General features: G+C 41.8%; 47 protein-coding genes and 2 pseudogenes (1 of these 49 running past the window's edge). 19 read left to right on the top strand and 30 right to left on the bottom strand.

Annotated features, from left to right (window positions below; genetic code table 11):
• The 6 genes from E3K36_08910 to nusA all read right to left on the bottom strand — a co-directional run.
• A protein-coding gene (locus E3K36_08910; protein ID MCF6155357.1) for a tetratricopeptide repeat protein crosses the window boundary here: on the bottom strand, positions 1 to 588 show its 5' end (the start). The gene continues 990 nt to the left of window position 1, outside the view; the window shows 588 of its 1578 coding nt (coding positions 1-588); it begins with the start codon at positions 586 to 588; its stop codon lies off the left edge, out of view.
• A gap of 45 nt (positions 589 to 633) precedes the next feature.
• Positions 634 to 1506 carry an ATP phosphoribosyltransferase gene (locus E3K36_08905; protein MCF6155356.1) on the bottom strand — a complete coding sequence of 291 codons (873 nt, stop codon included), beginning with the start codon at positions 1504 to 1506 and terminating at the stop codon, positions 634 to 636.
• A complete protein-coding gene (gene rbfA / locus E3K36_08900) occupies positions 1503 to 1880 on the bottom strand; it encodes a 30S ribosome-binding factor RbfA (GenBank protein MCF6155355.1) in 378 nt (125 codons plus the stop codon). The genes E3K36_08905 and rbfA overlap by 4 nt, the downstream gene beginning before the upstream one ends.
• 88 nt (positions 1881 to 1968) lie before the next feature.
• On the bottom strand, positions 1969 to 2280 hold the full coding sequence (locus E3K36_08895; protein MCF6155354.1) for a DUF503 domain-containing protein: 312 nt from the start codon (positions 2278 to 2280) through the stop codon (positions 1969 to 1971).
• Positions 2281 to 2386: 106 nt separating this feature from the next.
• Entirely contained in the window at positions 2387 to 4624 is a 2238-nt protein-coding gene (gene infB, locus E3K36_08890) for a translation initiation factor IF-2 (protein ID MCF6155353.1), read from the bottom strand.
• A gap of 41 nt (positions 4625 to 4665) precedes the next feature.
• Positions 4666 to 5739, bottom strand: a complete 1074-nt coding sequence (gene nusA, locus E3K36_08885; protein MCF6155352.1) for a transcription termination/antitermination protein NusA — start codon at positions 5737 to 5739, stop codon at positions 4666 to 4668.
• A 358-nt stretch (positions 5740 to 6097) separates the two neighbouring features.
• Here nusA and E3K36_08880 point away from each other — a divergent pair, with 358 nt between their 5' ends.
• From E3K36_08880 to E3K36_08830, 11 genes are all read left to right on the top strand, one after another.
• Positions 6098 to 6661, top strand: coding sequence for an aminodeoxychorismate/anthranilate synthase component II (locus tag E3K36_08880; GenBank protein ID MCF6155351.1), 564 nt, complete (start codon positions 6098 to 6100; stop codon positions 6659 to 6661).
• 43 nt (positions 6662 to 6704) lie between these two features.
• A complete protein-coding gene (gene pyrF, locus E3K36_08875) occupies positions 6705 to 7661 on the top strand; it encodes an orotidine-5'-phosphate decarboxylase (protein MCF6155350.1) in 957 nt (318 codons plus the stop codon).
• 3 nt (positions 7662 to 7664) lie between these two features.
• Positions 7665 to 9329, top strand: a complete 1665-nt coding sequence (locus E3K36_08870) for a hypothetical protein (GenBank protein MCF6155349.1) — start codon at positions 7665 to 7667, stop codon at positions 9327 to 9329.
• A 97-nt stretch (positions 9330 to 9426) separates the two neighbouring features.
• Entirely contained in the window at positions 9427 to 10989 is a 1563-nt protein-coding gene (locus tag E3K36_08865) for an SAM-dependent DNA methyltransferase (protein MCF6155348.1), read from the top strand.
• Positions 10990 to 11204: 215 nt separating this feature from the next.
• On the top strand, positions 11205 to 11759 hold the full coding sequence (locus E3K36_08860; protein MCF6155347.1) for an ORF6N domain-containing protein: 555 nt from the start codon (positions 11205 to 11207) through the stop codon (positions 11757 to 11759).
• 788 nt (positions 11760 to 12547) lie between these two features.
• Entirely contained in the window at positions 12548 to 13240 is a 693-nt protein-coding gene (locus E3K36_08855; protein MCF6155346.1) for a hypothetical protein, read from the top strand.
• Entirely contained in the window at positions 13227 to 15185 is a 1959-nt protein-coding gene (locus E3K36_08850) for a DUF2813 domain-containing protein (protein MCF6155345.1), read from the top strand. The genes E3K36_08855 and E3K36_08850 overlap by 14 nt, the downstream gene beginning before the upstream one ends.
• Before the next feature lie 104 nt (positions 15186 to 15289).
• The gene (locus tag E3K36_08845) at positions 15290 to 15997 is read left to right on the top strand and encodes a DUF3800 domain-containing protein (GenBank protein MCF6155344.1); all 708 of its coding nucleotides are present in this window, start codon (positions 15290 to 15292) and stop codon (positions 15995 to 15997) included.
• Positions 15997 to 16488 carry a hypothetical protein gene (locus E3K36_08840; protein ID MCF6155343.1) on the top strand — a complete coding sequence of 164 codons (492 nt, stop codon included), beginning with the start codon at positions 15997 to 15999 and terminating at the stop codon, positions 16486 to 16488. The genes E3K36_08845 and E3K36_08840 overlap by 1 nt, the downstream gene beginning before the upstream one ends.
• Positions 16489 to 16617: 129 nt before the next feature.
• Positions 16618 to 19860 (top strand): type I restriction endonuclease subunit R, encoded by a 3243-nt coding sequence (locus E3K36_08835; protein MCF6155342.1) that lies wholly within the window; start codon positions 16618 to 16620, stop codon positions 19858 to 19860.
• Between the two features lie 31 nt (positions 19861 to 19891).
• Positions 19892 to 20128 carry a hypothetical protein gene (locus E3K36_08830; protein ID MCF6155341.1) on the top strand — a complete coding sequence of 79 codons (237 nt, stop codon included), beginning with the start codon at positions 19892 to 19894 and terminating at the stop codon, positions 20126 to 20128.
• Positions 20129 to 20296: 168 nt separating this feature from the next.
• Here the strand turns inward: E3K36_08830 and ftcD are convergent, their stop codons facing one another.
• The 5 genes from ftcD to E3K36_08805 all read right to left on the bottom strand — a co-directional run bounded on the left by ftcD (position 20297) and on the right by E3K36_08805 (position 26166).
• Entirely contained in the window at positions 20297 to 21307 is a 1011-nt protein-coding gene (gene ftcD / locus E3K36_08825; protein MCF6155340.1) for a glutamate formimidoyltransferase, read from the bottom strand.
• Between the two features lie 3 nt (positions 21308 to 21310).
• A complete protein-coding gene (locus tag E3K36_08820; GenBank protein MCF6155339.1) occupies positions 21311 to 22174 on the bottom strand; it encodes an EamA/RhaT family transporter in 864 nt (287 codons plus the stop codon).
• 146 nt (positions 22175 to 22320) lie between these two features.
• On the bottom strand, positions 22321 to 22803 hold the full coding sequence (locus tag E3K36_08815; protein ID MCF6155338.1) for an adenosine monophosphate-protein transferase: 483 nt from the start codon (positions 22801 to 22803) through the stop codon (positions 22321 to 22323).
• Between the two features lie 132 nt (positions 22804 to 22935).
• Complete coding sequence (locus E3K36_08810) at positions 22936 to 24426, bottom strand: insulinase family protein (GenBank protein ID MCF6155337.1); 1491 nt, start codon at positions 24424 to 24426, stop codon at positions 22936 to 22938.
• Positions 24427 to 24489: 63 nt separating this feature from the next.
• Positions 24490 to 26166: an insulinase family protein gene (locus E3K36_08805; protein ID MCF6155336.1), complete on the bottom strand. Its 1677-nt coding sequence runs from the start codon at positions 26164 to 26166 to the stop codon at positions 24490 to 24492.
• A 199-nt stretch (positions 26167 to 26365) separates the two neighbouring features.
• Between E3K36_08805 and E3K36_08800 the strand changes: the two genes are divergently transcribed.
• Positions 26366 to 27304 carry a redoxin domain-containing protein gene (locus E3K36_08800; GenBank protein MCF6155335.1) on the top strand — a complete coding sequence of 313 codons (939 nt, stop codon included), beginning with the start codon at positions 26366 to 26368 and terminating at the stop codon, positions 27302 to 27304.
• Between the two features lie 392 nt (positions 27305 to 27696).
• Here E3K36_08800 and E3K36_08795 read toward each other — a convergent pair.
• The 11 genes and pseudogenes from E3K36_08795 to E3K36_08745 all read right to left on the bottom strand — a co-directional run bounded on the left by E3K36_08795 (position 27697) and on the right by E3K36_08745 (position 38237).
• Positions 27697 to 27771, bottom strand: a pseudogene (locus tag E3K36_08795) (zinc ribbon domain-containing protein).
• Entirely contained in the window at positions 27768 to 28787 is a 1020-nt protein-coding gene (locus tag E3K36_08790; protein ID MCF6155334.1) for a tetratricopeptide repeat protein, read from the bottom strand. Before E3K36_08790 ends, E3K36_08795 begins: the two are co-directional and overlap by 4 nt.
• Before the next feature lie 43 nt (positions 28788 to 28830).
• On the bottom strand, positions 28831 to 29235 hold the full coding sequence (locus E3K36_08785) for a tetratricopeptide repeat protein (GenBank protein MCF6155333.1): 405 nt from the start codon (positions 29233 to 29235) through the stop codon (positions 28831 to 28833).
• A 44-nt stretch (positions 29236 to 29279) separates the two neighbouring features.
• Positions 29280 to 31043: an aspartate--tRNA ligase gene (gene aspS / locus E3K36_08780; protein ID MCF6155332.1), complete on the bottom strand. Its 1764-nt coding sequence runs from the start codon at positions 31041 to 31043 to the stop codon at positions 29280 to 29282.
• 50 nt (positions 31044 to 31093) lie between these two features.
• Positions 31094 to 32398 carry a histidine--tRNA ligase gene (locus E3K36_08775; GenBank protein MCF6155331.1) on the bottom strand — a complete coding sequence of 435 codons (1305 nt, stop codon included), beginning with the start codon at positions 32396 to 32398 and terminating at the stop codon, positions 31094 to 31096.
• A 421-nt stretch (positions 32399 to 32819) separates the two neighbouring features.
• Entirely contained in the window at positions 32820 to 33221 is a 402-nt protein-coding gene (locus E3K36_08770; GenBank protein MCF6155330.1) for a hypothetical protein, read from the bottom strand.
• A gap of 149 nt (positions 33222 to 33370) precedes the next feature.
• Positions 33371 to 34072: pseudogene (locus tag E3K36_08765) on the bottom strand (DUF3604 domain-containing protein).
• 675 nt (positions 34073 to 34747) lie between these two features.
• Positions 34748 to 35776: an alcohol dehydrogenase gene (locus tag E3K36_08760; GenBank protein MCF6155329.1), complete on the bottom strand. Its 1029-nt coding sequence runs from the start codon at positions 35774 to 35776 to the stop codon at positions 34748 to 34750.
• Positions 35777 to 35893: 117 nt separating this feature from the next.
• Positions 35894 to 36763: a 4-hydroxy-tetrahydrodipicolinate synthase gene (locus E3K36_08755; protein MCF6155328.1), complete on the bottom strand. Its 870-nt coding sequence runs from the start codon at positions 36761 to 36763 to the stop codon at positions 35894 to 35896.
• A gap of 202 nt (positions 36764 to 36965) precedes the next feature.
• Positions 36966 to 37169: a hypothetical protein gene (locus E3K36_08750; GenBank protein ID MCF6155327.1), complete on the bottom strand. Its 204-nt coding sequence runs from the start codon at positions 37167 to 37169 to the stop codon at positions 36966 to 36968.
• 117 nt (positions 37170 to 37286) lie between these two features.
• Positions 37287 to 38237, bottom strand: coding sequence for a cytochrome-c peroxidase (locus E3K36_08745; protein MCF6155326.1), 951 nt, complete (start codon positions 38235 to 38237; stop codon positions 37287 to 37289).
• 399 nt (positions 38238 to 38636) lie between these two features.
• Between E3K36_08745 and E3K36_08740 the strand changes: the two genes are divergently transcribed.
• From E3K36_08740 to E3K36_08715, 6 genes are all read left to right on the top strand, one after another.
• The gene (locus tag E3K36_08740) at positions 38637 to 40712 is read left to right on the top strand and encodes a VWA domain-containing protein (protein MCF6155325.1); all 2076 of its coding nucleotides are present in this window, start codon (positions 38637 to 38639) and stop codon (positions 40710 to 40712) included.
• 337 nt (positions 40713 to 41049) lie between these two features.
• Positions 41050 to 41544, top strand: a complete 495-nt coding sequence (locus E3K36_08735; protein ID MCF6155324.1) for a CBS domain-containing protein — start codon at positions 41050 to 41052, stop codon at positions 41542 to 41544.
• A gap of 476 nt (positions 41545 to 42020) precedes the next feature.
• The gene (locus E3K36_08730; protein MCF6155323.1) at positions 42021 to 44957 is read left to right on the top strand and encodes a DUF748 domain-containing protein; all 2937 of its coding nucleotides are present in this window, start codon (positions 42021 to 42023) and stop codon (positions 44955 to 44957) included.
• Positions 44958 to 44994: 37 nt separating this feature from the next.
• Entirely contained in the window at positions 44995 to 45489 is a 495-nt protein-coding gene (locus tag E3K36_08725) for an SRPBCC domain-containing protein (protein ID MCF6155322.1), read from the top strand.
• 47 nt (positions 45490 to 45536) lie between these two features.
• The gene (locus tag E3K36_08720) at positions 45537 to 46040 is read left to right on the top strand and encodes a VOC family protein (protein MCF6155321.1); all 504 of its coding nucleotides are present in this window, start codon (positions 45537 to 45539) and stop codon (positions 46038 to 46040) included.
• A gap of 15 nt (positions 46041 to 46055) precedes the next feature.
• Positions 46056 to 46358 carry a hypothetical protein gene (locus tag E3K36_08715; GenBank protein ID MCF6155320.1) on the top strand — a complete coding sequence of 101 codons (303 nt, stop codon included), beginning with the start codon at positions 46056 to 46058 and terminating at the stop codon, positions 46356 to 46358.
• 69 nt (positions 46359 to 46427) lie between these two features.
• On the opposite strand, the gene E3K36_08710 is transcribed toward E3K36_08715, so the two are convergent.
• Both E3K36_08710 and E3K36_08705 read right to left on the bottom strand, forming a co-directional pair.
• A complete protein-coding gene (locus E3K36_08710) occupies positions 46428 to 46805 on the bottom strand; it encodes a hypothetical protein (GenBank protein ID MCF6155319.1) in 378 nt (125 codons plus the stop codon).
• 77 nt (positions 46806 to 46882) lie between these two features.
• Positions 46883 to 48973, bottom strand: coding sequence for a VWA domain-containing protein (locus tag E3K36_08705; GenBank protein ID MCF6155318.1), 2091 nt, complete (start codon positions 48971 to 48973; stop codon positions 46883 to 46885).
• Positions 48974 to 49859: 886 nt separating this feature from the next.
• Between E3K36_08705 and E3K36_08700 the strand changes: the two genes are divergently transcribed.
• Entirely contained in the window at positions 49860 to 50354 is a 495-nt protein-coding gene (locus E3K36_08700) for a CBS domain-containing protein (protein MCF6155317.1), read from the top strand.
• 370 nt (positions 50355 to 50724) lie between these two features.
• Here E3K36_08700 and E3K36_08695 read toward each other — a convergent pair whose 3' ends face one another.
• From E3K36_08695 to E3K36_08670, 6 genes are all read right to left on the bottom strand, one after another.
• A complete protein-coding gene (locus E3K36_08695) occupies positions 50725 to 52971 on the bottom strand; it encodes a hypothetical protein (protein ID MCF6155316.1) in 2247 nt (748 codons plus the stop codon).
• A gap of 691 nt (positions 52972 to 53662) precedes the next feature.
• Complete coding sequence (locus E3K36_08690) at positions 53663 to 53848, bottom strand: hypothetical protein (GenBank protein MCF6155315.1); 186 nt, start codon at positions 53846 to 53848, stop codon at positions 53663 to 53665.
• 15 nt (positions 53849 to 53863) lie between these two features.
• Positions 53864 to 54328, bottom strand: a complete 465-nt coding sequence (locus E3K36_08685; GenBank protein ID MCF6155314.1) for a hypothetical protein — start codon at positions 54326 to 54328, stop codon at positions 53864 to 53866.
• 422 nt (positions 54329 to 54750) lie between these two features.
• The gene (locus E3K36_08680) at positions 54751 to 54984 is read right to left on the bottom strand and encodes a DUF433 domain-containing protein (GenBank protein ID MCF6155313.1); all 234 of its coding nucleotides are present in this window, start codon (positions 54982 to 54984) and stop codon (positions 54751 to 54753) included.
• An 85-nt stretch (positions 54985 to 55069) separates the two neighbouring features.
• Positions 55070 to 56542, bottom strand: coding sequence for an L-seryl-tRNA(Sec) selenium transferase (locus E3K36_08675; GenBank protein ID MCF6155312.1), 1473 nt, complete (start codon positions 56540 to 56542; stop codon positions 55070 to 55072).
• Between the two features lie 282 nt (positions 56543 to 56824).
• Positions 56825 to 57430 carry a phosphoribosylanthranilate isomerase gene (locus E3K36_08670; GenBank protein MCF6155311.1) on the bottom strand — a complete coding sequence of 202 codons (606 nt, stop codon included), beginning with the start codon at positions 57428 to 57430 and terminating at the stop codon, positions 56825 to 56827.
• Positions 57431 to 57671: the final 241 nt, after the last annotated feature.

Here is a 57671-nt window from a genome sequence, read left to right as displayed (position 1 = left end):
TACCTTTACTGGATCGCTTACAAGTTTCATGTCAAACATACTCTCATAACACTCTATTCCTTTTTCCATCATACCTTCCTGCATATAAAGATTGGCAAGCCTGTAGAGAGTATCCGCCAGGAATACCTGGTCTAGCTTCGTTGTTTTACACTGGCGGGCATATTCATATTCCGCAATTGCCTCTCTATATTTTCCAACAGTTTCATACAGTGTCGCCAATGTATAATGCACACTAAATTCATTTGGTTTGATTTTGGCTAATTTTTCGAGATAATCGATCGACTTTTCATTCTTTCCTAACTGGAAATAGCATGTAGCCAAATGTTGAATAATTCTTCCCGAAGAACGATCCAGCTGAATCGCCTTTTCAAAATTAGCAGCCGCATTTTCCCAATCTCTTTCCAACATGGAAAAATATCCGGCACAAAAATAGGCATGCGCTTTATCCTGAGCGTGCAATGGACTGCTCTCAATAACCGGTAAGAATTGACTGTCATGTTTGGCTGCAATACTACCACATCCCTGGAAACTAATAGAGAAGAGTATTATAAGAACAAAAATAACAGAAAAAGATTTGACAAATAACATTTCATACTTCTTTGTATATCCTTAACATATCGGAACTCCCGCATCTTAAAGAATAACTTTATTTAATGGATATTCAATAATCCCTTCAGCTCCGGCTCTTTTTAACTCAGGGGTGATGCTTCTTGCCACTGTCTCATCCAGCACAGTTTCAATCGCATAACCAGCCCCTTCAGACAGTGTAGAAACTGTTGGTTTTCTCAATGCAGGCAATTTTTTTAGCACCTGATCCAGAGCCCCATTTGGAACATTCATCTTCAATCCGACCTTTACACGGGCAATAATAGCTCCTTCAAATAGCATTGCAAGATTCTCTATTTTTGTACGTTTCCATTCATCTTTCCACGCATGATGACCGGCAATAAGCTGAGTTGAAGATTCCATAACGGTCTCAATGATACGAAGTTTGTTTGCCTTCAGACTACTTCCTGTTTCAGTAAGTTCTACAATCGCATCTACTAAGTCTGGAGCCTTTGCCTCAGTAGCACCATGAGAAAATTCAATATCGGCAACCACCCCGCGTTCTGCGAGGTATTGCCGTGTCACGTTCACAAGTTCCGTCGCAATCTTTTTATTCTGCAGATCATCCACGGTGCGGATGGTCGAACTTTCAGGCACAGCTAAAACCCATTTTACCTTCGTTAACTGTTGTTTAGCATACACAAGGCTCACAACCACTTTCACGTCAGAACCTGCTTCTTTCACCCAATCGGCACCTGTCAGACCAGCATCAATAATCCCTTTTTCAACATATCTGGACATATCTTGCGGCCTGATTAATCGTACGGAAATTTCATCATCATCGATTGAAGGGTAATAAGATCGAGGACTAACATGGACAGTATAACCTGCCTTTTTCATCATTTCAACAGTTGCTTCCTGAAGACTGCCTTTCGGTAAACCTAAATGTAATTTTTTCATTCTTCTAACTCACCTTTGATTGTAATGTCACTCCCCTTAACTGCCTCGTCAATAAGGTTTGAAATATGTTGACTCTTTTTTAACGATTCATCCAAATAAAAAGTCAACAATGGCGTGTATCTTATCTGCAGATGTGCACCCATTTTTGCTTGAATAAACCCTCTGGCATGTTCCAGCGCTTGTAAGGTTTTTCTCTGGGTAAGAGCATCCCCCAAAATAGAGATATACACCTTTGCTCTTTTCAGATCAGACGCAAGTTCAACTTTGGTAACTGTAATAAAACTTATCCGAGGGTCTTTGAGTTCATAAAGTATGATTTTACTTACCTCTTGTTTAACTGATTCAGACAATCGCTCTACTCTTCTTGAAGGCATAACAACCCCCTTCTTTATTGTAAACAAAAAATATAATTATTACTAAAAAGGGATTTACCATATGGATGTACATCTCTTATGAATGGAATTAAACAAATTCGAGGTGATAACCAACAAGCTCTACAGAAGTTGAGGCTCGGAACATATTAATTAAATTCGATAAGGTACCGTTCACATACCTCTTATCATTTCCTACCATTGCAATCCCTAATCTAGAATATTGGCAATGATCCAAAGTTCCAATTTCCGAGACAGAGACGTTAAAATTATTTTTAACACGATCTTTCAGGCTTTTAATGATGTGACGCTTGTCCTTTAATGTATTTGCACCCCGGATTACCAACCGAATATTGAGAACTCCAACTACAGTATCATCAGACTTGTAAAACTCTAATTTCATAGTGCATCATAGTCGCAATTAAGATTGCCCCAATTGCCAGGAAGGAGGATAATTAAGAGTTGAAAATCTTTTTCTAAAATGCCAAACATAGCTATAAGAGCAATTACTATACCGTTAGGACTCTTGCTATCTTTTGCACTTCGTATGCCTCTACAATATCCCCCACTTTAATATCATCATAATTGGCAATTTTCAGCCCACATTCAAATCCTGCCCTAACCTCTCTGACATCATCTTTTACTACCTTTAAAGACTCTAATTTCCCGTCATAAATGATAATGTTATCCCGAATTAATCGGACGGAGGCATTTCTTGTAATTTTACCCGTTTTTACATAACAACCAGCAACATTACCAAACTTTGAGATATTGTAAACTTGCCGTATTTCGACCTGACCTAATACAACCTCTTTAGATTCTGGTTCTAACATACCTTCCATGGCAGCTTTTATTTCGTTTGTTGCATCATAGATAATTTTATAGAGCCTGATTTCCACCCCTTTTTCTTCTGCCAGTATGCGTGCCTTATCCTCGGTCGTCACATAAAACCCAATCACAATGGCATCCGATGCATCAGCCAGAAGCACATCCGATTCTGTAATACCACCAACACCGCAGTGCAATATTCTCACTTTTATTTCAGGGGTTGAAAGTTCTTCTAATGCCTTTTTAAGTACTTCAACAGAGCCCTTATAATCAGCCTTTAATATTATTTTGATCTCCTTAACATTCCCTTCAGCAATTTTGGAATACAGGCTATCCAGTGTAACATGCTGGTGTTTTGCCAGAGAGGTTTCACGTTCTTTTTTTTGCCTTTCCTGAGCAATCTCTCTTGCCTTTTGTATATCACTGACTACGTAAAATTTGTCTCCAGCCTCAGGAACTTCAGAAAAATCAGAAACGGACACCGGTGTTGACGGGCCTGCCTCTTGTACCTCAAATCCCCTTTCGTTCGTAACGAGACGTGCCCTACCGAAAGTTTTGCCACAAAGGATAATATCTCCTTCATGTAAGGTACCGTCTTGTATTAAGACATTGGCAACAACTCCTCTTCCCTCGCTAAGGCGAGCTTCTAAAACCACCCCTCGTGCCGGATTTTTAGGATTTGCTTTTAGTTCCAGAATTTCAGACTCCAGCAAAAGCCTTTCAAGCAAGGTATCGATTCCCTTTTTCGTAACAGCTGAAGTCTCAACAAACTGCGTCTTTCCGCCCCATTCTTCAGGGATTAAATCCAGACTTGCAAGCTGTTGTCTGACTCTCAACGAATTGGCACCGGGTTTATCAATTTTATTCAACGCAACAACAATCGGCACATTAGCAGCTTTTGCATGATTTAATGCCTCTTCCGTCTGAGGCATCACTCCGTCATCTGCCGCCACAACGAGCACCACCACATCAGTAATATTTGCTCCCCTTGCCCGCATAGCCGTAAATGCTTCATGGCCAGGTGTATCAAGGAATACTACATGTTTTCCATGCATTTCCACCTTATACGCACCGATATGCTGCGTAATCCCACCCACTTCTCCCGCAGCAACATTTGTTTGACGAATACTATCAAGGAGTGAGGTTTTCCCATGATCAACATGTCCCAGAAAAGTCACGATTGGTGCACGATGCACCATGTCCTCGGCTTTTGTAGATACCTGATCGGCCATGAAATCACGTTCTCCCACAGCCTCTTTTTTTCTAATTTCAATCTCCACCCCATATTCAATGCCTAACAACTGTACAATCTCTTCGCTTAATATCTGATTGATTGTTGAACGCACATTGTGTTCGAGGAGCAACTTGGTGATAATCTCATTTGCACGAATCCCTAACGTAGAAGAAAGATCTTTTACCGTTATTGGTGGTTCCATAACAACCTTTCTCTCTTTCTCCTTAACTGTTGGTTTTTTTGATTCTGTAACTTCCCCTCCCTGTTCTTTTTTCCTGAAAGACACAACACCTGGCGGTTGTTTCTTCTTCCAATAAGTTTTTACCGGGGTCATCTTCACAACACGCTGTTGCGGATGTTGAGCAGGTGCACTTTTGGGGATTCGAACAATTTTACTCGGTTGAATAATTTTTACACCACTGGCTTGTAATGTCGTTTTCTCATCCTTTTTCTGTTCGACCACTGCGTGTGAAACGGGAACCTCTTTTATTTTGGGCTCTTCTTTCGTAGGAGTCACCTTTGCACTCGGTTGGAACAATTGTCTTATCATTTCTGCCTGCTCAGAAACTAGTGTATTCGCATGGTGCGTAATGTGAGCCAACCCTTTTTCATGACATTTATCAATCAACAGGCTACTCTTAACTCCTAGCTCTTTTGCAAGCAAACTGATCCGAATTTTTCCCATTTAAACTCCTAAGATAATCAAAATAATGTCTATATTTATTATTATATTCCCTCTTTTTCCCCACCCGCTTTAATATGCTCGGCCGACTCCGCACTTGTTGTCTTTGAATTATCAAAAGGCCTTTTGTTCGACTCTGCAACCTCTGTAAGTCCTGCGGCACCCTCTTTTTGCCTTTCTTCAAATTCTGACTCTGTGATAATATCAATATCCCACGACGTTAACCGAGACGCAAGACGTACATTTTGTCCCCTTTTACCAATTGCCAGAGAAAGTTGATCATTCGGTACCACAATGGTAGCAACCTGATTCTCGGCTGACAAAATAATCCCAGAAACTTCCGCAGGTTTTAGTGCGTTAGGCAACAACACTTCTGGTTCATCACTCCACCTGATAATATCAATCTTCTCACCGTTCAATTCATCCACAATATTCTTAATCCGGGACCCACGCACGCCCACGCACGCACCCACACAATCCACATTCGGGTCACCTGAAGCCACAGCAATCTTGGTCCTATGCCCCGGCTCCCTTGCCAGAGCCTTGATCTCAATCGTATTCTCCGCAATTTCAGGTACTTCTAGCTCAAAGAGCCTCCGGACAAAATCAGGATGCGTCCTTGAAAGTAATATCCGCACCCGGGTCCCTACTTTTTTCACATCAAGGACAATCGCCCTGACCCGTTCATTCGTATTATAATGTTCATCGTCAATTTGTTCCAATTTGTTCAGGATACCCTCTGTTTTACCAAGGTTAACAATAATCGTAGGACCTTCGAACCTTTGAACAGCACCACTGACGATGGCACCCTTCCGGCCAAGAAAATCCTCATATATAACATCCCGCTCAGCCTCTCGTATCTTCTGGATGATAACTTGTTTTGCAGTTTGTGCCGTAATCCTGCCCAATTCGGAAGGGTCGATTCTACGATCGCCTTCCTTCGCCAAAATCTCCCCCGTATTTCTATCAATTTGAATAGAAACTGCCTCCTGGGATTTAAAATGTTTTCGGGCGGCGGTAGTAAGAGCAGCCTCTATACCCTGAAACACAACATCTTTGGCAATTTCTTTATCCCTGTGTAAACTATCTACTAAACGTAGTAAACTTTCTTTATCCATAAATACCTTTTTACTTAAGTCGCCAACCAAGACTAGCCGGAAAGAACATCCTAAGAAAAAAATATACTCCTTAAAATAAAAAAGTGGGTTATCCCCACTTTTCGCGAATTTTTCCCCCTTTTGGCCAGTCTATTATAACTACACAAAATCCTTTAAGGATAACACATCGACTTATCCCAGTGTCGCTTAACAGTTAATACAGTTAACAAAATTTAACAAAAAAAACGAATATTGTCAAGTTGTTTTTATGGTAATGGCATTTACTTACAGTGAATGCAAGAACTTGTTTAATTACCACTTAAAATCTCTTTGATATTCAAAATTTATTTTGCTAATATTTGTAAAAGGAAATACTCTTATGATAATTATTATCGATAATTACGACTCCTTCACCTATAATTTAGTGCAACAAATTGGCGCATTTGGCGCAAGAATGGAAGTATTTAGAAATGATAAGGTCAGCCTTGAAGAAATAGAGGAGGAGAAACCTGACCATATTATTATATCCCCAGGGCCCTGTACACCCAAAGAAGCAGGCATCTCTAATGATATTATAAAACAGTTTTCAGGGAAAATACCGATTCTCGGGGTTTGTCTGGGCCACCAGTGCATTGCATACACATATGGGGCAGAAGTTATTCGTGCAAGAAGACTTATGCATGGAAAGACATCAATGATCAAACACGACTGCAAAACCATTTACCGAGGACTTTCCAATCCTTTTGAGGCTACTCGTTATCATTCTCTCATTGTCAAAGAAGATACACTGCCTAATTGTCTTGAGGTTACAGCAAGAGCAGACGATGATGAGATCATGGGTATTCGTCATAAGGAGTATCTTTTAGAAGGGGTACAATTTCATCCCGAATCCTTTTTAACCGCAGAAGGCCCAAAACTTCTTAAAAATTTCTTGACCCTTTAGTTACTTGATTATCATTAAAACTTGAGACTTAAGGAAAACAAATTTGGCTGTAGTCTCTGACAACAGAGAAAATTTTGCCGACCAGCTTATCACAGCCATCCGGAGAAAAAATAGCTGTGTTGTGGTAGGTTTAGACCCCTATTTTAAACTCATCCCTGATACCATTAAACAAAAGTTCTTCACCTTTCAAAAACAGCCCCTTGAATATGCATCCCGTATTATTCTGGAATTTAATATACAGGTTATCGACCTTATCGCACCGCATGTGAGCATCGTCAAACCCCAGATTGCATTTTATGAACTTTATGGCTGGTGGGGTGTCTGGGCCTATGCAGAAACCATTAGATACGCCAAACAAAAAGGATTACTAGTAATTGGCGATATTAAAAGAGGTGATGTGTCCAGCACGGCTGAGGCGTACGCCAATGCCCATATCGGAGAGGTACACATAGATAATATCGTTGAAACCCCATTCGCCACTGATGCCATAACCGTTAACCCCCTTTTAGGAACCGACAGTCTGCTCCCTTTTCTACAAACGGCCCAAAAACATAACAAAGGTATATTTATCCTCGTAAAAACATCAAATCCATCTTCCAGTGAATTCCAGGACATTATGTGTGGGACAAAAAAACTCCATGAAATTATAGCGGAAAGGACACATGCCTGGGGAAGCGACTTCATTGGCAAACAGGGATACAGCGCAGTTGGGGCTGTTGTTGGAGCCACATTTTCCCACGAAATATCGAAATTGAGAAAAATCATGCCTGCTGCTTATTTTCTTGTACCCGGTTACGGTGCGCAGGGCGCTACGGCAAAAGATATCGCATATTGTTTTAACCCGGATGGTCTCGGAGCTATCATCAACGCCTCCCGTTCCATCCTTTATGCATACAATATTTCCCCCTGGAAGGAAAAATATGGCATAAGCGCATGGAAAGACGCCACCCGGGAGGCGATAATTAAGATGAATGATGAAATAAGAAAAGTCCTCAAATAGACTATGAATAAACCAAACAAAATCGTTATCATCGGTCTGGACGGCGCTACATGGGATGTTATTCATCCTATGATTCGGAAAGGGAAATTGCCCACATTTAAATATCTCACTGAAAACGGTAGTTATGGAAATTTAAACAGCACTATTCCCCCCCTCAGCGCCCCTGCCTGGACATCGGCCTTTACCGGTGTAAACCCCGGCAAACATAACATCTTTGACTTTTTCACCATCCGTAACGATACCTACGAACTCAGAAACATTACCTCCAATGATAGGAAAATCCCTGCCATCTGGAATATCCTTGATACCTATGGCATGACATCAGGCATCTTTAACATGCCCATGACCTATCCCCCTGAATCTGTTAATGGCTTTATGGTTGCAGGTCTTGGTACCCCTGATACAAACTCGGATTTTATATACCCGACGTCACTCAAAGAAGAGTTAAAACAATATTTACATGAATTGCAGTTCAGTATCGATGTGGGGACGATTATGGGTGGAAAGGAGGATGCCTTTATTGACAATCTCTATAAGGTCACCGACATGCAAGAAAAGGCTGTCCATTATCTCTACAATAAATACCAACCCGACTTTTTTATGGCGGTATTTGATGAATTAGACCGCTTACAGCATTTTTTCTGGCACCATATGGAGGCAAACCATCCGCTTCACGATCCTAAAAAATCTCAAAAATATAAAGATGCCATTGAAGATTACTACCAACATCTCGATATCGTTATGAAGCGATTTTTGGACACTCTTTCAAAAGATACCACCGTTATAATCGTCTCTGATCACGGGTTTGGCGGGCTTCACAAGGATTTTTACATCAACAAATATTTTTATGATATAGGTGTTTTAAAGCTTAAACCCAGACCGCCAGCAGCTTTTAATACCGAACTGTTGAGAACAATAAAAACTACCTTGAAAAAGTTTACATATAGAATGGGCATCGGACCATGGGTTAATCGTATCGTACCCGACTGGTTGAGGCTCAAGTCGCTTACCCCAACCGTTGATACTGGCCTTGGACGTGTTGATTGGTCGCAGACAAAGGCGTATTTTTGCTCCTTGTCCGGGCAGAATATCTGGATCAATCTCAATGGCCGCCAGCATGGGGGCATTGTGAAACCTGAAAAGGAATACGAAGCCCTCAGGGAACAGATAATTGACAAGTTGTACACCCTCAAAGACCCAAAAACATCAAAAAATATCATTCAAAAGGTCTGCAAGAGGGAAGAGATATATACCGGTGACTTCGTATCTAATGCCCCCGACCTGATTATTGACATGGCAGACGGGTATGTCATGCAGATCGGCCTTGCCTCAGAGATGCTCATGCCCGCCATGCAATACAAGCTCTATCGTTCCGGCTGCCACAGACAACACGGCATCTTCATTGCCATGGGTAAAGACATCAAGAAAAACCATCAAGTGCACCATGCAGAAATCATAGACATTGTCCCCACCGTTCTTTACTTATTCGACAAACAGATCCCCACGTATATGGACGGCAAGGTATTGACCGCTATATTGAATAAGGAGTTAAGAGGGGTTGAATACCAGGCTACCCAGATCAAAAGAACAGACACCATCCAAGAAATTTCCGAGGACGAAGAAGCAAAGATCGTTGAGCGGTTGAAGGGATTGGGGTATATGGGCTGATAAAACAGCAGAGCTTGAAATACTGAGTTGTGTTATATAAAAATACAGAGAAAAACTATTTTCAGCCAACAGTATGTTTGGGATAAAGGGATGAGACGTGACAAAAGGAAATAACAACGAGATCGAAAAGAAGCTCTGGGAGGCAGCCGACCAGCTCAGGGCAAATTCGGAATTGTCAGCCCAGGAATATTCCGTCCCCGTTTTGGGACTCATCTTTCTCCGTTATGCCGATCACAAGTTTACAGAGATTGAGAAAGAGATAAAGAAGTATCAACCCACCAGCAGCCGCAGAAAAATAGGCAAAGCGGATTATCAGGCAAAAGGAATTATGTACCTGCCTGATGAAGCCCGTTATTCCTATCTCCTGAATCTTCCTGAAGGCCGCAATATCGGCAAGGCTGTAAATGATGCCATGAAAGCCATCGAGTCAGAAAACGAAGAACTCAAGGGCGTCCTTCCTCAGACTTACACAAGGTTTGAAAACGACCTGCTTGTGGCATTGCTCAAACTCTTTTCCAGTATCCCCATGGATATCGAAGGTGACGTATTCGGGAAGATTTATGAGTACTTCCTTGGTGAATTCTCCATGAGCGAGGGGAAGAAAGGCGGGGAGTTCTTTACTCCTACCTCCCTCGTTAAACTCATCGTAGAAGTCATCGAACCCTTTCATGGAAGAATCTACGATCCTGCCGGAGGTTCCGGTGGTATGTTTGTCCAGAGCGCCAAATTTGTTGAACGGCACAAGAAAAGGGCAAGCAGTGAGATCATGGTATACGGACAGGAAAAGACGGCAGAGACCATGCGGCTTTGCAAGATGAACCTTGCCGTCCACGGTCTTTCGGGGGATATCAAACAAGGGAACACCTATTATGAAGACATCCACAATTCATTAGGAAAGTTCGAATTTGTCATGGCGAATCCCCCATTTAACGTAAACGGAGTTGATAAAGAGAAGTTAAAGGGAGACAAACGTTTCCCCTATGGCGTTCCCAAACCCGACAACGCCAATTATCTCTGGATACAAATATTTCTCAGCGCCTTAAATGAAAACGGCAGGGCTGGTTTTGTCATGGCAAATTCCGCAAGCGATGCCAGGCAGTCAGAACTTGATATCAGGCAGAAGATAATCGAATCTCATGTCGTTGATGTGATGATCGCCATCGGTTCAAACTTCTTCTATACGGTTACGCTCCCCTGTACCCTCTGGTTTCTGGACAAAGGAAAGAAAAAGACTGATCGCAAGGACAAGGTGCTCTTCATTGATGCCCGCCATATTTATAATCAGATAGACCGTGCCCACAGGGATTTCCTGCCGGAGCAGATAGAATTCATCTCCAATATTGTGAGGCTTTATCGTGGCGAAGAAATCGAGACAGAAAACGGAAGCGAAAAGCAAATGAAAGAACATTTTCCGAAAAACAAATATAAAGACATCGACGGCCTTTGCAAGGTTGCCACGATTGATCAGATAAAGGAACACTGCTATTCCCTGAATCCCGGGCGATATGTGGGCGTTGCCGAGAAAGAGGAAGAAGGGGTTGATTTCTACGAGAGGCTTGAAGAACTCAATGAAGAACTGGAACAGTTGAATGCCGAGGCACGGGAAATTGAGGACAGGATTGCGGAAAACGTGGCGAGGCTGCAGGAAGGGGCGCAATAGATGAATTCAATGTTCAAGGAGTTTCAATATTGAAGGGTGGCACGGACAAACTTGTTTGTCCGTGTATAACTTATACATAGACATAAAGGTGGGTTAAGCCTGTCCTGAGTTTGCGAAGGGCGCATGCGAACCCACCATCGGGAAAATGTATTGGTGGATTCGGTATAAAAAACAACGCATCAATCTACTATACAAACTCAAAACCGGAGAGGCAAATGGAAATAATTGTTCCTTTAGAGACGATCGAAAGAAAAATCTTTTTGATACGCGGCCAGAAGGTTATGTTGAGCACTGACTTGGCTGAACTTTACAGTGTAGAGCCGAAGGTTTTAATACAGGCTGTGAAAAGAAATATAGAGCGATTTCCCGAAGATTTTATGTTTCAGCTTACAAGTCAAGGGTTTATAAACTTGAAGTCACAAATTGTGACTTCAAGTTGGGGAGACATTCGACGTGCTACTCCCTATGCCTTCACCGAACAGGGTGTCGCCATGCTTTCCAGTGTTTTAAAGAGCAAGCGAGCCGTACAAGTCAATATCACCATTATGTGGGCATTTGTCAAACTGCGGGAATTGATCGTTTCAAATAAAGAGTTGGCAAAACACCTCGATGAGCTTGAGAAAAAATACGACGCACAGTTTAAAGTGGTGTTTGATGCCATTCGACAGCTTATGACACCACCGGAACCTAAAAAGAAGAAGATAGGATTCACGGTCAGGGAACGCAGCGCGCTGTACAGAACACGTAGCCGCAAAGCTATTAAAAGATAGCTTGTATCTCTTATCTTTGGTTTTGTGAAACACAAAACAGATTGCGTCTTATGTATGAAATACAAAATCTAGTAAGAAGGATGAGAACAACGAAGATGATGTTAATTTTTACGAAAGTCTTAACGAATCGAATAAAGTACTGGGCGATTGAACACCAGGACAAGAAAGCTTGAAGATAGACATATAGTAAATTTACTGGATTGATAAATGAAAAATAGTTCTGTAGTCTTAAAATCTTTAATTGCAGAATCAAAAGATGGCGAGTGGGGAAAGGAAGAACCTTTTGAATGTTCTATTTTTATGAATGTAATCCGTGGGACTGACTTTGAATCCGTCGAGATCGGTGATATAGATACTATTCTAACAAGATATATAAAAGAGGATATAGCTTGCAGAAAAGCATTGAAAGCAAACGATATTATTATAGAAACTGCAGGTGGCTCTAAAAATAAACCTACTGGAAGAACTATATTCATTAAAGATAAACTACTAAAAAGATTTAGTCTTCCCGTTACTTGTGCTAGTTTTAGTCGGTTTATCAGAATAGATTCTCAAATGGCTTATCCTCGGTATATATATTACTATCTCAAATATTTATATATAGCAGGACATATTTTTAAATATCATACGCAACATACAGGTGTTTCTCGGTTCCAATGGACAGTATTCTCCGAGAATAAAAACTGCTCGTACCAGGAACAAAAGTTCAACAGAAAATCGCCTCTATTCTTTCAGCCTATGATGACCTTATTGAGAACAACAACAGGCGGATTAAGATTTTGGAGGAAATGGCACAGGCTATTTACAAGGAATGGTTCGTCAATTTCCGCTTCCCGGGACATGAGAAAGTCAAAATGATTAAATCCGAACTGGGGATGATTCCTGAGGGGTGGGAGGTAAAAAAGTTAGGCAATATTATTGATTTTCAAAAAGGCAAAAAAGCAAAAATAATATATGAATCACCACAGCCAGAAACAATTCCTTACTTATTGATAGATGGTATTAGAAATCATTGTTTCTTATATACCAACGATAAAAATGTAGCAATTGCTAAAAATGACGACATTATCATGGTTATGGATGGTGCCAGTTCTGGACAAGTATTTATTGGTTTTCAAGGCGCTGTGGGTTCTACGCTAGGTATATATAGAATAAAAAAAGAGATTAATCATTCTCCCTACATTATCTACTATTTTCTAAAAAATAATTATAAATCAATTTCGGATAAGAACATTGGCTCTGCAATACCACATGCAAACAAAGAATATATTGCAACAATGAATATTATTATACCCAATCAAAGAGCCATCGGAATGTTTGATAGATTTGCGAGAGCAACCTTTAATCAAATTGATGTCTTACAACGCAAAAACCTCAATCTCCGCAAGACCCGTAACCTCCTCTTGCCAAAATTAATCAGTAGGGAGATTGATATTGAGAATGTGGATATTAAGGTGAACAATAATTATGTACCTATCTAGGCTTTATATAAAAAATTACCGTTCTATTAAAGAACTGGATATCCCATTCACAAAGGGGAAAAGTGTTATCATCGGGCGCAATAATGCCGGTAAGAGTAACATAATCAGAGCGATTGACCTAACTCTTGGTGAAAACACTCCGACATACCCAAAGCTAGAAAACATTACAACAAATGACTTCTTTACTTGGAAAGAAGAAATCGACGGTAAAACCATCATTAAATCTGCAGACGAATTATTCATCTGGTGTGAACTGACTAGAAATATAGGTGAGCCTCTTAATTACGATGAAATCTATAAATGTTATGGATTCTATATTTTTAGTGAAATCAATTCATGGGAAGGGAAAAGACCAGTAAAAATACCCGTGAGAATTTCAAATGATCACCTTCCGAAAACATACAGCGTATTATTCAATAAGAATGAAGACAATAGTGAAAAAGAATATATAAATCCCAAACTACGACATCAAGAAACTTTTGAAAATCAATTTAATGATAAATATTCTTTTGCTTTCGCTTTTTTGGCTAGGAAAGATGAAGAAGGAAGAATAGATAAAGATATACGTTTTCTATATCGAGAAAATAAAGACTCGCACTGGATATTATCCTTTAAAGCGCCGATTAGGAATGAGCTTTTGCAGAGTGCAATTATTCCTTCGTTTCGTGATCCTCAGAATCAATTGAGGATATCCAACTGGACATGGTATGGGAAATTGATGAAATATCTTACGTCTGAGCACGCCGAGTCAGATAGATTACAAGAAGCTTTCAAGAAAGTAAAAGAAGTTGCTGATGGGATATTTGAAAATGTAAGAGAAAAGGTTACCCAAACCACTTTGCAGGTTGCTTTTCCAGAAACAGAATTACATTTTCAGTTTAATGCTGACACCAAAATCGATATCCATAAAAACTGCCTTATATATGTAGATGATGGCTTTAAATCGCTTCTTACAGAGAAGGGTTCTGGAATTCAAAGCGCGACAATCATAGGTCTTTTTAATTATTACACACAATATGTGAATACTGTCACATCAGCTCTGCTTTGCATCGAAGAACCAGAAGTTTATCTTCACCCTCATGCTCGTAGGGTAATTAGTGATCGGCTGGATGAATTTTTGAATAATAATAAGAACCAAGTTATATTGACAACTCACAGCGTTGAATTTATAAGAACGGTTGGTGAAGACCTCAATATTGTTTTGGTCAGAAAGCATGGAGATAATACAGTCGCAGCGCCGATAAAAATAAAAAAGTATAAAGACCTTTTGATCGATAACAATCAAAATGAAATATTCTTTGCTGATAAAGTCGTCATCTGTGAGGGGTATGACGATTTTATATTACGTGCTGTTGCCAAAGAAGTGTACCCTCAGAAACTAGACGAGAGAAATATATCGATTGTTTCAGCCGGAAGCAAAGATAATATAAGTCGATTTGTGAAGTTGATTTTGGAGCTTGGACTAAAATGCTTTGTTTTCGCAGATTTTGATTATTTCTTGCGGGATAAAAAAGATGAGAGAAAGAAATACGGAGAAAATGTAAAAGCCCATGAATCAGTATCGAATTTGGGAAAAGAATTCTTTACACAGCCATACATATTCGGCGATGAGGGAACAAAAACTATATCTAGAATCGATAAAACTCGTAATGATATAAAGACAAAAAATGAAAAAGCCTTTTATACAAGCAAGAAAATATATGATGTTGCTGACAACAAGGAACTTGTCAGTTTGCTCAATGATTTACGGGCTAATGGAATATGTATTCTTGATGGTAAAATTGAAGATTTATCAAAACAAGCAGAACTCATAAGCTCAACAAATAAATTAAGTCTCGATAAGTTATTTGAAATCAATGTAAAGCTTGCTCAAGGCAGTAAAATGTCAGATATTTTTGATATTCGTGTAATATCAGAATTCTTAAAGGTAGTAATAGAGCGATAATGAGTAAAGCGGTCTATACAGAATCAAATCTTGTTGAACTTCCAGCAATTGAGTTATTCAATCCTCTTTGGCAGTTCAAATATTACTATGGTCGAGGCTAAATAATGAGCCAATTATACAACATCTATTGTGATGAAAGTTGCCACATGGAAAATGACCATTTAAAGGTGATGGTTTTGGGAGCGGTGTGGTGTCCAATAGATAAGGTAAAGGAAATCTCAATCCGTCTCCGGGATATCAAAAAAGATCATGGCTTTAATCCTGAATTTGAGATTAAATGGACTAAGGTTTCACCAGCTAAAATGATTTTTTATCGTGAAGTAATGGATTACTTTTTCGATAACGATAACCTACATTTCAGGGCATTAATTGTCCCTGATAAATCAAAACTAAGACATAAAGAGTTCCTCCAAAGCCATGACGACTGGTATTACAAAATGTACTTTGATATGCTGAAGGTAATTCTTAGCCCAAAATCTATTTATAGAATCTATCTCGATATTAAAGACACACGAAGCGCGGATAAGATTGCCAAACTGCACGATGTGTTATGTAATAACTTCTATGATTTTTCACGGAAAATCATTGAGCGTGTCCAGGCAGTGCGATCTCATGAAGTTGAAATATTGCAGTTGGCCGATCTTTTGATTGGCGCTGTTTCTTATACTAACAGAGGGCTTTCAGGTAACGCCGGTAAGGACACTCTGGTTACACATATGAAAGAACGCTCACAGTACTGTTTAACCAGAACAACGCTCCTCCGAGAAGACAAAGTTAATCTGTTTTGCTGGCATGCTTCGGAGACAGCCTAATGGAAAAACCTTCGTGGCTGCCTGGATTGGTACTTTTTGAAAATTATGGAGGCGACTGGCATCGTTATTTGGATGCCTTATACGATTTCTTTAAGAAAGACTTCATTGATAGTAAGCCAACTTTTGAAGGCAGGCGAGTCGGGCTGAAGCGCCATCCTGAATCACAGGGAAAAGAAGCCACCTTTTGGCATATGATCTCCGAGGGTAATACAGAGATTGAAAGATTGCCAGATATGCGAAGGTGCGAACGTATCCGCTGGCCTAGACCTATAATGGTGCATTCACGAGAAAGTGTTGTAAAGGTTTGGAAAAATGTCAGAGGACGTGAAATCAGGATATGTTTGTGGCTGGAATCCGTGGAATATTTGTTAGTTCTGGCAGATCGGAAAGACTATGTTTTACCATGGACGGCTTATATGGTAGATAAACCGCATAGAAGGCAGAAACTTCAGAAGGAATTTGAGGAATACTGGAAAAAACATAATCCATAAAAAGCTGAAGCCGCCCCCTTACGGGAACGGCTTCGTTACTCCTTCTACACGTGGTAGATGAGCTACTAAATAGATTAATTCACTCAAATAGATATGTCAAGAATTATTTAAAATATACAAGGAACGAAATTGGCCAATTACAGTGAATTATCATTAGTTGAACAACCCGCCATTGAACTCTTTCAATCGCTTGGATATGCCCACCTTGACTGCTTTCGTGAGACATTCGGTGAAAAGGGAACGCTTGGCAGGATTACTTCCACGGATGTTGTCCTCATCCCAAAGCTCAGAGAGTCTCTTATAAAGCTAAATCCGACCCTTCCAGCCGAAGCTATTAATCAGGCCATTGAAGAACTCATAAGAAACAGGAGTATTTTAAATCCAGCCACTGCCAACCGTGAAGTTTACAAGCTCATCAGGGATGGGGTAAAGGTATATGTAAACACCCTCACCCCTACCCTCTCCCAAAAGGAGAGGGCAAAGACTCAAGGCGATACCCTCACCAAAACCATCTCCCAGGAGGAGAGTGCAAGTGAAGAGTCTGTCGAAACAGTTCGGGTTATTGACTGGAATAATCCGGAAAACAACGACTTCTTTCTTGCCTCACAGTTTTGGGTCACTGGTGAAATGTATAAACGCAGGGCCGACCTTGTGGGGTTTGTCAACGGCTTGCCCCTTATTTTTATAGAACTGAAGGCAGTCCATAAAAAGCTGGATGATGCATTCAAGGATAATATCACCGATTACAAGGACGCCATCCCTCAGATATTCTGGTATAACACATTTATTATCCTCTCGAATGGCTCTGAGAGCAGGATCGGGACGATCAGCGCCGACTTTGAGCACTTCAGCGAGTGGAAGAAGATCAATAGCGAGGGTGAGGAAGGCGTTGTGTCTCTTGAGACGATTATCAAAGGCACTTGTGAGAAACAGAAGTTTCTTGATATCCTTGAGAACTTTATCCTGTATAAGGATTCAGGTGGTTCGCTTATCAAAATTATTGCTAAAAATCACCAATATTTGGGTGTCAACAACACGATAGAATCGTTTAAGAGGCTCAAGGAAAACCAGGGAAGGCTCGGAGTATTTTGGCATACTCAGGGAAGCGGAAAGAGCTTCTCCATGATCTTTTTCTCTCAGAAAATACTTCGAAAATTTGAGGGTAACTTTACATTTCTCATTGTAACCGACAGGAAAGAGCTTGATGAGCAGATATACAAGAACTTCGCCAGTGTTGGAGCGGTAACAGAACAGGAAGTCCATGCAGAGACCAGAGACCATTTAAAACTGTTATTGAGGGAAAACCACAGAAATATCTTTACCCTTATTCAGAAGTTTGGTACAGATGGTGGAGAGAAATTCCCAAAACTCTCAGACCGCTCCGATATTATTGTCATAACTGACGAGGCGCACCGCTCTCAGTATGATACCCTTGCCATGAATATGAGGACTGCCCTCCCCAATGCCGCTTTTATTGCCTTCACCGGAACTCCTTTGATCGTAGGAGAAGAACTTACGAGAAAGACCTTTGGCGACTATGTAAGTATTTACAACTTCAAGCAATCTATTGATGACAATGCAACTGTCCCTCTTTATTATGAAAACCGGATACCTGAGGTTCAGCTCAGGAACGAAGATTTTGGAGAAGACCTTGAGCGGATCATCGAAGCGGCGATGCTTTCCCCTGAGCAAGAAGAAAAGCTTCAGCGAGAATTTGCACGGCAATACCACATCATTACACGGGATGACCGGCTGGAAAAAATAGCCGAGGATATTGTAGTCCACTTTGTAAACCGAGGCTTTCAGGGTAAGGCAATGGTGGTATCCATAGATAAGCCAACCGCAGTAAAGATGTACGATAAAGTCCAGAGGTACTTGAAGAAATATATCGAAAAATTAAAAACAGATGTAAAGGAGTATTACGATACGCCCGTAGAGGCGCAAAATCTTGCGTCTCTACGGGAAAAAATCAGATTTATGGAAGAAACCGATATGGCAGTAATGGTAAGCGGGGAGCAGAACGAAATAGAGAAATTCAGGAAACTGGGGCTTGATATTGAAAAGCACCGCAGAAGGATGGTAAAGGAAGATTTGGCTGAGAAGTTTAAAGACCCTGCGAACCCATTCCGAATCGTCTTTGTCTGTGCTATGTGGATGACAGGCTTTGATGTCCCGTGTTTGTCAACCATCTACCTCGACAAGCCTATGAAAAACCATACCCTCATGCAGACCATTGCCAGGGCAAACAGGGTATTTGGCGATAAAGCGAACGGGTTGATTGTAGATTATGTGGGTGTATTCAGAGAACTCCAAAAGGCACTTGCAATATACGGTTCAGGGTCAGGAGGAGGGATTAAAGAGGGTGAAACACCAGTCAGGTCTAAAAGTGAACTGCTTATGGAGCTTGAGAAGGCCATTGCCCAGACTGAAGGCTTTTGTAAGAAAAAAGGAATTGATGTCCAAAAGATAATCAGCAGCGATAAACTTGAAAAAATCAAACTCATCACGGATGCCGTTGATGCTATTTTAGTCAATGATGAATCAAAGAGAAGATACCTCACGCTTGCTTCTTTGGTAAGTAAGTTGTTCAAGGCAATTCTTCCTGATCCACAGGCGAACAGGTTTTATGAAAAATGCACGATATTGACGGTGATAGCGGACAAAATTAAATCAATATCGGGTGAAGTTGATATAACCAATGTTATTGGGAAAGTAGAACATTTACTTGACGAATCCATAGAAGCAGAGGGATACGTAATTAGAGAACCTCATGAGCCTCATGGAAACCATATCATTGATTTGTCTCAGATTGATTTTAATGTATTACGAAAGAAGTTTCTTGAAGGGCAAAAGAACACGCAGATTGCCCGAATAAAAGCCGCAATCAAGTCTAAACTGAACAGTATGGTCAGGTTTAACCGGTCGAGGATTGACTTCCTGGAAAAGTTCCAGCAGCTTATAGAGGAATATAATTCAGGTGCAATCAATATTGAACTATTTTTTGACAGATTGCTTGCCTTCGTAAAGAAATTGAATGAGGAAGAAAAGAGAGGGATTGAAGAGAATTTGACGGAGGAAGAGCTTGCCTTGTTCGATCTTCTGAAAAAACCGGATTTATCCAGGAAAGAGACGAAGCAAGTAAAGCTTGCTTCTAAGGAATTATTGGATAAGCTGAAAAAAGAAAAGCTCGTGCTCGATTGGAGAAGGAAACAACAGGCAAGGGCAGATGTGCTTCTTACCATTGAGACGACACTTGATGCGAAACTCCCCCGAAGTTATACACCGGAACTGTATGAACAGAAATGCATTAGTGTATTCCAGCATATATATGATTCATATTATGGTGCTGGAAAGAGTGTTTATGCTGCTTAGGAACTTGCAGATATTATAATATAATGATTATATGAAATTGCATGATATTCAAGTATGTACCTATTCAGGATATAAAGCCGATGAGAGGCCGCTTAGGTTTATTTTTGAAGGGAAAACACATAAGATTAAGGAGATATTATCCCAGACTTATGAAGAAATTCCTGACAGAGGGCGTAGAAGAAGGTTCACCATAAAAACAGATGAAGGACTTATCTTTAAGATTCTCTACGACGAAAGTCAAGATCGATGGTTTATGGAGGAGAAATAAGGGTCTCGTTATTTTTGCAAAGTTTTTTAAAAATTTACGAATTACGATTTTAGACTTTGTCTTGATCGCCCAGTGAATAATTGAAAAATCGTAAATCTGAAATCGTAAATCTAAAACCAATTATTGCTTGTTTATTTCTGGCGTATTCATGGTATGAAAATATCAATTTTAATCCAGCCCCAACATATACTCAATCACCTTCTTCTCCGGTATAAATTTGTTCAACTGACTCAGGCCCAACCTTTCAATAGCCACAGCAATAAGCCTCTCTTCTGACGGCTCCTTTGAATAAAAACGACCGGCTGCAAGCAATGCCTCCTTGGGAATAAGACCTACTACCTCGCTCCCAGTAACACGTACGCCTAATAGACCGGCTTGTTTCTTGACCTCTTCAAAGGCCACATGTGGTGGGGTCACCTTATAATTCTGCAGGTTCATGGAAACCTGGGTAAAGTTATGTTCTTTCAGATACACACCCATGGCCTGTACGAATTTTAGCAGCCCGGGGATGCGCACCCTTTCGCCCTTTTCGTTGATCTTGACAATCCCGGAAGCCCTTACAATCCCTGAGATCCTGTTAGCTACCTGGATATCCTGTGTATCCAGATTCACATTGTATGCAATCAGGAATTCACGTGCACCAATTACCGTGGCCCCCGCCCTCCTTACGTTTTCATTAAATTCCGCAGGCCCGTAATCGGGTCGCCACTTTTCTTCTTTTAATTTTTCCGATAAATTTTCATACTCCCCTTTTCTGATATCAGGAAGTAAGTGCCGTTCCGGTATAACTGCTGCCTCTCCGTACAGATAAACAGGAATACCAAGCCACTCCCCTACCTCCTTTCCCAGCGCCCGTGCAATCTGAACACACTCGTCCATCGTAACATTAGCTATGGGAACAAACGGACAGACGTCAGTAGCACCGATGCGGGGATGGGCACCCTTTTGCTGTGACATATCGATAACCTCCGCAGCCATCTCGATGGCATAAAAGGCTGCATCCTTAATTGCCTCTGGTTTGCCTGCAAAGGTAACGACAGTGCGATTATAGTCTGCGTCCGATTCTACATTCAGCAATTTAACGCCATTGACCTTTTCAATTTCACCGACAATCCTGGCTATTTTTTGGGAATCCCGGCCTTCGCTGAAGTTTGGGACACATTCAATAATTTTGTTCATTTTTTAAAATAAGGTAATAATAACTACCCCAATAATCATAACAATACCACCCATAAGTCGCTCCCTGATATTCGTTTCTTTAAACCAAACAGCACCATACATGATACCAAAGATGAGGCTCATTCGTTTTACCGAAATGACATAGGGCACTTCTGCGATATTTACCGCCAAAAAATGGGTAATGGTGGCAAAGGCGATGGCTAACCCAATCAGGCTAAATAGGGTACTATGAGAAAATAATTTTTTTATTTTACCATGATTCTTCCATATAAGAACAGGAAAAAGGATTGCAGCAAGGATGGGGAGGTACGTTGCCGTAAAGAATAAAGGGCTGGAGTGTAGTATCGCCATTTTCCCCAGGTTAGAAGTAATACTGTATATAAAGGCAACAATAACCATATACAGTGAGCCACGTTCCCGTCCTATGGCTTTAAAGGGTTCCAATATGCCTTTTCTGGTTGTCTTCACATTCAGCAGATAGGCCCCAATGGCAGTAAGAACAATACCCATGATTCCAAATTCATCCAGCCTTTCTCCAAGTATCAGATTTGAAGTAAAGATCATAAAAATGGGGCTTAATGCCAGAAATGGTAAAGTGATGGATAAAGGCGATATCTTGATCGCCTTCATGTATAATATAAGTGCCACGGTTTCCAATGGAAGCAAAATGAGTATCGTTAGAAAAAACTGGATGTCTAACTTCGGTATCTTTATGAATGGTAAAAGTAAGAGTAAAAAAGGCGTGGCAAATCCAACACGCACCCAGGCAATGAGGTATTCGTTACTCGCAAGAAGTGACTTTTTACTGAAGGCATCAGCCGATGCCGCAAAAAAGGCACAAAGCAGAGAAAGGAAGAACCAATTCAAGGCGAACCGTTAAGAAAAGAATACAACGACGTTTTAAAAATAACCACAGATTTCGCAGATTACACCGATAAAAAATATGAACAATCTGTGGAATCTGAGCAATCTGTGGTTCCAGGTGTTTTTTACCAGTCAGAGACAATCCCTCACTAGAGTTTATAGCCGATTTTACGAAGGAATTGCTTGCGGTTTTGGATGTCTTTTTCATCCTCAACGCCCTTAGGACTATAACCATCAATGACACCCAGTATGCCCCTGCCTTGTTCGGTTTCAGCCACAATAACCTGCACAGGATTGGCAGTGGCGCAAAAGATGGAACATACCTCAGGACATGCCTTCATAGCGTTCAACACATTTACCGGAAATGCATCTTTCATGAGGATGACAAATGTATGGCCAGCAGCAATATTTCGGGCATTTTGAATCGCAATCTCTTTGAGAGAGTTGTCATTTCCTTCTGCCCTGATGAGGCAAGGGCCAGAGGCCTCACAGAAGGCGATACCAAACTTAATGCCGGGGACGGAATTTACCATGACCTCATATAAGTCTTCCGCCGTTTTAATAAAATGGGTGTGCCCAATAATTATATTGGAACTCTCAGGGATCTCTATGGTAACCGACTTAATTTCCATCATGATAAACCTGTAACATTTCAACTCACCGCAGAGAACGTAGAGGTCGCAGAGATCAATTAATAGATAAAATTGCAAAAATTATTCTGTTTTCTCTGCGTTCTTAGCGCCCTCTGCGGTAAAATATTATATTTAATTCAACTCTATAACGTTGACCTTCCCGAAACTGTCAAGTGATTTATCAAACCTTTCCATATCACCAACCACGAGAATTTTGATCTCATCCGGATGCAGATATTTTTGGGCAACCCGTTGAACGTCTTCCTGGGTAACGGCTTGCACTTTATCCAGATACGTTTCGAGATAGTTTAAAGGTAAATCCTCGTATTCAATATCGACCTTTTGTGCCACGATACTGGCGCTGGTCGTAAACCGGAAGATGAACTGGTTCATAAAGGTTTCTTTGGCCAGTGACAATTCCTCTTTATCAATTGGTGTCTTACGAATTTTATCTATTTCCTCCAGTGCAATCGAGATAGCGCGGTTAGTCGATTCTAATTTGGTCTGACATGAAACAAAGAATATCCCAAGATCCCGTGCGGTTTGAAAAGCGCTGAAAGCAGAATATGCAAGTCCTTCATCCGAACGAATCCTGCCTGGAATACGTGCTGTAAAGCTTCCGCCACCCAGGATAAAATTCATTACCATAACGGGAAAATAATCCGGACTTTTTCGGTGAATTCCCAGATGCCCCATAATCACATTCGCCTGATTAATATCCTTGTACACATAATACACTGACTTCTCAAAGCGTTTTTCGACCTTGGGTACTTCCGGAAAATGAATATCCTCTTTTTTCCAGCCTGCAAATACCGCATTCAGCTTTTTAATAATTTCTTCCTTCTTGAAATCACCTGAGATACCAAGGATAATATTATTAGGATGGAAATATTTCCTGTGAAAAGCGACCATGTCTTCCCTTGTAATCTTCTCAATGGATTCCAGTGTTCCTTCAACCTTTCGGCTGTAAGGGTGTTTGCTATCATACATAATTCTACGAAATTCCCTGTGCGCGATTTGCGTGGGATTATCGTTCTCACGCCTGATGGATTCAATGACCTCATCCTTTCGCATCTTGATCTTATCTTCCGGGAATGCAGGGTTCATGAGTACATCTGCAAAAATTTTTAGGCCTTTATCAATATCTTTTTTGAGTGTAGATAAACTTGCACTACCTGATTCTCGACCAATGGAGGTTTCAACAGAGGCAGCCATAAATTCAAGCTCCTCGTTCATTTTATCGGCCGGCATGGATATTGTACCACCGCTTCTCATCACATATCCAGTCAAACCGGCCAATCCTGCTTTTTCCTGAGGTTCATAAATTGCGCCGGTCCTGATACGTGCAGTAACATTAAACAAAGGCAGATTGTGATCTTCCAGGAGATACAAAATCATACCATTTTCTAAAACAACCCTATCCACTTTTGGAGGAACAAAATTGAGTGGTTTAAATTTGAAACCGGAAACGATCTTTGCACCTTCAGACTCTGGTTTTCCCACTGATGGAGCAACAACACGTTCATGCCCCTGAGGCTCTGCAAAGAGATTGGTGAAATAAACAATGGAAAACAAGAATGCTATACATACAATCGGAAATACGAAATATTTATTTTTATACACGTTAAAATCTCCCTCGTTTCTTATCTTTCAATGTGTGGTTTTGAAAATGCCGAAGAACATTATTTAATAGGCAGCAGTTGATTTTCCCAACTTATTCTTTTCCTTTGTTTCCTTTGTTTCCTTCGTCTTCTGGTTATTTTCTTTTTTCACCAATATAGCCACGGTTCGGTTGTTCTTCGTTAAATATTTATTTACGACCCTCATAACATCCGATGCGGTTACTTGTGCCAGTTTGTCCATGAAGGTATTAATATAGCGCCAGTCGGAAAGAACTTCAAAATGCCCTATTTCATTGGCGAGCCCGGAGGCAGAGTTAAGTCCTCTGATGAACTCCGCCTCTAATTGGTTTTTGATCTTTTGCAACTCCCAATCACTCGGCGGGACCTTTTTCACTTTTTCAATCTCTTCGTAAAACGCAGATTCTATCTCTGCCACGGCATGTGGTGCTCGTGGCACAGCAATAAAGGTAAATGTATCTGGATATTTCCCTATCCCATTATAAGCATGTGCCATGACGGCAATACGTTTATCCTCAATCAGAGATTTATATAATCTGGAGGTACGTCCGTCGGAAAGAAGTGAACTCAAGACATCCAGGGCATACAGGTCTGAATGTCCAATCGCAGGGATGTGATAGGAAATGGCTATATAGGGATTTGATTCAAACTCAACCTCGACTCGCCGTTCGCCTTTCTGTTCTGGTTCTACCGTTTTTACCCTTGGAGGCGCAGGTTGGCCTGGAATATCCCCGAAGTATTTTTCTACCAATTTTATTGCATCGGCAGGATTAAAATCTCCTACCATGACAACCACGGCATTATTGGGAGCATAGTATTGTTTAAAATATTCCTCTGTTTCTGCCTTGGTAATATTCTGCACATCGGATCGCCATCCGATGGTAGGCCAACGGTAAGGATGGGCAATGAAGGTTATGGCATTGAGTTGTTCAATCAACAACCCCATCGGGCTATTCTCAGTTCTAAGTCGTCTCTCTTCCATAACGACATCCCGTTCAGAATAAAATTCCCTGAGTACGAGATTTTTCATCCGATCCGACTCAATAAATGCCCACAATTCTAACTTGTTTGCAGGAAGATCACAGAAGTAATACGTACCGTCAGTGCTCGTTGCAGCATTGAGCCCGGAAGCCCCATGTCGTAAATATAAAGAAAAAACCTCGTCTTTTACCACTAAATCCCTGAGTTTCTTTCTTACTTCCTCCAACTCCTTTTCAAGTGATTCAGTCTTTTTCCTGTCGGCAGACGCTCCATTGCTTTTTTCAGCATAGATCTTCATAACTAATTCGTCTTCCCTGTCAAGTAACGATTTTTCCGCAGAGTAATCCCTGGTTCCGAATATCTTTGTTCCTTTAAACATCATATGTTCAAAGAGATGTGAAACCCCGGTAATCCCCGGTCGTTCATCAACTGACCCCACCTTATAATTAATACGAACACACACGACAGGCACATCATGCTTTTCCAGCATAAGTAACTTTAAACCGTTTTTGAGTACATGCTCTTTAACGTCAAGCTTCAGGGAGTTTGCAAATACACCACCTGTAAACAACACGATAAAAGTTACGATTGAAAGGATTGAAACCAGGGTCTTCTTTTTCATTTTCTCTATGCTCCTTATTGTTTCGCTAAGTAATAAGTAATGGTCTGCCTGTTTATAAATGTAAATTTTAAGAAGTATGCTAATACATTTGCAATGTAATTTTTTCATTTCTTTTGGCATGTTTCGTTGTCACATCGTAATCTTTTAAACACATTCGGTCAACAGAAAGTTTCTCGTTTCTCGTTACGTGTACCCGTAAAGAAATGACTCTTGAATATTAAGATGTATTCATGTAATATATTCCGAACCACCATGCAGACTAATACATAATTGATCGTTAAAAGGAGAATTTTGGGAAATAAACAAGGAGTTGGCCATCATGAAAAAAGGAAGACGTTTCATTGTTACCATAGTTACATCTGCTGTTTTACTCTGGACTGGTTATACCGGCAATGCAGGTGAACTGAGACACGATGCAAATGCAGCAAAACAGCTGGAGATTATCAGAAAAGATTTAAGCGGCCTTACTGAAATGAAATTTGCAGATTCAAAAAAGTATTATGAAGGGTCGCTTAAGGAATTGAATAGATTGATCGAAAAATATCCCAAGACACAGCAAGCACTGGAAGCAAAGTTTTATATTGGCAATATTTGCAATACGATGCATAATTTTGATGAGGCTATAAAATATTTTGATGCTGTGCTAAGTCAGGGAGACATTGACAATCTTTTTAAGGCCAAAGCATTGTATTTTAAAACAAAGGCGCTGATAGCAAAAGGTGACATTGCAAAAGCAAAAGAGACTGCAGCGGAATTAAAACTAATCGATCCGAGGGCAGCCGACACCTTTGGCAGAGAGTTAACTGGTTCAATACGGCTCGGCATGGAAGCGCCGACATTCAATGTTACAGATTTTAACGGAAAGCCGGTCGATTTATCAAAATGCAAAGGAAATATTACGGTCATTGATTTTTGGGCAACGTGGTGCGACCCTTGTATTCAGGAATTTTCCAAAGTGAAGAAAATGTACAGTAAACTCAAGGATAAAGGCGTTCTGTTCATTGGCGTAAGCCTGGATGACGATATTGAAGATTTACGTGGCTTTGTAAAGCAGGAAGAGGTGGAATGGCCACAGGTATTCGATGGGAAACGATGGAAAGGGGAAATTCCTGCCTTATATAGTATTCAAATGATACCCACAATGATTGTGCTGGATCGGGAGAATAAAATACGTTACATCGGAAGCAGCACAGAGGGTGTTATCCAAATCGTCACCACGCTCCTTTCAGAATCAAAGGAGTTACCCTTATTCCGATAAGCTGGGGGAAAAACTGGTTTGTTTTATGGAAATCCTTCGATACCTAATTGCTTACTAAACTGTATTATCAGCAATAAAATTCCAAATACAATAATTGCAATTATTAAAATCCAATCTTTCTTTTTTTTTGCGGTTTCTAAGGGTTTTCCTAAAGAGGCAACGGTCTTTTCTCCTGCTGCCTCTTCTGTTTCAACAGCAATCATTTCCGTGGTGACTTGAGTACGTCCTGTCTCCGATTTTTTATCCTTATCTCCAGATATGGTTACTGTCTTTTGCGGGGGTTTTACATCCGTTTTTGGTTTTTCCGCTTGTTGAGATTGCATTTTTCGCTGCGGTTTGGCTTCCGGTTTTACCTGGGTATTCGGTTTCCCCTTATCATCGGGTATCGATGTTAAAAACTCGCCACAAAAACGGCACTTAATCGCTTCATCCTTAATTTCTTCCGCACAATAAGGGCATTTCTTCATAATTTTTCTTTTTTGGCTTTAAAGAAATATATCCCTAAAAAGGCAACAATGCATAACCAAATTTGTATTGTCATTATGTAATAAAGGAACCCTTTAACAAGCTTGCCAACATACGTTTTCTCTAATTCTTCAGCCCTCTTTTTAAAGGGATTCTTAAATAAAGTCGACCCCACCTTCTTGAACGGTTTAAAAAGGTGTTTGTATGCAGGGTCTTTTTTATCCACTTTAATATACGGAGACTTATATTCTGTTTCAGTAGGACGTTTTTCCTCGGTTGGCGGTTGAGGAGGTGACTCTGTATATCGTTTTTCAATCTGTTTTGTCGTCTCCAATACAGCCGTCGCTTCCGGCTCTGCCACAGAAGACCGGGCACCCGCAACAGGCTTGGTTTCCTCTGCCGGGGGAGATACTGGTTTTACTACAACAGGTCTTTCCTTTTCAGTCTCTTTTTCTGGAGAACCTGATTCTGCAACCCTTGTATCAGGTACCGTTGTCTCCGGAGGTCTTGTCTCTGTAGTTGGTTGAGTTTCTTCTGGTTTGGGCTTTTCTTCCTGTACTTCCCTTCGCGGAGGTGGTGCAGCAGGCTTCACCACCTGAGGAGAACCACCTACCATTCCCTGCATACGTTCTTCAATTAATTTTTTATACTTTTGAAGTTCTTCCTCCGCTTTGTCGTTCATGCCCAATTTTTTGTATGCCAGCCAAAGTCGCTGATAGGCCTCGACGTATTCAGGTTTAATCCGTGTCACCTTGGTAAATTCCTTGACGGCATCATCAAACATGTTCTGCCGGAAATAAATACTTCCCATACCAAAGTGTGCTTCGGCATGGTCTGGATTAATTTCTATAACTTTCTTTAACATCTCCAGGGACTGATCCAGTTTCCCCAACTTGTATAAGTTGTAAGCATCCAAGTAACACTTATTCGCCTCATCATCTCTCTGAGCAAAGAGCGTCTGTATGTGAAGGATACTCGTTAAAATAATAATGGGTAAAAGAATGACACTTTTTTTCATAAGAGTAATAATAACAGCTTTCAACCAAGAGTAAAAATAAATTTTATTTGCTTTCTTTAAGTTTATTATAAGAATCTAATGCCTGATTCGCCTCTTCTTCCATACCTTTCTTCTTATAAATCAGGTACATCTCCTGATAAATGTTAATAAGATCGGGTTTCATAGTTAAGGCCATTTTTAACTCCGTAAGTGCATCGTCAAGCAAGTCCTTTTTATTGTAAATCATGCCCAGGGCAGCATGGGCCTCTGCAATACGCGGGTTTTTACTCAGAGTATCTTTTAAAATGGCAATCGCATCGTCCAGTTTACCTTGTTGTACATATTGTCCCGCCGTTTGTAGATAGGACGCAGAACGATGTAAGCGTTTTACGTATAAGAAAAAACTGACAGAGGCAAGGAGTATTATAAAAGCTGCCCCGATGAGCATTAAAAGTAATTGTCGTTTCATGGTTTTATTTTTCTTAAATTTTGCCTTTATCACTAAATGAAAATTTATGCCAGTCGTATGCCCAATTCCTTCAGTTGCTGAGGATCTACTTCAGACGGTGCATTTGTCATAAGACACGTAGCCTTCTGTGTCTTGGGGAATGCAATAACCTCTCGAATATCATCGAGTTGTAATAATAACGTTACCATGCGATCGACCCCCAGAGCAATCCCGCCGTGAGGAGGAGCGCCATACTTCAAGGCATCGAGTAAAAATCCAAATTTTGCATAAGCGCTTTCATCCTCTATCCCAAGTAAACGGAAGACCCTTTTTTGTATTTCCGGCATGTGAATACGGATGCTACCCCCTCCAAGTTCTACACCATTGAGCACAAGATCATACGCACGCGCCTTAACTTCCAGGGGTTTTTCTTCCAGGATTGGAAAATCATCAGGGTGAGGTGATGTAAACGGATGATGAAGCGCTTCATAGCGTTTCAATTCTTCATTATAATCAAACAAGGGAAAATCCACAATCCACGAAAAATGAAATGTATTTGTGTCAATGAGTTTATTTTTTTGCGCAAGATGCAATCTGAGCTGTGCCAGAGACTGGGATACCACCTTAGGTTTATCTGCAACAAAAAGGAGCAAATCTCCTTTTTTCGCGTCCATGTACTGTCGTAATTTTTCCTGGGTTTCTCCCGGAAAGAATTTTGTTATTGAAGAGGACAGGCCATTTTCTTCCACCTTGAACCATGCAAGCCCCTTTGCCCCAAATTGACCAACAAAAGCCGTTAAATCATCGATGTCTTTTCTTGAAAAATTCCCGCAGCCATTCGCATTGACACCCCGAACCTGTCCGCCCGATTTCATCGTATCTAAAAACACTTTGAAATCTGATTTTTGAACTACGTCAGATATATCCTTTATTTTCATCCCAAAACGTAAATCAGGAGCATCGCAGCCGTAAGAAGCCATGGCCTCTTTATACGAAAGCCGTGGGAAGGGAATAGCGACCTTTTTACCAATAACCTTATCGAAAATTGCGGCAACGAGCCCCTCAATGATCTGCATAATATCATTTTCATCTACAAACGACATCTCCATATCCATTTGTGTAAATTCAGGCTGTCGCTGAGCACGAAGGTCTTCGTCGCGGAAACAGCGTACGATTTGAAAGTAACGGTCATAACCTGCCACCATGAGAATCTGCTTAAAAAGCTGAGGAGATTGGGGCAGTGCGTAAAACTTTCCGAGATTTATCCTGCTGGGAACCAGATAATCTCTGGCTCCTTCCGGAGTACTCTTTGTCAGTACGGGTGTTTCGATATCAACAAAATTCAACCGGTCGAGGTATTCGCGTATAGCCTGGCAGACCTTGTGGCGGAAAATCAACCGCCTTTGCATTGCGGGACGTCTCAGGTCCAGGTATCGGTGCTTGAGACGTAATTCTAAAGACACCTTGCTTTCATCCTCAATCTCGAATGGAGGGGTTTCTGATTTATTTAATATCTCGAGTGTATCAGCGTACACCTCGATTTCCCCGGTATCCAGATTGGGATTCAATGTGCCTGCAGGTCTTGCTGAAACTGCCCCCTGTATAGCCACAACATATTCAGGTCTCAATTGACCGGCAGTATTGTAGAATTCGTTCCCTTTGTCAGGATTGAAAACCACCTGGGTAATACCGTATCTGTCACGTAAGTCAATAAAGATCAGCCCTCCGTGATCCCGAATACTGCTTACCCAGCCAAACAGGGTAACAGTTGATTTCACATCTTTTATCCGCAATTGACCACAGGTATGTGTTCGTTTCAATTTAGACATGTATTGACTAGCTCCCGGGAATTTAGAATTTGTTAACTCTTGAGAGGTGACTATTGATTCTGGAACCATTTAAGGATTTCGCTTTGTTTTAGAGAAATTTCTTCGCTCGTTTCCATCACCTTGACCTTGACGTCACCGCGGGCAAGTTCATCGGGACCCAACACCACAACGTATTTTACCCCTAATTTATTTGCCGTGCGCATTTGTGCCTTGGGACTTCTTCCTTCGTAATCAAAATCAGCAGAAATATCTGCCTTTCTCAAAAGATTGAGCAGGTAGAAACATTTTTTTTTCGTTTCTTCCCCAATAGAAACGATATACACCAGGGGGGAAGGAACAGAAATCTCCTGATAAACAGATTTGTTCTTTGCCATAACATTTTCAAGAGCAAGGATTGTTGCCTCCATCCCGATAGCAAATCCGACAGAACCGATAGGAGGGCCCCCAATATCGGAAATCAGATTGTCATATCTCCCGCCAGCGCAAATGGCATCACGGGCTCCTAGTGACAAGTGGGTGATTTCGTAGACAGTTTTTGTATAATAATCCAGTCCTCGTACCAGATGAGCATCTGCAATATAAGGAATACCAATCTCCAAAAGCGATTCCCTTACTGCTTTCGCATGAGAATGGCATTCTCCACACAAATAATCATTAATGGAAGGCATAGTATGGCTAATCGTTTTACATTTCTCATTTTTACAATCCAGGATGCGAAATACATTCCGGGTTAGCCGTGACTGACAGAGATCACATAACTCTTTTTCATGTTCACAGAGTTTCTCTTTAAGGATATTTCTAAAAACAGGTCTGCATTTTTCACACCCTATGGAATTAATCTTGACCTTGTATCCCTTCAGACCAATGCGGTCGAATATCCGGGTGGCTACACTGATAGTTTCCACATCAAGCAAAGGGTCAGTGGCACCCACCGCTTCTATACCCATCTGGTGGAATTGGCGAAGCCTTCCAGCCTGTGGACGTTCCTTTCTGAATTGAGGACCAATATAGTAAAATTTTTGGAATTTTTTTGTCTTATACAACTCATACTCTAAATATGCCCGCATAACAGGCGCTGTGTTTTCGGGACGCAGGGTTATGCTCGAGTCTTCACTATCAGCAAAGGTGTACATCTCCTTCTCAACAATATCCGTAGCCTCCCCAATACTTCTGACAAATAAGCGAGTATCCTCAAAAATCGGGGTGCGAATTTCATAGTATCCGCAAAGTTCAAACTCCTGCCGTCCGACTTCCTCAAGCTTTCGCCATAAAGCCCATTTCGTCGGTAATACGTCTTCCGTACCCCTGGGCGCTCTAAAGGCATACTCAGTTTTCTTCCACGTATTTACGTTCATTCCACCAGTCCTATTGATTTATAGAAAGTGAAAATAAAAAAATAATTATACTAATCTGGGCATAATATGCAAGGCTTTCTTTTCATGGTTAGAGCAATGAGTAAGCTGAATTGCTGCCGTGTGCACTATAATTCAAAAGGAAAATGCCTGATAGCAAATAATACCGGAAACCATGGCAAAGATATTTTTCGACAGGAAATGCACAAGCAATCCTTAATCAGTTTCTTCTGCATGAACCCCTCCCTTTTGCAGCACACATTGGTATCCAGGTTTACCATATATATTATGACCAGAACCCAACCACTCGTTCGATGGTCCAGAAGCTCGCTATCGACCCGATACCATACGCTGCCCGAGAAGAATATGCTCTACACCAAGAACAAGGTACGTAGTAAAGATATGCATCCCATTGGGAACAGCCTCAACAATGAATGACGGTGACGAAGGGGTTAGTCGCGCTATCTGTATGGTCCCATCTTGCCCACTCCAGACGAACCAAAACCTCAGTAAGCGTTGCATCAAGGCCATCAATGGTAATACATTGTCCAACGAGCCCACTTTTGCAACGAACAGTCCAGCGCTCAATAAATGCATCTTCTGTTGCGTAGCTTTTTGTAGCTCCGCTCCGTTCACAGCAATCTGGCAAGTGCACATAGATACCCAGACGCTGATCACTCCGCGCAGGAACCTTCCAGAGCATCTCGTAGGTTTCTTGTCCAGTCTGGCGCAGTTCAAGACAGGCAGGTCTTACTTCATGCGCGTGAATAACACCCGCAAGGGCAATCAACCAGATTATCATGAAAAAGAAGGTTTTGAGGTTCATTTCTTAGCCTTTGCATTCGTTAGTTTCTCATCACAAACTCCTCTATCTTCGAATTTCAAATTTCACTCAGGTATATACCATATCGGGGAAGTACAGGCGCGCTCCTGTACGGTCATGGGGACTTCCTTTGGCATCTTGATGCAGAACTGCTGTTCGAGATTGAGGCCATTTTTAAGTGCCGAGCGGGCATACTCGAACTCCAGCATCTCTGGCTTCTTGAGTTCGCCGAGGTCCAGGTTGCCCTTGTCCCAACGCTCGAAGTTGGCGAACTCGTCGTTTGAAGAAAGAAACGGATGTGTCTCGTCGTCACCCTTGATCTGTGTTGCTTCATAGAGGCGTTCCCAGCACGCCCTATTCGCGGCATACTCGCGATCAACCGGCTTGCCAGTGAACGATTCTATGATCGGAAACATGCGGCCATTGCTCAGGTTGCCGTTATGTGCAATAGCCAGCACGTCACCGCCGGTCTTCTCTTCGAACGCAGCCATCCATTTCCACAGGTCACGGGGATTATCGCTGCCGTACTGCTTCATCGTGATGAAAGGTTCGACCTGTCCTGCCTTTGTGCCGTTGTCGCGGAAGATCACATTACGGTGCAGGTTGTTCCCGCCAGTGTTTGATGTCCACTCGTAGCCAATGAAGGCGGTGAAGCGACCGGGATCGTTCGCCTCTTCTGCCGCCTTGATTATCTCCCGCCATGCCGAGCGGTAGGCTGCAGTACCGGGGAGAGAAAGCAAGGCCTTCGGGAATGTTCCCTGGGAGAAGGCAATTATCATTTCGACCGCTGCGTCTGCACCTTTGCCATTCTGGATCATGTCACGCCATTTCCGGCCTTGCGGGTCTGCCAGCACTTTGGGATCTCCCCCCCAACAGTTGCGGGAAGAAACAAGGTATCAGAAACGGAATCCTACTCCTAAAATAGGCCCATGAATCGTGGCATCTATTCCATTCTTATCATCTCCGCTTTCCGTTTCATATCTTATGTCCAGTGCGCGGTAACCGGCTCCCAGAACAATTCTCTGCGAAATGTCATATTCAAGGAGTCCCACGGCTTGCCATGAAAGGTCAGATGTATCATCAGAAATATCAAAACCGCCAATATCACCCCTTAGTTTGAACCGCAGCCTCTTTGTCAGGACGTTTCTAAACGAAGACCAACAAATGGATCTATCAAATCTTTATCGGGAAAATTGATGTTTAGATTTTTCAATGAATCTTTCATACATTCCCATAATATGTAGTACAGAAGACCGGTGACTGGCGAATAAATCCCATACCCTGATTTTTATAAAGCGTAGATTCCTTGCCGAGCGTCTCATCCACAACGTCATCTACCATAACACATTCACCGATTTGATAGGATGTATTAATAACCCCAGGGCCTGACCGTGAAACAATCTGTTTGACACCGAGCTCTTTCAGGGCATAAATATTATAGCCCGGTAATTGACGAAAGGTGCCGTAAGGCTGCGTCCCTTTTCTCCATGGCGGGAAATGGTGGTCTACTGCAATCGGGTGAAACCTTTTTAGATTTTTAACACAATCTTTCCAAAATTTTCTCTGTTTAACATCTTCTGCTGGGCTGCCGGGGCTTCTTTTAAAGGGAATACGCTGTCAATTACGGGTTTCAGTCTTCCCAATTCTACCAGGTTCAAAACATCCAGAAGTTCCTTTTTACTACCCATATAACAGCCAATAATCGCATGCTGCTTCATGAACAGAAACCGGATGTCTATGGTTGTTGTGGGACCGCTTGTGGCACCACACACCACCATCCTCCCCCCCTTCGTAAGACATTGCAGATTCTTTTCCCACGTATCCGGCCCGATATGTTCGAAGATAAGATCCACCCCTTTGTTATTCGTTATAAGTTTTACCCTTTCTGGATAATCCTCTTTCGAATAGTCTATGACCTCATCAGCACCCAATTGTTTTGCCTTTTCCAGTTTTTCCTTCCCCCGGGCTGTAGTAATCACGCGTGCGCCTGCCAGACGGGCAATCTGAATAGCAGCGCTGCCGATGCCGCTGCCGGCCGCGTGGATCAATACGTTCTCCCCCGGTCTAAGTTGTCCCCGGGTAATGAGCATGTGCCATGCCGTTAAAAACACCAAAGGAATGGCCGCCCACTCCTCAAAGGAAAACTTATTGGAGATGGGGATAATATTGTCCACATGGGCCCTTGCAAATTCTGCATAACCTCCCTGGACCTGAAACCCCATTATCTTGAAACTATTACACATGCTGTCGTTGTTCGTGATGCAATACACACACTTCCTGCAGCGAACGCCGGGGGCAATGAGGACATTGTCGCCCGGCCTGAAATTCTTTACCTCCATTCCGACCTCTGCCACCTCACCAACAACATCACTACCCAGTACATGTGGCATAGGGATCTCAATGCCGGGCAATCCCTGCCTTACCCAGATATCTAAATGATTCAGTGCACAAGCTTTTACCTTCACCAGTACTTCATAGGGAGAAATTTTTGGTTTCTCCATATCTGTATACGTTAACCTATCTACCCCGCCATGCTCATAAAAAACGACAGCCTTCATAATGTTTCTCCTAAATATATTCAAGATGAGTTTGTCACGAAAACTTAGGTAATTAAATTTGGGGAAATTTGTGTAGCATTAAATTGGACTGAGGAATACGTGGTGATGGTTGTTACGCTATGGCATTAAACCGTAATTTCTTAGCGTACCAATTAATTGGTTCTCGTGTTCCTTCGTCATATCACACAACGGCAAACGCATCTCTCCGTTTATTCTTCCCAAAAGTTTCATAGCGGTTTTTACGGGAATGGGATTGGTTTCAATAAACATGCCCTTGCACAGTGGAAAAAGTTTGTGATGACATTTCCTGGCCGCTTCGAAATTACCTTCCAGACAATAACGGGTTAATGCGGCCGTATCCGACGGTACAATGTTGGCCACTACGGATATCACCCCTTTCCCCCCCACTGACATAATCGGCAGGGTGAGAGAATCGTCTCCCGAAAGAACCTCGATGTTGCAAAGCTGCAATATCTGAGTCGTTTGATCAATGCTGCCACTGGCCTCTTTTATTCCAACGATATTTTTGATCACCGAAAGCTTCGCTACCGTTTCCGGCAATATAGATATGCCCGTCCTGGAAGGTACATTGTATATCACAATAGGAATATCAACCTCTTCCGCTATTAATTTATAATGCCGGTAGAGTCCCTCCGGGGTGGGTTTATTGTAGTAAGGTGTAATAAGCAATGCCCCATCTGCCCCTACTTTTTTGGCATGTTTGGTCAAACGCAGAGCTTCCATAGTGTTATTTGAACCTGCTCCCGCCAGAACCCGTATCCTTCCACCAACCATGCTCACAACTTCACCGATCATCCGTTCGTGCTCATCAAACGAAACTGTGGCAGACTCACCGGTTGTACCACAAGGAACGATTCCATTTGTCCCGTTTTTTATATGAAATTCTATGAGTTCTTTCAGCTTTGCATAGTCGATTTGTCCATTTTTAAAGGGTGTTACTAATGCTACAAATGAGCCCTCGAACATGGTATTCTCCTTTTAATCATAGTAATATTATTTGTTGAAATTTTTACTCCCCGTTTTCACGAGGGCAAGTTTGGGAAAGTTTTTTACACCCTCCCCTATGCCCCCTTCGAAGAGCAGAAAGCGTGGGGATCTTTGGTTGCGGCTTTGTTGTGCCAAGAATATTTCGACTTTTTGCTATACTATAACATAAAACCTCATTAATTCAAGCCTTAAGACTAATATCAACGGCAAAGAAATCGTTAGAGTGGGAAAAGGGAATCGCAACGCCATGAAAACGCTTCATAATTTTTAAGGAAAGAGCATTATCAAAAATATTTAAAAGGCTGAAGGGAAAAAATATGGCAACAGTTCGCCGCAGAGGGCGCAGAGAAAACACATTAATAAAAACGGAATTTCTTTTTACCATCTTTTCTCCGCTTCGCCACCATCCCTCTTTTTGCTTTCTTACACGTTTTACTAAGCGTTTAAAGATGCCGAAGCGCTGATACTACCATGATTGGTTTTTCTGATATCCAACAAAACATCAATTCCGGTTTGGTTTCGGAGTATTTTCATTTGAGGGCGGCAGAGTCGGAAGAATAATTTCAGGCTGATCTCCTGTTAAGGTGCGCAAGAATGCAACAATCTTGTTCGTTTCCTCTTCAGTAAGTTTCAGTCCCAACTGATATTCGGCCATAGTATTTACAGCCTCACGCAAACTCCAGGTGCTGGCATCATGAAAATAAGGAGCCGTAAGTTCAATATTTCTCAGCAATGGAACTTTGAAAACATATTTATCTTTCTCATCCTTTGTTACGTTGTATCTGCCAAGAGTCTGCGTGTCTTTTTCATACGGCTTTGCAACCCCGAATTTCTGGAAAGAGTTTCCTCCTACGCCAAAACCGTAATGGCAGGCTATGCAACCTTTATCCTTAAAAAGATCATATCCGTCCTTTTCAGCATCGGTAATTTTGTCATCGTAGTCTTTTAACCACCAGTCAAATCTAGAATTTGGCGTGGTTAAAGTCTCTTCAAACGCAGCAATAGCATCAGCAACATTATCAATGGTAATTTTCTCGTCTTTATATACTTCCTTAAACCATTGTACATATGCCGGTATTGATTGCAATACACTTACAGCAAGTTCATGGTTCGAAGCCATTTCCATAGGATTGGCTACAGGTCCTTTCGCCTGTTCTCTCAGATCCTTTGCTCTGCCATCCCAGAATTGAGCCATATTGAATTTTGCATTCAGAACAGTAGGTGAATTTATCGGGCCAAAGGCCCATTTATGTCCAATAGAGGTTGGCAAATTGTCCACACCGCCTGTCGAGAGGTTGTGACAGGAATTACAACTGATCCAGCCGGATTTGGACAATCTGGGTTCAAAGAACAATTTCTTTCCTAATTCTATCTTTGCCCTGTCGTAGTCAAAGCTGAATGGGATTGGCTGAATAGGTTCTTTTGTACGTTCCGACACAGTACCACCCTGCATCCTTCCACCTCTACCATAACCTATTTGCCTCTGTGATTCGTTTGCAATAGTAATTGTCTGAAACACAACAATAACAAAGGCAAAAGTCAATAAATAGCTCACCATCGCAGCAAATTTCGTTATTTTCATCTGTCCTCCTTTATTGTCAGGTAATATGGAAACCCGTGCTTTTTATTTATCGTTTTTCAAAAAAACCTTGCTACACTCCGGGGATTACTTCTTAATTGCAAATATTACAAATATATATATCGTTTGTAAAAATGTCAAAAGCATTTATTTTACAAACATACTATAATTTTATTGATTTTATTTGATTTGAAATGATTTAATGTTTGCTCACGGAAGAAATCCATTCATTGGGTGAAATGTTAAACCATTCGTTATGAGGAGCTTTGAAAAATGAAGAGAAAATCATCCGGAAAAATAATTTTTTCCTCAATTTGTGTCATCATAATTTCGGTTGCAATACTCATTTATCTGGGAAGAGTAGAACCAATTCTTGAAATCGTTCCAACGGAATTGGATTTCGGAAACAAAGAAACCAAAATGCCCTTTACTCTGAAAAATAAAGGGGAAAAAAAATGGGCTTTTCTGTCTTTCGTGAAAACATTACAGTATGAAATTGATATACCGAAAGAGAGTGACTGGATTTCGGCCTCTCTAAAATCCGGATCATGTGGAAAACAGGAAGAAAAAAACATTCCTGTCGTTATTAACAGGGATAAACTTTCTGTAGGGATGAATCGGGGAGAAATCAATGTAAAATCAAATGGCGGAAATAAAACTATTGAAATTGTTGCGGAAGGCGTAAAAGAAGAGAAAAATATAAGAATAATAAGCCCCTATGCCGGAGCATCATTAGCAATCGATGATGACATCACTATTCGCTGGTCGGCGACATCAAATATAGGTAATCATGCTGATATCCTTCTGTTACGAAATGATTCCATAGTAGAAAATATTGCAAGTTCTTACAATTACAGAAATGACGCCACCAGCAACGGAGAATTTAAATGGACACCAAAAAGTCCTCTTCGTCCCGGAGAAGAACTATACACGATACGGATTGCAGATTCTTTAAACAAGGATGTATTTGCTGAAGTGCCTTCTCTGAAAATTACTTCTCCTCTCACGAAACTTCACCTGAAAAATATTACTACAGCACACCAAAGGCCCAGTACTATTCAGTTTGTCTTTTCCCTTCGGGATCAGAGTAATCGTGCTATTTTGATCGACCCGTCAAAATTTAATTGGAAGAACCTGAAAATCTGGGAGAATAATGAAGAAATTGATTATATGGAAAGCCGTCCTTTTCTCTATACGCAAGACGATTTTCAACTTCAAGTCATGCTGGTGCTGGATTTTTCTGCTTCAATTAAAGCACAACGAAATGGCATTGAAACCATGCTTGCCGGAGTAAAATCCTTGATAGACCGTCTTAAGGAGACCCACCAGATAGGTATAGCTGAATTTCACAGATCGGATGAAGCGCCTCTTATTATACAACCATTTACCACCAATAAACAAACTGCAAAAGACGCAATTGATAATTTCGCAAAAAAAAGCATCTATAGCGATTTTTCGATTTGCTGGGATGCTGTTTACAGCGGATTAAAAGAGTTTCCATCGGCACCTGATCCAAAAACTTTCCGGGCTTTAGTCTTTCTGTCGGACGGTTTTGACAATTCAAGTGTTCAGCAACCAGATGACCTGATATCCCTTGCTAACAAACGGGACATCCACATTTATGTTATTGGTCTGGGCGATGTTCGGCATCAGGGGATTTTGGAAAATATCTCTATCAAGACGGGGGGCACATACGTTCATGCTGAAGACATGAACGTTTTTCTTGAACGATTTAAACAAATTATTGAAGATCTGGGGGGACAGTATAAAATAAGTTACATAACACCGAAAAAACCGGAAGACGGAATTTTTACCGTAAAAAGCGAACTCACCTATAAAGGAATTACAGGTGTTCCACCCTTAGAAGACAAGGTTGATCCCTCTCTAGTATTTGGAAAAACAAACCAGGGAGTCATTGTTTTCGAAACCTCTCCCTTTGTCAAAGGCGAACGCGCTGAAATTTTCATGTGGTGCGAGCATGTGCCAAGATACATTAATATCTTCCGTTTTCATTTGAAGACAGATAAGCCTTGTAAAATTTCTTTAATACCTGAAAGCAATGGGGGAATATGTGACGGCTGGAATGTTACCAATAAGGGAAATGGCTGGTATCAGATAAGTTCACCTGACCCAAAAGATTTGACTCATGATCTGGAATTTGGCCGTTCCGGGATTATCTGTAAAATTATCATTGAAAACATTAAAGAAGAACACATGGAAGTGCCTTTCCTCCTGGATAATTCCGTTTATAAACTTGGCCAGACATTTTACGGCAGAGATGCTTCAGAAATCGACGCAAATAAAAATTGGAACAAAATACTAGTCATTTCAAAAAAACAAGGACAGTGATACAAAGCATTCACACACGGCAGGTATACCCCGGCACTAGTCTTATTTAAATCTTGACATAAAGGTATAGGCACCTATAATGCTAGTTTATCTTTTTTGTATAGACCGATTGAATAACGAAGGTCTGACCGTTCCTCTCGCCAATGTTTCCGTGAATGCCTCAAGCGACTGATATTTTGCTTACGCCTTATCTAATTTGAATGACTGTAAAATGTCAGGATCGAAGACTGCGCTTTTCTGCCTATTTTCATGAAAAAACAGAAAAGACAGGAATTATTTTCACTGTAATAGTGCATGTATTGATAAGTTTAGTTTAATTTGAAAGGAGATACGCATCATGGCAAGAAGTGATATTGTAGCCAGGGACATTATGAACAAGAACGTTACTGCTGCAAAAAAGCAGGCATTAGGCAAGTCTCTGGCAGATAAGTTATTGACCGGTAAGTATAGTGGAATGCCAGTTGTAGACGAAAACAATAGGATTGTTGGGGTTATAAGCGAATTTGACCTTTTAAAAGCCATGGATCGTGGAAAATCTTTAGAAAAAATAACAGCAGAAGAAATCATGTCTGCAAAGCCCATATGCGTAACCGAAGATACAACTGTTGAAGATGTTATACATATCATGACAAAACATAACATCGTCAGGGTTCCCGTTGTCAGAGGTGAGATTCCCGTGGGGATAATATCCAGATGCGATATCCTTAAGTGTGTGTATGGCGTACTCGAACCAGAATTTGTAAGAATTAACAGTGAAAAGGAAAAAATCGAAGTCTTCACAGAGTTTAAGAGCACAGAGTTTAAAAGTAGCGAAGAAGTAACTACTTTGTGAGATGTGTTCCTGCGATGTATAAGCCGGTTCTGTAACAGGCACCTTTATATCATAGATGATGTGCGCACTGCAGAGCTACTGGAGTTCACAGGCATGGTCTTTGTGATAGTTGTGGTCTTGGGCATCACATGGTACAGCAATTTTCTGAGGCAGAAACTTGACAGGGGAAAATGAATTCATCGTACAAGCATATCCTCAGATAAATGGGGAATAATTCCAAGGCATGTGCTGAATAAATTCAGCACATGCCTTGATCCGAATGGGTGATCGGTGCGGATTTATAATCTGTAACCAAAGTGTTGAAAATACGGATGTGGCTAATGGAATGAAAGCTTATGAAAGAATCGTATTATTTCGCCTGATCAAGCAAAATATTTCTGATTATTTGTTACGGAAAATCTTTTTCACTTATCAAAACTCACCTGATGGGTGACCTCAATCGGTCTTCCTGATTGTAACATCAAGGGAGAAAAGACATGTCTCAGGTCAAATCTTTCTTTCGCGTTGGTCGTAACTTTACTTCCTGGTCCTGGCCGGCTCGCATAGTAATCATTGGGAGCTTTTTGGTTGCCCTCTATGCAGTTGTAGGCTTTCTCGTACTGCCGCCGCTGGTTAAGACCCGGTTGATAAAAAAACTTTCTGCTTACACAGGACGTAATGTGGAACTGGGTGAATTGCGTATGAACCCGTTTGCCCTATCAACCACGCTGCGAAGATTTACATTACACGAACGAAATGGTGAGCGGTTCGTGAGTTTTGATGAACTCTACCTCAACTTCCAGACAAGTTCGATATTTCGTTGGGCATATACCTTCTCTAAAGTTCAACTGATTGCCTCCTATTCAAACATCAAGAGACTAAAGGATGGAACGTTCAATTTCCATGATTTACTTCCACCAGCCAGGGAAAAGAGCGAGACACAACAAAAGGCCCCTGTTCCTCTTCTCATTCACCATCTTGTTGTCAATCGCGCTCAAATAGTCTTTGAGGATCACACGCGACCAACACCTTTCAAAGAACAGATAGCAGCCCTCAGTTTTTCTCTAAGAAATTTTACAACCCGGCCCAATCGTGAGGGGCTGTATGAGTTCGAAGCAGCCACTGAGCAGGGTGCAACCCTGAAATATCGCGGTAATCTTAGCATGGTACCTATGCACTCAAAGGGTGGCTTAGAACTTAAGGGAATTAAGCTCAGAAAACTGTGGTCATACTTACAGGATCAGCTTCATTTTGAGATAGCCGGCGGGGAGCTGGATATCAGTGGGACGTATGCGTTCGATATTACAGAGGGGAAGCCTGAATTACGTTTGCAAGACAGCAGTGTAAGCGTTCGTTCTCTTTCAATCCTTAGTAAAGAAGATGGTGAAGAAGCAATCACCCTGCCACACCTTTCCTTTAGCGGTACAGAACTTGATTATCAAAAACACGAAATGAAAATCGCTCTTATTCAAAGCGACTCCGCAAAGATTCGCGGCATGCTGGACAAAGACGGCAAATTCAGTTTGCAAAAAATGTTCCAACCTAAAACAACCGTCGGCTCACAACAGGCGCATCCGAAAAGTCAGCCGAAATCCGGAGGATGGCAAATCAATATCAGCAAGATAGAGATCGTTGATTATGCACTCCACATGAAAGATCAAACCACAATACCGGTAGCACAACTTGATCTTTCTCCGGTAAATCTGAAGATTGAAGACGTTAAGATTGGCGCACCAGGCGCAGCACATGTTGAGTTGCAAGCAGGCCTGAATCAAGCAGGGACAATGAAAGTTACCGGGAAAGTATCTCCTGACCCTCTAACAGCGGATTTAGACGTGCAGATTTCAAAAGTAGCACTTCCGCCATTTGATTCTTATGTAAAAAAATACACACAACTCGAGATAAACGATGGAGCTTTGTCGCTCAATGGTCATCTTAATTTCTCGCGGCCGGATGCGGAACAGCAGATTGATTTTGGCGGTGATATCTGGATAGAGTCTGCCCGTGTTCTCGATTCGGTATTTTCTGAAGATTTTGTCCGTTGGGAACGCCTTGACCTCAGGCAGGTAAAATATGACAACAATCCGGCATTCCTTTCAATTCATGAGATTACCGCCCGTGGTCTTTATACACGCATCATCATAGGGCCCGATCGCACTGCCAATGTTCAACACATTCTCAGAAAAGAAAAAAACCCTTTAGCGGAAACGAAGAGACAAGAAGCAAATGGTAGCCAATTACCCATCCATATTGATCAGGTCAACATAATCGACAGTTCCATGAATTTTGCAGACCTTTCGCTCAGGCCAAATTTTATCACAACTATCCAGGATCTAAACGGAACAGTAAAGGGACTTTCGTCCGAACAGCTTGCACGTGCTGATATTGATTTAAAAGGGCAGGTAGACAAATACGCTCCGGTTGTCATACAGGGGAAGATCAACCCATTGAGTGAGCAGGCTTATACAGACATCACCATGAATTTTTATGGCATTGAACTCACCACTTTTTCACCGTATTCCGGGAAATTTGCCGGATACAAAATTGAAAAGGGGAAACTATCGCTTGAATTACAATATAAACTTTCTCAAAAAATCCTGATAGGAGAAAATCACATTGTCATGGATCAATTTACCCTTGGAGAAAAGATAGAAAGTCCGGATGCAACCACACTGCCGGTTCGTCTTGCAGTTGCCATACTTAAGGATTCCCGCGGTGTGATTGATCTTAATCTTCCCGTACGTGGCGATCTCAATGATCCACAGTTCAGACTTGTGCCTCTGATAATCAAGGCATTTGTTAATCTTATCGCGAAGGCGGCAACGTCCCCATTTAAAATGCTCGGCGCACTGGTAGGAGTTGAAGGTGAGGAATTGGACTTTGTACTCTTTGCGCCAGGTTCACATGCCCTCAGCCAGGAACAGCAGTCAAAGCTTGGCAAAATTGCCAGAGCGCTTCGAGAACGACCACAACTCATACTTAACCTGCGCGGTACCGCTGCGGAGTCTGTTGACCATTACGCACTCGCAGAGCGCGCAATTTTAACCCGAATTCGTACTCAGCGAGACATCCCAATTGAAAGTCCTCTTGCAGAAGACGAACAAAAGCGTCTCCTTAAACTCTACCGTGAAATGTTCAAAAAAGAGGACCCTTACGACTTGATACCTCCGACCGATAAAACCGGTGCAAAGATACCCAAGGATGTGCGCAGGACTGCTGTTGTTGATGCCGCGAGAAAAAAGCTCATAGAGAAATACCCGATCTCCGAGAGCGATTTGCGTACACTTGCACAGGAGCGGGCTGCAGCAATAAAAGATTATATGATTCAGCAGGGTGGTTTAGCGGAACCCCGCATCTTCCTCTTGGAGGTTGATACGAAAGCCTCTGCTACAGATCATGAAGTTAAAATGCCACTCGCGCTGGATGCCCGATAGCTTTGAAAGATATGCTGTAATGAAAAGGAACTAAGATATGACAGGTCAGAAGAATGAACTTATTATTACTCGTATCTTCGATGCCCCGCGTGAGCTTGTGTGGAAGGCGTGGACTGAGTCGGAGCAAGTCATGCGCTGGTGGGGACCCAAGATCTTCACGTCGCCGTCGTGCAAGATTGATTTTCGTGTTAGCGGTAAGTATCTCTTCTGTATGCGATCAGAAAGCGGGCCGGAGGTCTGGCAAAAGGGTATCTGGAGTACCGGTGTGTATAAAGAGATCGTTCCGATGGAGAAGATCGTTTTCACGGACTGTTTTGCCGATGAGCATGGCAATGTCGTGCCAGCAACGCATTACGGTATGGAGGGTTTCCCATTGGAACTCGAGGTGACATTAACCTTTGAAGAAGTCGAAGGCAGCAAAACTAAAATGACTCTGCAACACATGGGTTTGCCGGCTCAAATGAAAGAAGAGTGCCGAACCGGCTGGAACGAATCCTTCGATAAGCTCGACAAAGTTCTGGCAAAGGTTTGAATCGAAATAAATGAAAAGTCTGCCTACCGGCAGGAAGGAGGGCTAAAATGAAAAGAAAAGTAAAACCAATTCCGGAAGGGTACCATTCAGTTACCCCTTACCTGATCACACGTGGCGCAAGAGAAGCTATTGAGTTTTATAAAAAAGCTTTTGGCGCTGAAGTGACTTTCCTCCAGGACAGGCCCGACGGAAAAGTCATGCATGCGACAATCAAAATCGGAGATTCGATTCTCATGATTGCTGATGAGTGCCCGCCCCATAAAGGGCATGAAGCAGGCTGTGTCAGGTCACCAACTGATTTGGGAGGGACAACTACGAACCTCTATCTTTACGTGAACGATGCGGACGCAGTTTTCAACAAAGCGGTGAAAAGCGGAGCCGCGGTGTCAATGCCTGTTACCGACATGTTTTGGGGCGACAGGATTGGGATGCTTAAAGATCCTTTTGGGTATTTCTGGACAGTGGCGACACATAAAGAAGATGTCAGCCCCGAACAGCTGAAAGAAGGCGCGGATAGATTCTTCAGCCAACGGGAGTCAGCCAGTTGTTGAAGGCAGTTTTGTAAATTGGGTGAAGCAAAGCGCACCCAACAAGACCATTGTGCTGATGGATTCACTTCATTTAATCTATCCTCCTTGACTGTGAGACTGGGGAGAAAACAATTACGAGCAAAACTGAAAGGCGACAAGCATCTTTCTCAGATTATCAAAAGAGTTGAAACATGTTTGACTATGATAAAGATTTGTCCCCCTGTTTTCCCCGTTTCCCTCCGGGTGAAAAAAGTTGAAGAGACGGAGCGTATTATGTCTTACAAAACCGTGAAACAAAAAGAAAAAAGAGCAGACTCCGGGCTACACGCTATGGGCTAAGGCTTATCGTTTGAAACATGCAACATGAAGCTTGCAGTAGTCTGTGGCTTAGTGTCTAAGGTCTAATTATCACCAGCGGATTTTGATTTTTTCAAAGTCGCCGCCCTTCTTAAGATAATATTCTGAATAAATATCATAGAGCCGATTAAGGTTCGAAATCTCGGTAGCGAGTGCACCAGCCTGCACTTTCATGGCTGTTGCTTTTTTACCCATGAGGTCCTGGAGAGGAATGGCTTTGATCTGGGCCTCGACCTTGCGGTATTCGGACGTTTTAGAAACAATCGCGTCAGCATACCGTCTGGCCGTATCCTCCAGGGCCCCGCGCGACATGGACTGAGCTTCGGCCCGGGCATCATCAACCGGCTTTAAGGCATCCGCTTCTTTAGTACACGCGGAAAGTGCGGCCATTGAAATCAAGACAATCAGATAAAATACAAAACGCTGCATTCGAAAACCTCCTTTATACTAGCAACCATTCATAGCATTTCAAATTCGTTGCATCCCACTCATGATAGTATTTTGTATTATTTAGCAGTATTTCCGACATGAATATTCGTTGACCACGTCCCCGTTTGTGACGTATCACCTTCTCCATAAAATGCCTGTCCCCTATCATAAATTGAGTTATCCAATTTAAACGGAATTACAATTCCCTCCTCGATAATATCGGTAACAACAATCTTACAAAGGGTCCCAAAAGCGCCAAATTCAAGATACTTGCGGGGATCTTTTGGATCAGGAGAGGTCAATCGATACCAGCCTTCACCAAGATTGTTTAATGTCCAACCCTGGCATAATCCACCACCATTGGAAGAAGTAAGCATTACCTGATAAGGCTTATCGGTACCGATCCAGAAATGAAAATCATTGATATACCTGGGTACATGTTCGCACCACATAAATATTTCAGCCTTGTTGAATTTAATAATAGAAGGGGCAGTAAAACGAATAACACCCACAGTCGTCTTACCGTAAATTGAAGAAGGATCTATTTCATCCTCCAATAAAGGAGCGCCGGTAACGTCATTATAGGTAATTTCACTTGTCACCTTGAAACGCCCGTCTTCAGGCTTTTTTGGAGTAATATACTTTACTTTATATTGACCTTTTATATCGTTAATCGTCTGTTTAAATCTTTCCTGCAAAACATTTAAGTTTTCAGAATGAACATAGGTGCCCCCGGTTTCAAAAGCAATATTCTTCAACACATTTTCCTGCCGTATATCACCGACTCCAACCACAAAAATGTGGATATCCCTATCTTTTGCAATGGTAATAATCTCATCCGGGGTATTGAAACTACTGTTATCAAATCCGTCTGATAAAAATACCAGTGTTTTAAAGATATTTGGATCAGGCTTTTCCGGAAACTGTTGCAGACCTTTTATCACGGCATCCCAGCAGCTTGAAAAATCACGATAGATTTTACTTGTGCTGAAATTGTCAATGGCCTCTTTTGCCGCATTTTTATAAGTAGTAAATGTCTGAAGAACCGCTGGCGGTTCTTCAGGTCGATGGAATTCTACTACTCCTATTTGATGTGTTTCTTCCAGGCTATCAATTAAATCTTTTACACTCGCGAGCATCTTGTTAATATCCTCATTTGTTTCATACATTGACGCTGAAAAATCTAAAACAAGCATGGCTTGCAATTGAAAATCATCTTGTGTATAAAGAAGAGCATGGCTTTCTGAATAGTCAATTTCATTATTGTTTTCCCATATTTTTATGTCTTTCCAGTCGACTTTTTTTGCAGCAAATAGAATCGCGTGATTATTCTGGTTCCGCAAAGAGAATATAAACTGAACTGTACTTGGTAACTGATGGTCTTTGGTCTGGTTGAGCACCTTAATTGCTGAAAGGGGCTGAAAAATCTTTATTGGTCCAACTTCATCAAATATTTTGGAGTCTCCGGCATCCTCTATCCTGATAGTATAACCGCTATCCTCCCTTAAATCACTCACCTTCCAGAGATAAGATCCTTTACCCTCAACGTCTTTTCTGAAGTTATAATTTTGCTCAATAGTTCCAATATTTTCTCCCCTTAGATATAAAAAAATATTGACAAAATTACCCACACCGGAAGTTGCCGACCATTCTATCAATACTTCATCGCCAATTGAAAAAGAGGAATTTACGGTCGGGGAAGTAATAATTATTTGATCCTTCTCTTTTTGTGCTAATATCCGAACAACGCGGTCTCCTGCATTTGTTAGTACCCGTAATTCTTCTATCACACTTTCCGGAGGAAGAAAACGTCTATCAATTTTTACCGTTATTGTTTCCGGTTCTTCTTCTACAGTGCCTGATATTGGGTGAACAGCCAGCCATATGGGGACTTGCCTGGTATCAATAGTAAATTCTAATGGAGTAACGCCTTTTTGAAAAAAACCTTCCGCCTTTGCTGTATTTTTTAAAGTAAACGCCATTTCATTTTTTGTCTCTTCAAAATCTAAACCAATCGGAGACATGTCAAGCACCGGTGGGACGTTTCCGCGCAACATCAGAATCACGATTGCTATCAATAGCAAGACAAGAGGAAGTACTATAGATATTACCTTCTTTCTTTTTCTCCTAATTCCGGGCCTAATCTTTTTTTCGTTTTCAGAAGACATTTTAGACTCCTAACTTTTACCATCTGTTTAAAGCGACCATTTGCGTTCCAAACTATGTCCGTCATATTAACCAAAGAGGAAATTACCGTCAATATATTTTTCAAGACGACGATAATTGTTTTCAGTACGGAATTGACAATACGTAATTGTACTATAAATTGAAGATTTATAGCAGCACTCATGAATAAGGCTGTTTATCGTATCTCTGGTAGCCAATAGCCTCATAATCCAGTTACTTTGCCAGACATTCCCGATTGAATCCAGGAAGATCACAAACCCGGTTCATTCCTTGCAATCTTATCCATATTGCTCTTTGACTCACATTACTATTTCTGCGTGTATTTTTATGTGGTGCAAACATGTACCAAGATACATCAATACCTTCCTTCTTTCTTTTAGCGAAGCAGATGCCGATTTTATTTAAATCTTGACATAAAGTTTACTGGTGCCTATAATACTCAATTATTTTCAGGTCAAATTTGATAGAATCCTTTACACACCCATGACATGTGCAAAAATAATATTTAAGCTTCCGAGCATTCAGTGGCTTCTTAATAAAGTTATAAAAAATTATCTTCTAAAAAACTACTGCTGCACAGAAGCGCAGAAGTAGTTTTTTTCTAATGCCATTGGGAATAACGGCATTTTCAGAAGAATCTCAATCAAGCATACAGGAAAATGTCCCCGTAAAAAGACGCGGGAGGGAAATGTTAATGCCGGTTTGAATATTTACGTTTCTTTAGGCTTACATGACTGCAAAATGCCAAAACCAAAGACCTGCTTTCCTGCTACTTTTAACGTAAAATTATGAAAGACAAAAATTATTGTAAAAGTAATAGTGCATGTATTTATAATTTTAGTTTAATTTGAAAAGGAGATACGCATCATGGCAAGAAGTGATATTGTAGCCAGGGACATTATGAACAAGAACGTTACTGCTGCAAAAAAGCAAGCATTAGGCAGATCTCTGGCAGAAAAGTTATTGACCGGTAAGTATAGTGGAATGCCGGTTGTTGACGAAAACAATAAGATTATTGGAGTTATAAGCGAGTTTGATCTTTTAGCAGCCATGGATTATGGAAAATCTTTAGAAAAAATAACAGCTGAAGAGATCATGTCTACAAAACCCATATACGTAACCGAAGATACAACTGTTGAAGATGTCATACATATCATGACAAAACATAATATCGTCAGGGTTCCCGTTGTCAGAAATGGGATTCCCGTGGGGATAATATCCAGATGCGACATCCTTAAATGTGTGCATGGTGTACGCAGTCCAGAATTTGTAAGAATTAACAGTGAAAAGGAAAAAATCGAAGTCTTCACAGAGTTTAAGAATGCCGAGTTTAAAAGTGGCGAAGTGGTAAGTAATGAGTGACAACTATTATCTTGTTTAAAATATTGAGAAGAGAACAAATTTTTCAGACTGTCCGATAGTGAAATTGGCCCAACCGATATATACAACATATTATCTACCCATGGGTAATTTATCAGTATAGAGCATCGTGTCAGGCATATAAATACATTCTCTGGCAACCTGCTTACAGGCTGTCCAAGAATGTGGTCAATAAATAATAAGAGTCATCAGTTTAAACTCTGCACAGACTTTTTCCAGTCCTCGTAACAGAAAGTTTCGATACCCCATAACTATTTTCGGAGTTCAACTCCTTCACCCTTGCGGATTACTGCCTACTGTTTCCCTGTCTACGCTTCACCCATGTCGTCACAAAAATCAAAATCCGTTATCGTTATTTGTTTGCTTTATCAACGGAAAGATCATCGTTAAACCTCGACACAAAGACGTCCTCGCATCTATGATAAGACGCATCATAAGCAGCCGGGGTCGCAGGAAAGTCTGGTGACAAGGTTTCGCCGGTCACATAGACGTTTCCCGCAGCACTGACGGCAATTGCATTGCCATAATCAGAACGAGACCCGCCCAGAAATGTGGACATAAGCAAATTGGCAAGTCCACTGTTCAACTTCGATAAAAAGACCTCACTACCACCATTAGGCGTGGTATCATAAGCGCCTGGTGTTGTGGGAAAGTCTGTTGAGCTCGTGCTGCCTGCCACATAGACATTTTCACCGGCATCGATGGCGATTGCTTTACTATAATCATGAGCATCCCCACCCAGGAGAGTGGATGCAGACAGACCTGTCAGTTGATTATTGAACTTTGAAACGAAAACATCCTTAGTTCCTCGTTTATAAGCTGTAGCATAAGCGCTATCCGTCGTGGGAAAGTTTGACGACACCGTTTCACCTGTCACATAGACGTTTCCACCGGTATCGATGGCAATTGCCGTAGCATGATCATTAGAATTCCCACCCAGAAAAGTGGATGCCAGCAGGTTCATCAGCCCATTGTTAAGTTTCGATACAAAGGCATCGTCATTACCACCGTTGAAAGAGGTATTATAAGCACCGGGTGTCGCAGGAAAGTCTCTTGGCCAGGTATTGCCGGTAACAAAAACGTTTCCAACGCCATCAACGGCAATCGCTCTGCCATAATCACCGGAACCACCACCCAGGAAAGTGGATGCCAGCAAGCTCGTCAGCCCACTGTCGAACTTTGATACAAAGGCATCATAATAACCACCGTTGTAAGTGGTATCATAAGCACCAGGTGTCGCAGGAAAGTCAGACGATAAGGTTTCTCCGGTCACATAGACATTTCCACCGGCATCGATGGCAATTGCATAGCCACAATCATCAGCATTTCCACCCAGGAGCGTGGATGCCAGCAGGTTCGTCAGCCCATTGTTGAACTTCGACACAAAGACATCCCAACGTCCATTGCCGGTCGCATCATAAGAGCCGCGCGTTTTGGGAAAGTCTGTTGAATACGTAGACCCTGCCACATAGACGTTCCCTCCAACGTCAGTGGCAACTGAACAGGTGCGTTCGTGATTGAGAGCCCCGCCCAGGAACGTGGACGCCAGCAGGTTCGTCAGCCCGCTGTTGAACTTTGAAACAAAAACGTCGGTATTGCCTTTGCGAGACGTACGATAGGCACCTGGTGTCGATGGAAATTCTGACGACAAGGTCTCTCCGGCCACAAAGACGTTTCCCTCTGCGTCAACGGCAATTGATCTGCCACGATCTTCATAAGGCCCGCCCAGGTATGTAGACGCAAGAAGGGGATCGATAATGAGGTCTTTTGCCTTGTCGTACTGCGCAACCTTAAAACCATATTCCGATTTTTGAATTCCGCAATCCGAAATCACATATCCGCATTCCACGTTCACCCTCTTCCCTTCAATCTCCTGGTACGCTATCGGTTTTGTAAACTTTACGGCACCAAGTTCCGTCTCTGCTATAAGCTCGCCTGCCGTGTTTACCATCAATTCCTGTGCACCCTCCAGTCTAATTAATATCTTTTCATAGTTTGCGTCTGGTTTTACCGTAAAAAGTTTTTCTACGTTGTTTCCATACGCCTTCAGCCTTAAGTCTATCCCCTCGTACACCTCTCCCATTTCGACAATCTCATACGTTGGTATATTGCTCTGCCATTTTGATGGGTCATTTCCGGTAAAATAATTCACGGTGGCTACGGATTTCGACCCGCCCTTGATTTCATCAATCTTGCTGCCCACGAATTGTTCTTTCAGGGCAATACCCCTTGCATCCTGCATCAGGTGATTTTGTGTCTGATTCCCCTCCCGATCCTTTGTCCCCTCGGTTCCATGCCTGCCATCCGGTAATGCATAGACGATCTGCCCGTCTTTGTTTACAAACACCGTTCCCCCAAAGGTCTGTGCATAAAAAAGTACCCTTTCATCAACCTGACCATTATTGGCTATAAAAGGCATCTGAAGTTTTTGAACTTCAAGAGTTGCTTTTTCCTTTAAGGGCTTGCCCTTTTTGCCTTGGTTTGCAAAAAGGGACGTCACTGCTAATGTCATCGTTGAGAGAAAAAAAGAAAAAATCGCCATACAACAAAGAACGTTACCTACCTGAGGTACACGAGTGGGAAACAAGTTTCTCATCACCTTACAACCTTCTTTCTGATATTGTTGAAGAAATAAATCCTGAAATCAGCCATTCCGCCGTCTTTCAATAACCGCTTAGCAAATTTTAACCTGTTAGACATCATCGAAAACCACCGGCTATGCCTATAAGTGTTTATTATAAATGCGATATTGAAAAATCAAAATGCAAAATAATAATAGAGCAAAACATTTTTGATATGGGACACACCCCCGGCCCCCTCTTTTTAGAGGGGAGAGTACAAGTTCCCTCTGTCGGTAGGATAAGCGTTCCGCTTGTCATTATGATGTCAACCGGGGACGGTTGACCTACCTCAGGAAATTTAAGGGTGTGTTTGATGTTTGCAAATACTTCGGGTTAACAAAGTTCGGTAATATCTGATTTTATTGAGACTTTCAAAAACCAAACTGTTACAAATCCAGAAGTAATTCAAGCGGTGGATTTATAGATATGCTTCCGCAATTTTATCAATCCATTTGCTGGAGTGTGCGGCATGTTGGTAGGTCGCTTCGAGCTCATTATTTTATTATCTGCTGTTTGCTGTCTGTAAAACATCTGATTGTTTGACCGTCAAAGCATCATCAAGATGCCGTCACAACAACAATCATTTTAAACGACTAACGTGGGCTTAGCGGACGGGCAAAAGCGCAGCTTTTGGCCGGTCCGCTGGAGGCCTTATAAGTGTTATGCGGCTTATTGCTCTTCATGGTGATTTGTTTTCCCTTGGTTGCAGGCTGTGCATAGTGTTTGAAGGTTCTCGATAATGGTATCACCTCCTTTTGACCACGGCCTGATGTGGTCAACCCCAAGCACAACGCCAGGCGTAACCGATGGAGAGGCACCGCATGCACAGCAGCGGAAGTGATCGCGCTGGAGCACCTTGAAACGAAGCCGCTAATCGGGACAACGAGAGCTTCTGCGGGATGCAGTGCCAACAGTTGCAGCAGCCGTTGGTGCAGCTATATCTTTAGAGTTGGCGTATGAAACGAACGCCTCCAAAGCTTGCCTCCATGAACCGAATCGCCGCTCGTAGGTGGCTACATGAAAATGACATGCAGGTTTTTGAACTTCCGAATAGCTAGGTTGGCGACCAAGAGAAACCCATAAGTCATAGAGAGCTGAAAACAGTTTCTCATCTGGAACGTTCCGTTCCACCGTGGTTTCTAAACCGGCTGCCTTCACCGCAGAATTCCAAGAACCAAAACGGCGAATGACGGTTGTAACGCCGTACTTGCCGTGATCTCTATAGGTACGCTGCTTCACTTGCTGCTCTGACTGCTCGGATGCGACACGACGAAGGTCAGACAATAAGTCTTCGTCTGTTATGTTTCGCCTATCGTGACTCAGTTCAAATTGCACAAGACCTCCTTTGCCGCATAACATGAGTTATGCCGTACTAAAAGCTGTCTTCTTTTAGGGCTATTAGTACATATAATATGTTTACATTTGGCTTATTATACGGCTATTTGGGCATATAATAAAGTTCATAAACCAATTGGCCATATAGTAAGTAATCGCGAAAACAATGTCAATTTTTATAATGGCGGGTTCGGGTTTGCAACCCGAACCCTATAATTTGTAGGCCAATAACATCAGGGAATTCAAATCGACGGATGAATCAAACTATTGGGTTCAAGTTGCAAACTTGAACCCGCTTAAGGAATCGAGCACAATCTCATCTGAAATCCCCGGTTCCATTTCGGCAACGTACCGTACCCGATGACCATCTTGCCTTAAACGCTCCACAATCTGCCGGTCTACACTTTCGTCTGCCAAAAGGTTCAAGCTACCTCCTGAATCGGATAAACTACCTCATCCCGTAATGAATCAGCCGCAAACGACAAGGCTGCTTGAATGGCATCGCGGGTAAGACGGGGGTGGGCGTCAAGAATTTGCTCGATAGTTTCACCAGCTGCAAGTTTATCTAAAATAAGCTCAACAGTAATGCGCGTCCCTGCAATGATCGGTTTGCCCATCATCACCGCAGGATCTGATATGATCAATTTTTTCTTCATTTTTCTTCCTTTCAATTGCATCGTCTTACAATACAAGCAGGGTTATCTACATAGTTATCAGGATATTTTTCTAATTTACTTTACTTTATGAAAATATCTTTCCTAATGCCACGGCAATCGTATCAACCGCATCATCATATACCGTACGCATATCCAGAAGCACTCGGTCTTGCTCTATTCTGGCAAAGATCGGGGGGGTATTACCCCGCAGTCGTGCGGCTAATTCGTCGGCATTTATTTTTTCCGAATGGAGAGAAATGAGCTTTGTTGGAATCCCTTCACCCGGTAATGACCCGCCACCCATTTCCGAAAAGCCGTCGATAATGGTAATATGCATGCAAGCCTTTGCTTCAGGAGTCATAGTATTTATCAATCTTTTACACCTTTCTTCTATTGCCTCAAGCGGGGTTAAAATCATCTGAAGCACCGGGATTTTTTGTATGGCAAGGCCTTCGTCCAGATACAAACGTAACGTTGCCTCCAGCGCAGCGATGGTTAATTTCCCCACACGGAGGGCACGAGTTAATGGATTCTTTTTCAACAGATCAACCCATTTCTTTTTCCCGGCAATAATGCCACCCTGCGGACCACCCATGATCTTATCGGTACTGACGGTAACGATATCTACCCCCGTCTTTATACTTTCCTGCACGGTCGGCTCGTGGGGTAATCCAAATTTTCCCAGATCAATCAATGCGCCGCTTCCCAGATCGTACATGACAGGAATACTGTGGGTTTGGCCTAGCGAAACAAGGTCTTTCAAATCGACCGTTTCAGTAAAACCTACGATTTTGAAGTTGCTTTGATGCACCTTGAGAATAAGCCCCGTATGCTCCGTAATGGCATTGCGATAGTCGTCAAGGTACGTCTTATTGGTTGTCCCCACCTCGACCAATATTGCACCACCTTTCGACATCACGTCGGGCATGCGGAATGACCCGCCAATCTCCACAAGCTGTGAACGTGAAATGATGACCTCCTTACCCCTGGCCAGTGTATCTAAGGCAAGCAAAACGGCAGCAGCATTGTTGTTGACAACCAGTGCCGCCTCTGCCCCTGTAATCATAGAAACGAGTTGCTCAATATGATGATACCGAATCCCCCTTCTACCGCTGAGTTTTTCAATTTCCAGCGTACAAAAACTTTTCAAAATGTTTTGTATCTGTTTTGCCGCCTCATCTGCGAGGGGCGCCCTGCCAAGTCCTGTGTGAAGTATGATACCCGTTGCATTGATAGCATGCTCGATGCCGCAGAATTTTTGCTGGAGGGATTGTTGAACGAGGTAGTAAAGCCCTTGTGGAGACAGATCAACGGCTTGTGCTTCCACACGGCTTTTTACCACCCCTATTTCCCCCCCTTCGTAAGGGGGGGATTTTTGAGTGATGTCGAATTGAGATATGCCTTTTTTATCAGTCAGGGATTGCCGAATGTCTTCCAAAACTGCACGAATTGCATCAACCACCAGTTGCCTTGGATAAATAACAGTTAATTTTGACATCTCCGGTGACCCAAGGAGTTCGTTAACCGATGGGATTGATCTAAGGATGTCTTTTTGCATGTTTCTGCACAATTAACACTAAGTCCCAAAGGGACGAAAGAAAAACTTGTTGACAAGAGATCGATCTTTTTATCTCACGGTTAAATAATAACTAAATTCTTTCACCCCTTTGGGGTTTGCATATGTTCTCTTTTATTTTCAGGGGGCTTCACCCCCTGCTATCTACTGACGGCCTTTCTGGCCTAACAAAATATTCTATTTGCTGCAGATAAGACAAATTGTGAGTCAACCCTGTCAGGGTTAATTTTATTCATATTTTTGCTAAGGTAATTCTACTCTTCCCTAAAATTTTACATTCATGATAAACCGTTTCATTAACAACTTATCTTTTTTACCTGGTGACGACTCCACACCAGAAGACACATCCACGGCATAAGGTTTTACCATATGGATTGCCTCCCTGACATTTTCATGAGTCAAGCCTCCCGACAAGATAATCGTTCCATATTTATGCGCTTGTCCGGCTATTTCCCACTTGAAAGGCACTCCTGTCCCACCCATAAACCCCTTTACATAACTGTCCAATAAAAAGGCATGTGGTTTATAATTTGCCAGGAGCTTCAAGTCATCTTCTTCCCTGATCCGAAATGCCTTGATAATCTTGTATCCTTTCAAGTCATTTAAATACAGAGGATCTTCATTACCGTGAAGCTGAACCGTATGAATATTGCAAAAATTACAGACTCCTTTTATTTTATCTATTTTTTCATCAACGAAAACTCCCACAGGGGAAACGAAAGGAGGCAACTTCTCAATAATGTCTCTTGCCTGCTCCTTCGTTACCTGGCGGGGGCTCTTTGCGAAGACAAATCCCAGGGCATCAGCACCAAACTCTATCGCAGCCAGCGCATCTTCACTATTGGTAATACCGCAAATTTTTACTCTCATATTTCAACTGCTCTTCTTTTCCATCACAATCTGTATATCGCCCTCTTTTCCCTCTTCAAGCGTTACCGTCTGTTTGCTTCTCTTATAGCCCGTTTTCTTTGTGGTAATCTTATAACCTAAATCCTGCAAACAAGGCGAAGCCTTGTTGCAGGATTAGGCCAGAAATGGTAGAATCTCCAAGGGATTTCAAGGTATTTTGAGAATAAAAACACCTAAAAGGAGGTTCACCTTTTCAATGAAG

Source organism: Candidatus Brocadia sp., assembly GCA_021646415.1.
Lineage (GTDB): Bacteria > Planctomycetota > Brocadiia > Brocadiales > Brocadiaceae > Brocadia.
The sequence above is the reverse complement of the archived record's forward strand: the minus strand, read 5'-3'. Positions and strand labels throughout refer to the sequence as shown.

Bases quoted from the DNA above. Each gene is read 5' to 3' on its own strand.
- E3K36_08905 (MCF6155356.1), bottom strand. From the start codon at position 1,506: ATGAAAAAATTACATTTAGGTTTACCGAAAGGCAGTCTTCAGGAAGCA.
- rbfA (MCF6155355.1), bottom strand. From the start codon at position 1,880: ATGCCTTCAAGAAGAGTAGAGCGATTGTCTGAATCAGTTAAACAAGAG.
- E3K36_08895 (MCF6155354.1), bottom strand. From the start codon at position 2,280: ATGAAATTAGAGTTTTACAAGTCTGATGATACTGTAGTTGGAGTTCTC.
- infB (MCF6155353.1), bottom strand. From the start codon at position 4,624: ATGGGAAAAATTCGGATCAGTTTGCTTGCAAAAGAGCTAGGAGTTAAG.
- nusA (MCF6155352.1), bottom strand. From the start codon at position 5,739: ATGGATAAAGAAAGTTTACTACGTTTAGTAGATAGTTTACACAGGGAT.
- E3K36_08880 (MCF6155351.1), top strand. From the start codon at position 6,098: ATGATAATTATTATCGATAATTACGACTCCTTCACCTATAATTTAGTG.
- E3K36_08870 (MCF6155349.1), top strand. From the start codon at position 7,665: ATGAATAAACCAAACAAAATCGTTATCATCGGTCTGGACGGCGCTACA.
- E3K36_08860 (MCF6155347.1), top strand. From the start codon at position 11,205: ATGGAAATAATTGTTCCTTTAGAGACGATCGAAAGAAAAATCTTTTTG.
- E3K36_08855 (MCF6155346.1), top strand. From the start codon at position 12,548: ATGGCACAGGCTATTTACAAGGAATGGTTCGTCAATTTCCGCTTCCCG.
- E3K36_08850 (MCF6155345.1), top strand. From the start codon at position 13,227: ATGTACCTATCTAGGCTTTATATAAAAAATTACCGTTCTATTAAAGAA.
- E3K36_08845 (MCF6155344.1), top strand. From the start codon at position 15,290: ATGAGCCAATTATACAACATCTATTGTGATGAAAGTTGCCACATGGAA.
- E3K36_08840 (MCF6155343.1), top strand. From the start codon at position 15,997: ATGGAAAAACCTTCGTGGCTGCCTGGATTGGTACTTTTTGAAAATTAT.
- E3K36_08830 (MCF6155341.1), top strand. From the start codon at position 19,892: ATGAAATTGCATGATATTCAAGTATGTACCTATTCAGGATATAAAGCC.
- ftcD (MCF6155340.1), bottom strand. From the start codon at position 21,307: ATGAACAAAATTATTGAATGTGTCCCAAACTTCAGCGAAGGCCGGGAT.
- E3K36_08815 (MCF6155338.1), bottom strand. From the start codon at position 22,803: ATGGAAATTAAGTCGGTTACCATAGAGATCCCTGAGAGTTCCAATATA.
- E3K36_08805 (MCF6155336.1), bottom strand. From the start codon at position 26,166: ATGCCAAAAGAAATGAAAAAATTACATTGCAAATGTATTAGCATACTT.
- E3K36_08800 (MCF6155335.1), top strand. From the start codon at position 26,366: ATGAAAAAAGGAAGACGTTTCATTGTTACCATAGTTACATCTGCTGTT.
- E3K36_08790 (MCF6155334.1), bottom strand. From the start codon at position 28,787: ATGAAAAAAAGTGTCATTCTTTTACCCATTATTATTTTAACGAGTATC.
- E3K36_08785 (MCF6155333.1), bottom strand. From the start codon at position 29,235: ATGAAACGACAATTACTTTTAATGCTCATCGGGGCAGCTTTTATAATA.
- aspS (MCF6155332.1), bottom strand. From the start codon at position 31,043: ATGTCTAAATTGAAACGAACACATACCTGTGGTCAATTGCGGATAAAA.
- E3K36_08775 (MCF6155331.1), bottom strand. From the start codon at position 32,398: ATGAACGTAAATACGTGGAAGAAAACTGAGTATGCCTTTAGAGCGCCC.
- E3K36_08770 (MCF6155330.1), bottom strand. From the start codon at position 33,221: ATGAACCTCAAAACCTTCTTTTTCATGATAATCTGGTTGATTGCCCTT.
- E3K36_08760 (MCF6155329.1), bottom strand. From the start codon at position 35,776: ATGAAGGCTGTCGTTTTTTATGAGCATGGCGGGGTAGATAGGTTAACG.
- E3K36_08755 (MCF6155328.1), bottom strand. From the start codon at position 36,763: ATGTTCGAGGGCTCATTTGTAGCATTAGTAACACCCTTTAAAAATGGA.
- E3K36_08750 (MCF6155327.1), bottom strand. From the start codon at position 37,169: ATGGTAAAAAGAAATTCCGTTTTTATTAATGTGTTTTCTCTGCGCCCT.
- E3K36_08745 (MCF6155326.1), bottom strand. From the start codon at position 38,237: ATGCAGGGTGGTACTGTGTCGGAACGTACAAAAGAACCTATTCAGCCA.
- E3K36_08740 (MCF6155325.1), top strand. From the start codon at position 38,637: ATGAAGAGAAAATCATCCGGAAAAATAATTTTTTCCTCAATTTGTGTC.
- E3K36_08735 (MCF6155324.1), top strand. From the start codon at position 41,050: ATGGCAAGAAGTGATATTGTAGCCAGGGACATTATGAACAAGAACGTT.
- E3K36_08730 (MCF6155323.1), top strand. From the start codon at position 42,021: ATGTCTCAGGTCAAATCTTTCTTTCGCGTTGGTCGTAACTTTACTTCC.
- E3K36_08725 (MCF6155322.1), top strand. From the start codon at position 44,995: ATGACAGGTCAGAAGAATGAACTTATTATTACTCGTATCTTCGATGCC.
- E3K36_08720 (MCF6155321.1), top strand. From the start codon at position 45,537: ATGAAAAGAAAAGTAAAACCAATTCCGGAAGGGTACCATTCAGTTACC.
- E3K36_08710 (MCF6155319.1), bottom strand. From the start codon at position 46,805: ATGCAGCGTTTTGTATTTTATCTGATTGTCTTGATTTCAATGGCCGCA.
- E3K36_08705 (MCF6155318.1), bottom strand. From the start codon at position 48,973: ATGTCTTCTGAAAACGAAAAAAAGATTAGGCCCGGAATTAGGAGAAAA.
- E3K36_08700 (MCF6155317.1), top strand. From the start codon at position 49,860: ATGGCAAGAAGTGATATTGTAGCCAGGGACATTATGAACAAGAACGTT.
- E3K36_08680 (MCF6155313.1), bottom strand. From the start codon at position 54,984: ATGAAGAAAAAATTGATCATATCAGATCCTGCGGTGATGATGGGCAAA.
- E3K36_08675 (MCF6155312.1), bottom strand. From the start codon at position 56,542: ATGCAAAAAGACATCCTTAGATCAATCCCATCGGTTAACGAACTCCTT.
- E3K36_08670 (MCF6155311.1), bottom strand. From the start codon at position 57,430: ATGAGAGTAAAAATTTGCGGTATTACCAATAGTGAAGATGCGCTGGCT.